Below are 57146 nucleotides of genomic sequence, written 5' to 3' on the forward strand. Positions count from 1 at the left end.
GGACTCCATATCCGCTTGTAGGATCATTGACAAATACATGGGTAACGGCACCGATTAATTTACCATTTTGTATGATTGGGCTGCCACTCATTCCTTGAACGATCCCGCCCGTTTTTTTGAGTAATTCTTTATCAGTCACTTTTAGAACCATTCCTTTAATTGCAGGAAACTTTTGTGGAATGGAGCTGACTATTTCCACATCAAAGGCTTCTACTTCTGAACCATCCACCACCGTAAGAATTTTGGCTGGCCCTTCCTTCACCTGGTGAGAAAGGGTGATGGGTAATGCCTTATCCATAACACCATTTTTGAAATCTTGATTTAGTTTCCCAAAAATCCCAAAAGGACTATTACGATTAATGTTACCTATTTTTTCTCTGTTAGCCGAAAAACGCGCCAATTTTTCTCCTGGGTCCCCATTACTCCCCTTTTCGATGGAAGTGACCATTGATTGTACAATCTGCCCATCTTTCACGACGATTGGTTTTTTTGTATCCATATCCGATATGACATGTCCCAATGCACCATACTTTTTCGTATCCGGGTGATAAAATGTCATCGTCCCGATACCCGCTGCTGAATCACGGATATACAGACCTAATTTGAAGATTCCTTCATTTTTATCTTTTAGAGGCATGAGCGAACTGTGAAGCACTTCATTATCACGATTGATCACGATCTTCAACGGTTCTCCCTTTTCACCTGCCTGCTGGACAAAAGGAGTGACGTCGCCCATCTTTTTTATTGTTTGGCCATTGATTTCCGTAATGATGTCCCCGACTTCCACTTTTGCTTTTTCACCAGGGGATTTTTTTCCTTGAGGTGTATCAACAAGATGATGACCGACCACGAGCACACCCAACGTGTTAAGTTTAACCCCTATTGACTGCCCACCGGGGATGACTTTAAAATCTTTCAGCACTCTTATATCAACCTTCTTGGCAGGTAAGCCTGCCACATCAAGCAACACCTCGTTCGTACCTGGCTTTTCGGCACCTAGTGTAATGGAGGCTTTCTCATCATGGACCGAAATTCCTTGACTTGAATCTGAAGCTTTTGCTGAAACAGGTAATGACTTGGAAATACTATAGTGACTACCCTCAAAGAGTACAAGCTGATTTGGAATTAAAAAATATTCACGAAATGGCTGGTATAACCCTAATGTTAATAGCGAAACAAGGAGAATTCCACCGATGATTCTGTTGATCCATACTAATTTCAATCCATTCACTCTCCTCGCTCTCTAAAACTTTATGGCTACCCCTTTAATTTAGCCCTCATGACAATCATTTATAACAGCTGGACAAAATAAAAGCTATCCGTTTTTGGATAGCTTTACAATGAATGCTTATGATAAATTATGATACCTTCTTACTTAGAAACATCATGAAGTGATTTTCATCTTTTTAGCAAGCTGAATCAATTCATTGGCATGCTGTTTGGTTAAATCCGTTATCTCGACACCGGATATCATCCGGCCAATTTCTCGGATTTTTTCGGTTTCTACCAGAGGCTTCACCGAAGTGTTGGTACGACCGGCCCTCACATTCTTGGCGATGAATAGATGAGTATCCGCCATCGCGGCAACCTGAGGTAAATGGGAAATGCAAAGCACTTGGGAACCCGTGGCCACTTTGTAGATTTTTTCGGCAATGGATTGAGCCACCCGGCCACTTACACCTGTGTCTACCTCATCAAAAATGATGGAGGTAATCCCTTGGTGCTTGGAGAAAATACTTTTCATCGCCAACATAATCCGGGACAACTCTCCTCCAGATGCAATCTTTGACAATGGTTTTAAAGGTTCACCAGGATTGGTGGATATATAAAATTCCATGTTATCGAGACCAGATTGATTAATCCCACGTTCTGATAGCTCATCAAAAGTATAGGCCGTTTGATGAAAATGTGGTTCGAATATGGTCTTTTCCATATATAGATCCTTTAATTCCTGATGAATGCTCTTCGTTAATTGCTGGGCGAATGTTTGTCTGAGCTCAGATAGATTTTTCGCTTCAATAATCAAATCCGCCTTTATTGATTTAAGTTCCTTTTCCAGTTTTAAGATATGACTTTCCCGATTTTGAAGCTTTTCGATTTCTTCTTCAATACCTGCACCATACTCTAAAATCTCTTCGATGCTGCGCCCATATTTTCGCTTCAATTGGTTAATTTCATTTAGGCGGCTTTCGATGAACTCCACCCGTTCCGTATCGTAATCCAAGGAATCCAATTGATCTCTAATAGTAGAAACCGCTTCCTCAAGCAGGAAATAACTATTTGAGACGGTTTCGGAGCTTTTTTTCAGTGCTTCATCCAAGTTGGCCGCTTCCTCCATATTACTCATGGCTACTGAAAGCCAATCCACGGCATGTTGCTCTCCATTTAAGGCATTATAACTTGTCTGGAGGGCCTCATGAATCTTCTCGAAATTGTTGATCCTTTTTCGTTCTTCCATCAACTCTTCATCTTCATGGAGCTTTAACTCCGCGTTTTGGATTTCATCGGACTGAAACTGGATCAAATCTAATCGATGGACCATTTGCTGTTCGTTCTGGCTCAAATTATTTAACTGCTTGGATGTCATTTCATAATTCTTATATAGCTTTTGGTATTCAGCAAGTGCGGCCGCGATTTTTTCCCCGCCAAACTGGTCCAGCAATGGAAGATGAAGTCGTTCATCCATTAATTCTTGATGTTCATGCTGACCATGAATATCGATTAATGTCCGCCCTATCTCTCGCAATATCGCGATCGTAACCAATTTTCCATTGACCCTGCATACACTTTTACCACTCAGTGAAATGTCCCTTCGCAGGATAGCCATTCCATCGTTCATATCGATGCCAAATTCTTTCGCCTTAACAAATACCGGATGGGTATCATCTTCTATTTGAAATAGGCCTTCTATCTCAGCCTTCGATTCACCATGGCGTATGAATTCTGCCGAACCACGCCCTCCAACCAATAGATGCACGGCATCAATGATAATGGATTTTCCTGCCCCAGTTTCCCCCGTTAATACCGTCAATCCTGTTTCAAAAGAAACGGACAGGCTATCAATGATCGCAAAATTCCTAATCGAAAGTTCTGTTAACAATCTAGATCACCTCTTCAAAATATTAGAGCATGTCCAAGAATTTGCCGGAAATGATCTTTGCGTCTTCTTCAGAACGGCAAATAATTAAACATGTATCATCACCGCCGATGGTTCCGAGTATTTCTTGCCAATTCAAATTATCTATCAGTGCACAAATTGCTTGGGCATTTCCTGGTAACATCTTCATGACTAGCAAATTATTTGCAGCGTCAATGCGAACAAAAGCATCAACCAGCATTCTTTTTAATTTCTGTAATGGATTAAAACGTTGGTCAGCCGGTAAGCTGTATTTATACCTGCCGTCAGATAACGGTATCTTTACAAGGTGAAGTTCCTTAATGTCTCTTGAAACAGTTGCTTGTGTAACGTTATACCCCGCATTTTTAAGTTCTTCCACTAAATCGTCCTGTGTCTCAATATCATTATTCGTAATTATTTCCCTTATTTTTATATGACGCTGTCCTTTATTCATAAGTAGAAGCACCTCTCAACTGTTGCTCATTTTAATTATCATCGTTGCCCTAACTTTAGCAAGCTGACCATATGTAATTGCTTTACTTTTCCTAATCCTCACAAACGTCCCTAACACACAAGAAAACCGTCGAAGAAAGAGGCTAATATTAATGTTAGCGGATTTTTATACAATTGTACAACTTTTTTCTCTAATATACATTTCTTATCCCTTATTTTGTACTAAAACTTTCTTTGCATACTTTTTCTAAACCTTGGTGCATGAACATGAACCATTTCAAGAAAAAAAGCTCCTTTAGCTAACCATTCAGCCAAAGGAGCCATACGAAGACTTATCTATTCTTTTTTAAATTGGGCATGGGCTTCCCCAACGATATCATCCACCGTTTTGGATAGTAGCATATCTCCCACTTCTTTTGGGCCCTCCCAAAATAAATGGAGCAGAAATTCTATGTTGCCGTCCCCACCAGTAATAGGAGAGAAGGAAGCATCTTTAATATCGTATCCTTCCATTTGTGCAAAGGAAATAATCTTGTTCAACACTTCTTTATGAATTTTAGGCTCACGGACAATCCCTTTTTTGCCAACTTGACCCTTCCCCGCTTCAAATTGAGGTTTTACAAGTGCCACGACGTCGCTTTTTGGAACAAGCAAGGTTTTTAACACAGGTAAAATCAAAGTGAGCGAGATGAAAGATACATCAATGCTTGCAAAGTTAGGCATCTGTCCATCTAAATCAGCAGGTGTGACATAGCGGAAATTAGTCCGTTCCATGACCTTAACCCGCTCATCTTGTCTTAGCTTCCATGCAAGTTGATTATAGCCAACATCAAGAGCATAAGACATGATGGCGCCATTCTGTAAAGCACAATCGGTAAAGCCCCCAGTGGATGAGCCGATATCCAGAAGGATCTTTCCATCGACGTGTAAATCAAATTCTTTCAATGCCTTCTCAAGTTTCAGACCACCTCTTGATACATAAGGCATCACTTTCCCTTTTATCGTCAATTCAAGATCAACCGGCACTTTTTCCCCTGGTTTTTCATATCTTTCTTCATTTGCATAGACAAGCCCAGCCATCACCATACGCTTTGCTTTTTCACGCGTTTCGGCCAATCCTTGTTCTACTAATAAAACATCTAATCTTTCTTTCGCTACTTTCATATTGTCAGGCCCTTTTTTCTTTTTTTGGCGTTATCATTTTAATCTTTTTCTTAACCGTATCCGTTGTTAGGCCGATTTCTTCCAGTAACTCGTCCACACTACCGTGTTCAACGAAGTAATCTGGTATGCCCATTCGGTCAATGATTGCCCCGTAGAACCCTTGGTCATGTGCATATTCAAGTACTGAACTACCGAATCCACCTTGAAGAATGGCTTCTTCAATTGTCAATATTGGCATTTTCTCGCCAAGTAAGCTGCTAAGCATCTTTTCATCAAGAGGCTTTATGAAACGAGCATTGATAACCTTTACAGAGTAGTCCTCTTTTTCAAGTTGGGCTGCTGCTTCAAGAGCCATCGGAATAGTTGTCCCAAATGTTAAAATGGCAACGTCCGATCCTTCTTTCAATACTTCCCATGAACCAATCGGGATTTGTTGTAATTCTGTATCCATGACGACTCCCTGTCCATTTCCGCGCGGAAAACGCATGGCTATGGGACCATCATCATAATTAATGGCTGTATTGACCATATGCTGACCTTCATTTTCATCTTTAGGCATCATCAATACCATATTAGGAACATGGCGTAGGAACGCGATATCGAACACACCTTGATGCGTTTCCCCATCAGAACCGACAAGACCGGCACGGTCAATGCCAATAAAGACATTCAAGTTTTGACGGCAGATATCATGTACCACCTGATCATACGCTCTTTGCAAGAAGGTTGAGTAAATCGCCAAAAACGGTTTCATTTTCTGGGTTGCCAACCCGGCTGCGAAAGTAGCGGCATGCTGCTCAGCAATTCCAACATCATAAAAACGCTCAGGAAATTCATTCGCAAAACCGACTAACTTCGATCCAACGGGCATCGCAGGTGTTATCGCGACGATACGTTCGTCATTTCGTGCAAGCTTGCGTACCGTTTCACTTACTAACGCACTCCAAGCCGGCCCTTTACTAGGTGATTTAACGAAGTCACCCGTTTCAATTTTGTATGGGCCTGTTCCATGCCAATTGCCTGTCGTATCAAGCTCAGCAGGTGAGTACCCTTTTCCTTTTTTGGTAATTACGTGCAATAGGACAGGACCCTTAGTTTTCTTGGCAAATCTCAAGTTATCTAACAGTTCTTCATAATTATGGCCATCTACTGGTCCAAGATAGGTAAAACCTAACTCCTCGAAAAACATGCCGGACACCAACAGGTATTTCATACTGTCTTTCAAGCGTTCGGCCGTTGCTGCTAGTTTGCCACCGACTGCGGGAATCTTTTTCAAGAACATTTCCAACTCGTCTTTTGCCCAGTTGTATTTTCCTGCTGTCCTTAATCTTCCCAGTACCGAGTGCAAGGCGCCTACATTAGGGGCAATGGACATTTCATTATCATTCAATATAACGATCATGTCCTTTTTCTCATCACCGATATGATTCAAGGCTTCAAGAGCCATTCCACCTGTAAGGGCGCCATCCCCTATCACTGGTAGGATAAAACTCTTTTCTCCTTTGATATCACGGGCTGCAGCCATTCCCATGGCAGCGGAAAGAGAGGTCGAGCTATGTCCCGTTTCCCAAACATCATGAGGGCTTTCAATCATTTTTGGAAAACCACAAAGCCCTTTGTATTTCTTTAACGTATTAAACTCTCCGGCTCTTCCTGTTAAGATTTTATGAACATAAGATTGATGACCTACATCCCATAAAATTTTATCATTCGGACTATCAAATTCTTTATGAAGCGCGATTGTCAACTCGACCACGCCTAAATTGGGACCGATATGCCCACCAGTTACCGATAATTTCTCCACGAGGAATTTACGAATATCCACACTTAATTCGACAAGCTCTTCATTATTCATTTTCTTCAAAAATGAAGGGTCTTTTATAGATAGAAGATCCAAACAGGACCACTCACTTTCTGTCATTTCCGGTTGTAAGCATAATCAGAGCCTCAAAAGCGACTATTATAGAAGGCTTGACCGAAAAATTCTTTTTAAGTTAAAAAATAGCCGCCAACACCCAGGTGATTTCGGCGGCTTTATATACCAATTTTATCACGTATCGTCATTTATGAATTCATTTTATGTTGCATAAATTTTCACAATGAGTATACCATAAAACTTTGTTTGATAACAAATTTGGTAATGCTCAATGATCTCGATTCGCTATTAGATCCGTTAATTCATTCAATAGGCCCGTTTGTAATTTCGTTTCCGCTAAGGAAGCATGCGCCAATTGGATATGATGATTCAATTTGTCCTTGGCTCCCTGTAGCGTCAGCAGGGAAGGATAGGTGCTTTTGTGGTTCGCCGCGTCACTGCCGACAGGCTTACCAATAAGCTCGACCGAACCTTCAATATCCAGGATATCATCCCGGATTTGAAAAGCAAGTCCCAAGTGATAAGCAAAATCGCGGAGATGCTGACGTTGATTGGCATCGGCTCCAGCTAAGATGGCACCTGAAAGGATACTTGCCGCCAATAGTTTCCCCGTTTTATGTTCATGAATATACTCCATTTCACTAAGGGTCAGCTGCTTTTCTTCGCCTTCCATATCTGCTACTTGTCCTCCAACCATTCCTTCTGCACCGGCGGATTTTGCAATTTCAGTTACTAAATCCAACTTCATCTCCGCACTCACTTCGGGATCAGACATTTCAGCCACCAATTGGAAGCTATATGTAAGTAAGGCATCACCCGCGAGTACGGCCACCGCTTCACCGAAAACTTTATGATTCGTCGGTTTTCCGCGTCGGAGATCATCATCATCCATCGCTGGCAGGTCATCATGAATCAAAGAATACGTATGAATCATTTCAATTGCCGCTGCAGCCGGAATCCCCAACCTCAAATCTTTTCCGAATGCCGACAATACCGAGAAGACCAATAAAGGACGGATGCGTTTTCCGCCTGCCTCCAAGGAATAGGCCATAGCTTCTTTGACACTTTCTGGAGCGTTCAATTTCTTCACATATTCAACGACTTCTTTCTCTATTAACGCTTTATACTCTTTCGAAAAAGTTTCGAACGTTGCCGTACTCATATTATTCTTCCTCCTGAACCGCAAAGTTTTCCAGTTCTCCATCTTCGCGTAAAATTTGCGTTAATTGATCCTCGACAGTTTTCAACTTGGTATGGCATAGTCTGGATAAATCCATTCCTTGTTTATAAATGGAAATGGCTTTTTCCAATGGTACATCTCCTTCTTCCAACTGTTCTACAATTTTCTCGAGGTTCTCCATCGCTTCTTCAAATGTAATATCCTTTTTGTTAGTCATGGCTCAATCCGCTCCTTTATTTCGGTTATCTCACATTCAAGTGTTCCGTCTTTTATCGAAACAGCTATCTTATCTCCAGTGGATACTTGCTGTGTGCTTTTAATTAACGTCTCATCTTCAGTAAAGACTAACCCATAGCCCCGCTCCATGATCTTCAGTGGGCTTAGGGCCGATAGAGTCGCAGTCATTGAAACGAATCGCTGTGATTTTTGACGATAGATGGCTTCCATAGTCTTACGCAGCGCTTTTTCGTACTGCTGCAGGTTTTCCTTTGAAGTCCTGACCAATTGCTCAGGATGCTGTTTATTCAGAACTTCAGTAATCTGATTCAATTCATCCCTTTTCTTCAGGAAATATCGCGTACTGGTTTTCCCTAACCTCTCTGTTGCCCTATCCAACTGTTCAAGTTTTTGTTCGTACATTTTATGAGGGTAACGGAATGCGTAAGACCTTTCAAGCCTACTCAAATGTGTACGATTGGCATTCACTTGCTCCTGGATGGAACGTGTCAAACGATTCTTGCGATTCATCAACCTTTCCAATATTTCATTCAGGTGAGGCACTGCAAGCTCCGCTGCCCCCGTAGGAGTCGGCGCACGCATGTCAGCAACAAAGTCAGCAATCGTGAAATCCGTTTCATGCCCCACTGCTGAGATAATGGGAATATCCGAATCATATATCGACTCAGCTACTATCTCTTCATTGAAGGCCCAAAGTTCCTCGATGGAACCACCGCCCCTCCCAACTATCAGCACATCGGATTCTGCTCTTGCATTGGCCAGTGAAATCGCCTGTGCAATCGATTTAGCAGCATTATTTCCTTGTACAAGAGCTGGATAAACAATGATTTTAGTAATGGGATAACGCCGCTTGATGGTCGTTATAATATCCCTTAAAGCTGCCCCAGTCGGTGATGTAATGACCCCCACCGATTTGGGGTATTGCGGAATCGCTTTCTTATGTTTAGCCAGGAATAATCCTGCTTCTTCCAGTTTTTTCTTTAACTGTTCATATGCAATGTATAGATCCCCCACACCGTCAGGAGCCATGCTTTTCACATAAAGCTGATACTGTCCACTGGCTTCGTATAGGGATATATCTCCCCTTACAAGTACCTTCATCCCATTTTCAGGTGTGAATTTCATCCCTTTGTTGTTAGCCGCAAACATGACAGCCAGCAAACGGGCTTTCTCGTCTTTTAAAGTAAAGTACATATGCCCGCTTGTATGCTGTTTGAAATTGGATATTTCCCCTTTTATGTATGCATTTTGCAAATGCGGATCCACATCGAACTTTCGTTTTATATATTTTGTTAAAGCCGACACACTTAAATATTGTTGGTCGCTCATATAATGTCTCCTTCCGACAGAATCGGATATAAAGGGAACCAGCCTTTACTGCAGACTTATAGTCCCAGTTAATCTTTACATAGAAAAAAGCGGTCTCTTGTTATTATAAAACAAGAGGTCCGCTTCTTTAAAATAATTTGGCATTTTTTTTAACTTTTCATTGTTTGTTTATCCAAGTTAAGTGTTTTCTGAGCAGATTTAACAGTATTCTTCATGAGCATCGTAATCGTCATCGGACCTACGCCTCTAGGTACAGGGGTAATGTAAGAAGCTTTTTCCTTCACTTCTTCAAACGAAACGTCTCCACAAAGCTTACCTTCATCATTTCTGTTCATGCCAACATCAATCACGACGGCACCCTCTTTAATGTGGGCACTGGTGATTGTATCTCTTTTACCGACGGCAACCACGACCACATCAGCTTGTTTAGTAAAGTAAGCAAGGTCACTCGTCTTAGAGTGGCAATATGTAACCGTTGCATCCGCATTCAAAAACAACTGTCCTGATGGTTTCCCTACGATATTGCTTCTTCCGACAATAACGACGTGCTTGCCTTCAAGGTTATAATCGATATGTTCAAGCATGACCATAATTCCATACGGCGTGCACGGCAAGAAAGCATCCTGTCCCGTCATCATCCTGCCAATGTTGATTGGATGGAACCCGTCAACATCCTTCTCAGGTGAAATCGCTTCAATAATCGCTTTTTCCTGAATATGTCCAGGTAACGGCAGCTGCACCAAAATCCCATGAATGCTGTCATCCTGGTTTAATTCATCGATGTTCTGTATTAATTCCTGCTGTGTTAAATCCGCAGGTTTTTGGATTAACACGGAATGCATGCCTAAATCTTCACAAGCTTTTTGCTTATTTCGCACATAGGTTTGTGAAGCCTGATTGTCACCGACTAATATAACGGCCAATCCGGGCACAACATTTTTTTCACGTAATTGTTGGACTTCCTTGCTAATATCCTGCCTTACCGACTCTGCAATTTCTTTACCATTAATGATTTGAGCTGACATGTGTAGTTCCTCCCAAGTTAACTTTCGCTAAAGAAATTGCGGAGACCCATCAGTACCTAAAATAGCTTTAGTTGCCGACTTTTTCTTTGACTTTGGATAAAACGGCATTCACAAAGCTGCTTGATTGGTCATCACCGAATTTCTTAGCAATTTCAATAGCTTCATTCATCGCAACACTTACCGGGACATCATCACAATGGATCATTTCATAAACTGCGATACGCAGTAGATTCCGATCGATATTTGCGAGTCTTTCCAATGTCCAGTTTTCCAAATTATCTCTGATCATTCCATCAATCTGTTCACGCTTTTCCGCTATCCCTGTAACTAATGTTTCGAAATACTCGTCAGTGGGTGCACCGTTCAGCACACTTTCCATAGCTTCTTCCGGTTCTGACTTGGCGATATCTATTTGGTATAGTGCTTGAAGGGATTTTTCACGGGCTACTCTTCTTTTCATAATCTTACTCCTTTGACATCTACTATTATATATGAAAATGCTAGTACAGACGAACAATAATCAACAATTTATCGAAAATATTAAGTTCTTTATCGTAATTTCTATAGATTCATCTATTTTCCGCTAACAAAAACGTCAAAATACTCTCCATGACATGAACCTCTATGCAATTTCTCATGAGGATTCACGTTAAATGGATGTTTCGCCATTTAACTTTTGTACAACGGATCATGTTATATTTTTTCGAAACTGTCAAAAGTCCCTGCTTAGCTTTCATGATCATATTTCATCTTTTACACTCTAACAGAAAACCCACGTAAATTAAAGGGAAACTTCCATACACCGCCTTATTATGTTCGTATAACAGAATATTATGAGAGCGGGATGGATTCATTGAATAAAGACTCAAAACAAAAACCCGACATATAGTCGGGTTTTTGCAGGTTTTAGTTAGAATGATGCCGATTACACTTCTTGCTCGTAATCCGTTTCATTTTTTGCATTTTCGAAAGCTATTCCAACAACATGAATGTTTACTTCTCCCGCGTCGATAGCAGTCATATTTAGTAACGCTTCACGAATATTGTCTTGAACTTCCTGTGCAATTTTCGGAATAGACACACCAAATTTCATCACACAATATAGATCGACTTTGATCGTTTCACCTGTTAAGTCTACTTTAACACCTTTGCCGTGGTTCTTCTTGCCAAGCTTTTCTACTACGCCTGTCGCAAAATTCCCCCGCATATGTGCTACACCTTCCACTTCCGATGCAGCAATACCCGCGATAACTTCTATAACCTCAGGTGCAATCTCAACTTTACCAAGTCCACTATTGTATTCATCCATTTCGAGTAACTTGCCTTCCAATTCACTCATTCTAAAAGCACCTCCTGTCTTCCTTTACATTATGAGTTCATTACATCATAAATTTCAAGGAATTTGGTATTAAATTCTCCAGAAACAAATTGTTCATGCTGAAGTAACTTAATATGGAAAGGAATTGTAGTCTTAATTCCCTCAATGACAAACTCGCCTAAAGCTCGTTTCATTTTCTCGATTGCTTCTTCTCTTGTCGGTGCATGGACAATTAATTTAGCAATCATGGAATCGTAATATGGCGGTATTGTATATCCTGGGTATGCTGCAGAATCCACACGGACGCCATATCCACCTGGTGGTAAATACATCTGGATTTTCCCTGCGGAAGGCATGAAATTCTTTTCAGGATTTTCCGCATTGATCCTGCATTCGATTGACCAACCGTTAAAGGTCACTTCTTCCTGTGAAAGAGAAAGCTTATCGCCAGAAGCGACTTTGATTTGTTCTTTAATCAAGTCTACACCTGTGACCATTTCCGTAACAGGATGTTCCACTTGGATACGTGTATTCATTTCCATGAAATAGTACTTCCTATTCACATAATCATAAATGAATTCCACCGTACCTGCACCGGAATAATTAACGGCAAGAGCAGCTGTAACGGCAGCTTGTCCCATTTCCGCACGTGTCTCCCCATCAAGGGCCGGAGATGGTGTTTCTTCAACAAGCTTTTGTAAACGTCGTTGAACCGAGCAGTCACGCTCTCCTAAATGAATGGCATTCCCGTGGTTATCAGCCATCACCTGAATTTCAACATGACGGAAGTCCTCGATATACTTTTCAATATATACGCCCGGGTTGCCGAAGGCCGTTGCTGCCTCTTGTTGCGTGATATTAATGCCTTTGACGAGCTCTTCTTCCGTTCTCGCAACACGGATCCCTTTACCGCCGCCACCAGCTGTAGCTTTAATGATGACTGGGTAGCCCATTTCCTTGGCAAGTGCCACACCTTCATCCGTGTCCTTAATGATTCCTTTTGAACCTGGTACGATAGGAACACCAGCTTTACGCATGGTCTCCCTTGCCACGTCCTTAGTTCCCATTTTATTGATGGCCTCAGGACTTGGTCCTATGAATATAATATTACATTCACGACATAGCTCCGCAAAGTTAGCATTTTCTGCAAGGAAACCATATCCAGGATGGATGGCATCCGCACCTGTTTTCTTGGCTGTGCTGATAATGTTCGTTGTATTTAAATAACTATCTTTTGATAGTTTAGGACCAATACAGTAAGCTTCGTCAGCAATTTGTACATGTAGTGCCTCTTTGTCGGCTTCTGAATAAACCGCTACAGTTTCAATACCAAGCTCCTTGCAAGCCCTAATAATCCGGACTGCAATTTCACCGCGATTTGCAATCAATACCTTCTTAATCATTTAGAAACAGCTCCTCATTCAGGCTTTACTAAAAATAATGGTTGACCATATTCTACAAGTTGGCCTTCTTTTACAAGTACTTCTACAATTTCCCCGTTTACTTCCGCTTCAATTTCATTGAAAAGTTTCATAGCTTCCACGATGCAGACAATTTTGTCCGCCGTTACTTTGGAGCCTACTTTCACGTATGCATCAGCATCAGGAGAAGGAGATTGATAGAACGTTCCCACCATTGGGGATGTGATTTTATGTAAGTTTTCTTGCTCATTTATAGGAGTTGCTGGTGTTGCTGCTTCTGGCGCTTTAGCTACTGGCTGGGCTGCTGGTGTAGGTGTGACTTCAACAGCCGCTTTAGCTTGTACGACTTCTTGAGCAGGTGCTGGATAAGCTACTGTACCCGCTTCCGTTTTCTTCAGCAAAATTTTGGTTCCTTCATTTTCATAAACAAATTCACCGATGTTAGATTGATCGACTAACTTAATAATTTCACGAATTTCTTGGACCTTCATTTTAGGCACCCCTTGTCTGATTTAATGGAAATTTGAGACAATTCAATATGTATATGTAATTTGCCCATCGTCTTTGGCCTCTGCCGTCTCTAGCACCGGAGCCGTTTCTTTTAAAACACCGAAAGACATTTCACATATCCCTTCTGTAATATAACAGAAGTAAATCCCTCAAAAAATATGTCTAGCAGGAAGTTTTGAATTTTTTAATACCTGCTTCTAATATCATACAATATTAGCTTGTATATATTCAATGATAGATTAGTTGGGACTTGCTATTTACAGTTCTATATTACACTTTTATCTTAAGATTGTGAATTTTTTAAATCTATTTTTAAAATATAATTCGGAATTTCCCCCTATTAAAACGGTAAAAACCATGTAAAACCGCCTTTTTTATTACTTTAAAGGGATTACATTGGATAATGCCGAGGGGAGGTATTTTTATTTTTTTGTCTCCTTTTTTTGGAACCACCAAATCGCGACCATCCATTTTTTTCCGAAAAAAAAGGCCTTTTCTACTAAAGAAAAGAACCAGCATGCATATTTCCTTTTTCGAAAAACTGTTGTGTATCAGTTTCCACTCACTTTAAAATTATTTTTCCGGTTGGAAATTCACGACTACATTTTGTGCATTCTCCACTTCTTTACGTACAAGGCGTATGATGTTATTAGCTTCCGTCTTCGTTTGTTTATCAGCTTTTACACTCACTTTTACATCCGTTCCATCAACCCGGACAAGCGCAGCATTATAATCCATCGCTACAATTAAGTTTTCAATGATATTTTCCTTCACTTTCGTTTCACTTAATTGTTCGATTTTAGCATAAGCTTCATCTCTTTCTTCAGCGGATAGATCGGTATCCCCCATTTTAACCGTTAACTCTTCATTCAATTTCGCACGTTCGTCCTCAATTTGCATTCTTAATGCCTCAAATTCGTCACCGGAAGCAATAGTTACAGAAGAACCATTATCCCCTGTGGAAGTCTCCGTTTCCTTTTTGCTTTCTTCTTTAATGTCTCCTTTGCTTTCCGTTTGACTTTCTGTCTGATTTTTTTGTTCTTCCGTTGCCGGCAAATCTGCTGCATTTTCTTCAGGAGCCGTTAAATAGTAGACCGAGAGCACCACTACTAGACTTAACATCGTCAATAACCAAACCGTTTGTTTTTTCAATAACATGTTCGTTTTCCCCCTTATTTTTTAGGCATGACAGAAACCCGGTGACTTGACACATCAAGCGAGCGTGTTACAGCTTCGACAATCCATTTCTTAATTTGTATATTATCTGCCCCTTTAGCGACAACGAGGACCCCTCGTACGCTTGGCTTTTGGGTTTCGGAAATGATTGGTCCCTCTTTTTCCCCGTTTTTAATCAGGACAAGCTGTTCATCTACCGAGGTGTCTTCGACGGTTCTTTTTCCGCCTTCCTGGTCGGTTTCTTGAGTCACTTGTTTTTGAGTGGTTTTATTTCTTTCATAGACTTTTTTCTCGGATGCATCCACATAGATTACGACTTTTACATCCTCCACACCTACAATGGATTCCAGGGCTTCCTTCATTTCGTTCGCCAGGTATACTTCGTAATCTTTTGTCGACTTGAAGTCGGTCTGGTTTTTCTGACCGAATGTTTCCACATCCTCTTCTTCCTGCTTATTATTACTGAATACCGCTTTATCGCCCGTTATCTTCCCGGCTTGGTTCGTGGTGGTCAATAGATTCCCGGCCATCATGATTCCCACACCCAAAAGGACAACAATTAAGGCATAGATATACATCGAAGGTTTTTTATCTTGCGGATCTTTTTGGTCCGGATCTTTGTTCAATAGTTTGTTTAGCCAGGATAATGGACCCTTATCTTTATTCATATCTCAGTCACTCCTCTCCCCGGCGATTTCAATGATTTCTTCATCGACAGACCAACTTGCTGCCAGAAACTTCTTGACGGCTTCGAGGTTCAACATAGTAGGTGTGGTCTTTTCCCGGGTGCTGATGTCCACCTTAGCCACCGTCTCTATCGCGGAGGATGAGTCTCTTTTTTCCGCCTCCTCCAATGAAATATTGATATGCTGTAGTTCTTCTAAGCTCGGACTTTCTTCATTCGTGACTCCGACTTCAATCGAACTGATCTTCACTTGGTACTCCTCCACCAACTCCTCTTCCACTTCTGTCTGTAGGTCAACAGCCATTTGTTCTAAAATATATGCACCTTGGGTAGCTTGTATTTCTTTTTTCTTCATTTCTGTTAAATTTCCTAAATCTTTTTTATTTGGGTTTTCAAATTCACTTGTCACAGTGGAAAGAATTTTATCAAAATCCGTATGAAATAGTCCCAAAATTGGAGTAAGGATTATCGCGATCAATAATAGTCCGATGACCATTTTTGCATATTTTTGCAGTGCTGAACTGGGAAGCAGCATATCAATCACGGTTGCCAGCAATACAAATACGATAATATTTGTTATCCAACCAGCTAAAAAGCTCACTCACACTTCATCCTTCCTAGCGGACCATCAGCGTTATATTCCCGGCTGCGATAATTACGGTGATGCATAAAAAGAACATGAGAGATACGATGGCCAGCGCTGCAAAAATATAAATCATACTCTTACTGATAATGTCGAGACAATTGATGACGGGTCCTCCTCCAAGTGGTTGCAAAAGACTGGCAGCCAACTTATAGACAAAAGCGATCATTAAGATCTTTATGGCGGGGAAAGCAATGATGAGCAGAAGGATGACGACACCTGCCAAGCCCACCGTATTTTTAAGAAGGACTGATGCACTAATGACTGTATCAGTCGCATCAGTGAACATACGCCCTATCACCGGAATGAAATTACCGGTAATGAATTTTGCCGTCCTGATCGTCACTCCATCGGCAACGGCGGATGAGGCACCCTGGACGGAAATCACACCGAGAAATATCGTCATGAAGGCACCCAGGATCCCGATAGCAAAATTACGAAGCAATTGCGCGAGTTGGGTCACTTTGTAATGTTCAGACAATGTGCTGACAATACTTAAAATGGCAGCGAAGAATAAGAGAGGCAGGACGACATATTGGATCAAGATCCCACTGGTATTCATCAGGAACATTAAGATTGGATGAAAGAATGCAGCGGATACAAGACCACCTGAAGCCGCTATTAAAGCTAACAACAAAGGTAGGAGCGCCATTAGAAAGGAAATCATTAGATCAATCGTATCTTTTGTATATTCAATGGCCACATGGAAACTATTCAGTGCCAATATGATCAATACCATATAAACGATCGCATAGGCCACCTTACTCACTGAGCTCTGTTCAAAAGCATTCTGTAGTGCTTGCAGAAACATGCTGAACACGGTCAAAAGAATGAGCGATCCCAGTAATTTACCGTTTACAAGGAGTTCATGAAAGACGAATTTCATTATGCCTTTAAACCATTGTTCGAATGAAAATTTCTTCTCACCGCTCACAAAATCCATAAAACTACCCTTTTGGCTTTCGGGTAAGAAACCGCCATATTCCGTTACGATGTCATCCCAATATTGCTTGAGCTCGTCAACGCCTAATCTTTCAATTTGGGCTTGTACCAGTTCTGATTGCATGATTGGTTCCTGGTTATCCCTCCATGTCTGTTCTTCCTCAGATTGCTTAATGGGCTCATTCTTGATTTCACCATTTTCGGCAGCATGTCCAACAGATGTATGCAGGAAAAAGAATAAAACGAATAGGAAGAATAAGAAAGGCATCTGCTGCTTCATACATTCACCTCAATTGACTAGTTGGAATAGTCCATTAACTAGGGAGCATCTGTATTACCGTTTCAATAATGACCGTCAAAATGGGAATGGCCATGGCCAAGATCAAAATCTTCCCGCTCAGTTCTATTTTGGAAGCTAATGACCCTTGACCTGCATCTTTTGTGATTTGAGAAGCAAATTCAGCGATATAAGCAATTCCGATAATTTTCAAGATTGTCTCTAAATAAACTGTATTGACATTCGCATTCACAGCTATCTTTTCAAGCATCAAAATGATTTCGTATATTTTATCCGCCAGAAAGAGAAAGATTGTACAACCTACAAAAACGACTAACAAAAAAGCAAAATTTGGCTTCTGCTCCTTGACTATCAAGGCTAAAAAGGTGGCTACTAGGGCAATTCCGACGATTTTTATGATTTCAATCGCGATTACCCCCTTTACTGGAATAGGAATACGGACTTAATTTTTTGAAATAGATCCTCTACCACGGAAGCTACCATAAACAAAATATAGATAAAGCCAAAAAGTGTCACCCACTGAGCATATTCCTTTTTCCCTACCTGATCGAGAATCGTATGAAGAAACGCCACGACAAGCCCCACACCCGCTATCTTGAATATGATGTCCACATCAATGCCCATGTTTATCCCTCCCGCATATGCCCTACATCAGCAAAATGATTAATAATAATCCTGATAAAAAGCCTAGGCTCTTCATCATCTTTTCATACTTTCTCTGTCGTTCCAGTGCATCGTTCTCTTCCCGTTCCAAGTGTGCCATCGTTAGCATGATTTGTTTTTGCTGATGATATTTATCACTTCTCCCAAGGGTTTCACCGAACTGAGATAGGATTTCAAACTCCCCTTGCTTTAAAGCAAGGGACTGCCATATCTTTTTCAAGCTAGCGTCCCAAGCCTCTTTTACAGTGGTTTCGCCTGATTCAAGTCGATTGGCAAACGTATGGAAAAAGTGGGAAAGTGGTTTTGGCATTTGCTTGGAGAGCTTCTGGGCTGCTTCTTTCAAAGGGGTCTGCCCATACATGATTTCAGCTTCAAGCGATTGCATGGCGACTTTTAGTTGACGTAACTGGCGGGGGCGCATACTCAATTTCTTGGCGGCTTCAAAGCCCGCCCATGTTGTGGCTAAAATAATGATGGCCGCTCCAATCATCTTAAACATGAGGACTCACGGCTCCACCTAAGAATAATTGGCCACCCGCCGCATCGAACACCCTATAACTCCGGTCTCCTGTCTTACTTCTTTGTAATTCAATAAAGCGTTCAAAAATATTCTGTCTTAAGATTTCCGATACAAAAGGACGTTTTTTCACTTCCTCCAGTGTATGGCCATGCGTAGTGATGATCAGTTTAATTCCTGCGTTTACGGCTTCGAGTACCGCTTGTGTATCCTCTGCCCGTCCAATTTCATCCACAACCAATACATCCGGGGACATAGAACGAATCATCATCATCATCCCTTCCGCTTTGGGGCAGCCATCAAGGACATCCACCCTTGGGCCGAATTCAAGTTGAGGAACTCCATGAACACAACCAGCTATTTCCGATCGTTCATCCACAATCCCCACTTTTTGAGGAGGGATGCCCTTCCGATCGATTCCACTCGAGATCATTCTGGCAATATCACGCAAAATGGTCGTTTTCCCTGACTGGGGGGCACCGATTAAAAGGGTATGCTGCCATTCCCCATTATATAAATAAGCCGTGAGTGGTTCAGCTGCCCCTATCTTTTCACGTGCTACCCGAATATTAAAGGACGAGATATCCCTTATCGCCTTGACCATCCCATTTTCCAGTATGACCTTGCCCGCTAGTCCTACACGATGTCCCCCGGCTATGGTGATATAACCGCGCTTTAATTCTTCTTCTAGCGTATATAGCGAAAATTGGCCTATAGAATTCAGTAATTGCTCTGCATCACTCGGGGTCACTTCATAAGGGAAAAAGAAAGGATTTCCCCCTACTATCACTTCTAACGGCCTGCCGACTCGAATCCTCAGCTCTTCTATTTTTTCTATCATCATCGGGGTCATCCCTTGGAGATGTGCGCATAGTTTTTTCGGTAGAAAAGAAAGTACCATTTCCATTTAGGCAATCCTCCTGTATACACCACTTTCAATAAAATGTATGCCGGGAATCATATAATGATGACAAGCTAATCAAAGAAGCATCGCCTGAAATCATCTTTGTGACTAAAAAAACATAAAAAAAAGCCCGGGATGATTAATCCCGGACTTCTTATGACTTAGGTTAACTTAGGCACGTGATACGTATGAACCTTCGTTTGTGTTAATCAATAATTTGTCGCCTTGGTTGATGAAGAATGGCACTTGAACGGAAAGGCCCGTTTCAAGTACAGCAGTTTTTGTTCCACCTGAAGATGTATCGCCTTTAATGCCTGGCTCTGTTTCAGCAACTTCAAGTTCAACTGTATTAGGAAGCTCGACGCCCAGTGTTTCCGCTTGGAAAGTCAAGATATGTACTTCCATGTTTTCCTTTAAGAATTTCAATTCGCGTTCGATACTTGATGCTGGAAGTTCGATTTGGTCGTATGTTTCGTTATCCATGAATACATGGCTGTCTCCACTTGCATAAAGATACTGCATTTTGCGGTTCTCGATATGTGCTTTCGCCACTTTTTCACCGGCGCGGAAAGTTTTTTCTTGGATGGAACCTGTACGAAGATTACGTAATTTAGAACGTACAAATGCCGCTCCCTTACCTGGTTTAACGTGTTGGAATTCAATAACCTGCCAAATTCCATTATCTACTTCAATGGTTACACCTGTGCGAAAATCGTTTACTGAAATCATAAATTTGTCCTCCTACATGTACATGTTTACAGAATGATTAACTCTTTTGATGAATGAGTAAGTGCTTCGTTACCACTTAATGTAACGATTGTATCATCTTCAATGCGTACTCCGCCAATTCCCGGTAGGTAAATCCCCGGTTCAACGGTAACTGCCATGCCTGGTTCTAAAATGATATCAGACCTTACGGATAATGCGGGACCTTCATGGACTTCAAGACCAATTCCATGTCCCGTCGAGTGTCCAAAGTATTGTCCAAACCCTTTTTCTTCAATTAAATTGCGAGTTAGTGCATCCGCTTCCCTACCCGTCATCCCAGGTTTAATCCCAGCCATGCCGCGTAATTGAGCTTCTAAAACAATGTCATAAATATTAATAAGTTCTTCACTTGGCTTACCGACTGCTAATGTGCGGGTGATATCCGATACATATCCATTATAGTACGCACCATAATCCAATGTGATGAAGTCACCTTTTTCGATAGTCTTATCCGTTGCAACACCATGTGGAAGAGCAGATCGAACACCTGATGCGACAATGATATCGAAAGAAGATGAAGTTGCGCCTTGTTTCCTCATGAAGAATTCAAGTTCATTGGACACATCCAGCTCAGTGACGCCTGGACGAATAAAATCAAGAATATGTGTAAAGGCAGCATCAGCGATAGCAGCCGCTTCCTTTAATATCTTAATCTCTGAAGAAGTCTTTATCAAGCGTAAATTCTCAATTACTCCCGACAACGGCAAAAGTTGAGCTTTGATAGCCTTTTCATAAGCCTTATATGTGGCAAATGTCATATGGTCTTGTTCAAAGCCCAATTTGGTAATTTTCATCTCTTCAACTTGTTTCCCGACTTCTTCAAGGAGTGTTCCTTTATGTTGAACGATTTCAAAACCCCTAGCCTGGGTCCCGGCCTGTTCTACATATCGGAAGTCCGTGATGAACTTAGCCTCTTTCTGTGAAACCAGCACGACACCGGTACTTCCCGTGAAGTTAGTCATAAACCGGCGGTTATATGTACTTGTAATTAATAACCCATCAACGTTCACTTTTTCCATTGATTCGCGCAACCGTTCCAGTTTATTCATTTAATTATCCCCCTTGCAATTTTCGTAATGGCCTGTAATGCCAATTCATACCCATGTATTCCCAATCCGACAATCTGTCCAGCTGATACCGGGGCAGTAACCGATTCGTGACGGAAACTCTCACGGGCATGTATATTCGAAATATGCACCTCAATAACCGGAACATCAATACCGGCAATCGCATCACGAATCGCATAGCTGTAATGCGTGAATGCTCCTGGATTAATGATGACCCCATCGAATCCATGATCTTCTGACCAATGTAGTTTATCGATGATCGCACCTTCATGATTAGATTGAAAACAGCTCAAGTCCACATCTAACCCTTCTGCTTGCTCATTCAATTGGGCTTCCACATCTTCTAGGGTAGAGGAGCCATAATGAACCGGTTCCCGTTTACCTAATCGATTAAGGTTCGGACCATTAATTAATAAAATTTTTATCATCTTTCCAACACCTGCTCATGGTTAAATAATGCTTTCCATGAATATTCTATCATAATTACAAATTGTCTTACTACTTTTTTACAAACGGCCCGATCAGCTTCCCGATTGATTTTCAGCGATTTCTTTTTGACGCAGATATTCCTGATGGTCATAGGATATAGAATATCCTACAAAAAGACCGTATAATATAAAAATGCAAACACTGGTTATGATGGAATTGGATGTCATCTTCGAAACAGCGGGCAAATCTGAAAACATTGGCTTGAAAACAAAAACCAGTAATGCCCAACAAATCACACCATAAATCAGACCAGCAAAAATGCTTTTAATTTTTTTAAAAAGCCCATAATATATGAAAGCAACACCAATGGAGAGGATTCCGAACACTAGCAAAGTCATCATCGTTCCCTGCCAACGGTCAATCCAGGACATATCCGACCAGGAAGTTAAGATGAATTTCGGGCTAAACTCCATAAACTTAAAATAATGTGCCGCCACTCCGGCTAAACTAGCAAAGATTCCCCCAAAAATACCAATGGCAAATACATTGGCAAGCAACAAACTTTTATTCTCTTGCTGATGATTACCTGTTTCATTTGTAGACACCTTAAACACCTCCGATATATAGTATGTCCTTTCTTAAATAGGAATATTTTCTTTTTTGGGCCTTCGAGGGTAGATTTACTAGAGGTTTTTGTTATTATTCTGTATGATTAACTCATAAATAATGTACTTTTCTCAAAGGATAATATCCATTCAATGTTGAAGTTTATATGTATAAGAATGTTTCTTCCTGAGATGGTTCATTTATGTTCGTGTTTAGGAATAAGTTCCCCGCTCATCATCAATTGATTGATGAAAGGTCGATTTATAAAAACCTGAACATATTTTAGGCTATACATGTTAGCATCCATGAGAGAGCTACGTGAAAAACTATTTAGGTTGGTGTAGAAATGTCTGAGGTTCAAAAACCCGTTTATGGAGGGCAGGCTGTCGTGGAAGGCGTCATGTTTGGCGGCAAGCATCACACAGTCACCGCTGTCCGTCGCAAGGATTCAACGATCGTGTATTACCATTTACCACGCGAATCAAAGCCTATGATGAATCGGCTAAAAAAAATCCCATTTGTACGGGGAATCGTTGCCCTTATACAATCAAGTGCAAATGGCTCTAAACATCTTAATTTTTCCACAGAACAGTATGAAGAGGAAGCTGAAGGAACCAAAGTAGAAAAGAAAAAAGAAGTCAAGGAGTCTTCAAGGTTTAGTGTATGGTTAAGTGTGGCTGTTATCGGTGTTCTATCATTCCTATTCGGGAAATTGCTGTTCACCCTCGTTCCCGTTTTCCTTGCAGAATTGACAAGACCCATATTCTCTAGTCACCTGGCCCAGATCCTAGTGGAAAGCTTATTTAAATTGATACTACTGCTCGTATATATTTACGTAGTATCCATGACTCCATTAATCAAGCGCGTGTTCCAATATCATGGGGCAGAGCATAAAGTGATTAATTGCTTTGAAAGTGGCAAAGAATTGAATGTGGCCAATGTCCAGGCAAGTTCAAGGCTTCATTACCGTTGCGGCAGTAGCTTTATTCTATTTACTGTCATTGTCGGCATGTTTGTGTACCTTCTCGTCCCGACCGATCCTCTTTGGCTCCGTGTCGTGGATCGCGTTTTACTTATCCCTGTCGTCCTAGGTATAGCTTTTGAGGTATTGCAGTTGACGAATAAAGTGAGAGATATTCCTGTTCTTCGTTACCTTGGATATCCTGGTCTTTGGCTTCAATTGTTAACCACAAAATCCCCTTCAGACGATCAGGTCGAGGTTGCACTCGCTTCCTTCAATGAGCTCTTAAAGATGGAAAAAAGTACGGAGGAAGGTTTAGACTCGGATGTTATTGTGTAAAACACTTATAACTGACTTTCGGAATAATATGATAAGTATTACTCCCTCTTTATTTTTTGGGAATATTTTGAATGGATAATGTTTAAAATAAGCTAAAAATGCTTATGATGCTCTTAAGGAGGTGTCTTTGTTGAAACGTTTCATATCTATTTTGATATACGGAATCATCGCCCTCGGAGTCTTCGGACTGATAAGCAGAATGGTTACTGACCCAATCGGACTCCTAAAGAATATTCTGATTATTGCCGCGGTCGCTGGGATTATTTATATGATCTACACCGGATTAACAAAGAGTAAGCCAGTGAAAAAAGAGCAACAGGCATTTCGTAAGGCTGCACGTCAGTCGAAAAAGCGGCTAAAGAGCAAAACTTCGAAAAAGGATAATGTGGCTAGCTTTTCGGCAGCGAAAACGTCCAAGAAAGGTTTAGCACGTAAGAAAACGGAGAGTCACTTGACGGTCATTGAAGGAAAAAAAAATAAAAAGAAAAATCGGGCCTCATTTTAGGAGCCCGATTTTTTTCTTTTTAATAGGTCCATCGTTTTAAAAACTCCCTTGTGTAAATTCGTCCACGTTCTATTAATTCCCCCTTCATCTCATCATTCATATTGAAATCCATCGCGGAAATCCCCTTCATCGGAATAAACACGATGTTGTTAACATGTTTTTTGGATATATAACGTGCATCGTGAGCATCCTTCATCGTTTTGAACAGGGCCGAGAATAACTCCACTGCGTTTCCTACCTCATGTGGCTTCCATATTTCATCCGCACTCAATCGCAAACCGATGACGGGTCGTTCCTTTCGTACATGTTCAGAATTGAATAACCACATGGGGAAGTTGCTCAATACTCCTCCATCAACGAATAGGGCCGTACTTTTCCCTACGTTCAGCTTGACTGGTTCAAAAAAATAGGGAATGCTGCAACTCATCCTTACCGCTTTAGCCACTGAAAAAGTATGAGGGTCAATCCCATAGTTCTTCAAATCATCAGGTAGGACGACCAACTTCCCATTTGTGATATCCGAAGCGATTATGCGAAGAGAGTGAGGGGGAAGATCTTTGAAGGTAACCACATTTCTGATAGCCAGTTTTTGAGCTACCCATTTTTCTAATGCCTCCCCCTTGTATAATCCCAATTTCCAATAAACTAAGAGCCATTTTGCAAAAGGAATCGGTATAAGACCGTGTCTCCTATCCAATAAACCAGATAGGTTTATATCAATAAAGAGTTTCTCCATTTCTTCCCCTGTATACCCAGCTGCTATGAAGGCAGCTATAATAGAACCCGCACTTGTTCCTGCAGTTCTATGAAATGTAAATCCACGTTCCTCCAACTCTTGGAATCCACCCAATAATCCATAGCCTTTTATCCCGCCTCCGGAAAATACGCCGTCAATGATCATAGCTGCCCTCCCCACCCGGTCTATTCATTTTTAAGCAGGAGCAGGGCTTATTATGACTGTTTTGGCGAAACTTTTCTCTTTAAGTAAAGTACTGAACTACAGCTTTCGGAAAAAATTCCTCTATATACTCTCTTATTGTCGTTTCCAACTCTTTTGCTTCTTCATTTTGATAAACGTATTTACCGATTCCATAACGGCCCCATTTATATTTCCGTTTGGTTTCATCCAGTTCCAACTTTGTTTTGGGATAATTTTTTTGAATCACTCTTTTAGCAGGCCCCGTAAAGCGATGTTGTATTAATTCAAACGTTAAATCCGGTATGTCGACTCCTTTTAAGCCCTCGCTCAATCGTTGGAAGAGTTCATAATACCCTCCCTGCCAATCTTCATGCCTATAAATGGGCGCGACGATGAATCCTAATGGGTAGCCCGCACCCGCCACTTTTCGTGCTGCCTCTATCCTCTCGTCAAAGCTTGAGGTACCAGGTTCAAAATTCTTGATCACATACCTTGAATTGATGCTGAACCTGAATCTTGTCTTACCATTATGCTTTGCATCCAAGAGATGATCGACATGATGAAATTTGGTTACAAACCGAAGCACACCATATTCACTTTTGCCAAAGTATTCGATAGCCCGTTTTAATGAATGTGTCAAATGGTCAATGCCGACGATGTCAGATGTACAAGCGGCCTCGAAACGGGTAATTTCTGGTTTTCTTTCGTTCATGTAGTTTTCTGCAGCCTCAAAAATCTCATCCAGATTAACATAGGTCCTTATATATGGTTTGGTACCAAGCGTTGTCTGTAAATAGCAATAATGACAGTGCCCCATACAGCCTGTGGCCAAAGGAATGGCATACTCGGCCGAAGGTTTAGAGGTATCGAATTTCAATGTCTTTCTGATACCTACAACCAGTGTGGATTTAGCTACACGATACTTTTGAAGATCATTATCTCCGGGTAAGTCCCGAATTTGATTATGAGAGGTCGTTTCACGGATTTCGATACCCATGTCCTCAAACTTCTTTTTCAGTTCTCTTCCTAAGGGGTATTCAAGGGCCCGTGGTTCGATATAAACAAGCTGTGGGATAAAGGGTTTCATATCCATCTCCATTCATTGACCGATCCGGTCATAGTTTTAGTTAAACTAGACAACCTATATATAAGGATAGCTTTTGCCACTTCTAAAATCCTCATGATGGTTTTTATTCTGTAAATAATGGAAAGGAGATGCAATATGTCAAAGAAGCAAAATGCATTCCGAAAAGTAACCGAAAATAAAGAAATGACTGTCACAGTTAATGAAAATCCAACTTCACAGCGTATCCCTGGAGACTCTGTCGACAAGTACTCCATTTTAAGAAGTGCAAATCTTGAGCTGGCCGAAAAAGAAATCGGCCAACAAATGGAAAACAACTGACAGATACAACAAAGAGAAAGCCGATTCCTTTAGGATTCGGCTTTCTTGTCGTCCGGTTTCAATGTTTTTTTATTAATGATTTTAAAGACGAGGAATAGCAAGATGAGACCAATCACGGCGGAAATAATATAACTCATGTTTAAATGATTTTTCATTAACACAGACATGAGCGGTGGTCCTGCCGCGACACCGATAAACCTGGCCGCGCTATAAAAAGACGAGATGGTTCCTCGTTGTTCCTTTTCGATATTCTCAGTGATGAGCGCATCCAATGTTGGAAGTAGCGCCCCAATGGCAATCCCCAATATACTCACTAGAATGAGCATGATCACGAGTTTGTCCTTTGTATATCCTACAAATGCCACGCTTGCCGACATCAGTATTAAACTGACCAAAATGATCTTTCTCATCAAAGGAATGCTTCCTTTGATTTTCCTTCCCGCTATATAAGAGGAGATACACAGGAATAATAAAGGGATAGCCAATATAAAGCCTTTTTTCACTCCTTTTAGATGATGCAATTTCTCCAGATTATCCGATAAGAAAAATAGCACCGCAAAAAGAATGAGCATGACGAAAACACCCAATATGAAGACTACGGACAGCCATTTTCCTTCTTTCTTAAAGGTAGCCTTCGTTTTTTTTAAGAATTCCTTGAACTTAAGAGGCTCATCTTCATTTTTTGGAACCTTGATGCAAAAGAATACGAAAATGATTGAGATCAGGCTAAAAAAGGAAATAGAAAAGAACGGAAGGAACCAAAGGACAGCTGCAAACAAAGATCCTAAAATCGGACTTAAAACTTTGCCGAACGTATTTGACGTTTCGATGATGCCAAGCGTCGAGCTGGTCTTTTCATCGTCATCCTTATAAAGGTCCCCCACTAACGGAAGAATAATAGGTGACGCCCCAGATGCTCCAATCCCTTGAAGGATCCGCCCAATGATTATCCAGGTATATGGACTGTCCATTTTCCAGGATGCGAACCCTGCAATCAATCCTCCAATTAAAGCTAATATTAGACTCGGTAGTATGACTTTTTTTCTTCCTATGCGATCAGATAAGTAACCCGCCACGGGGATAAGAAAGATGGACGCGACCGAATAACTGGTGATTATCATACTCGATTGAAATGAAGTAATATTCACTTTCTCTTCAAAAACCGGTAGTACGGGTATAAGCATTGAATTCCCCAGGGTCATAACGAGAGGAATCGAAGCCATGCTTACAATACACCACACGCTAACCTTACTATTACCTTTCTGGTTTTCCATTCAAACACCTCATTAATGTTGATAATGAATAGTCTAACCATAAAACTGAAAATACTTCATAAAGACATTTTCCAAAAAAAGGGTTGGGACATGCTAATAGGGAATAACTCAAAAAGTCGTCGAGGAAAGCTCCTTAGCTTACCTCGACGACTTTTTGTAGCTTTTTAATAAGTTTAAGTATGACATATAAAGTAATCAGCATGATGGGATTCTATATTTTTCGTTAGTAAAAGTTCCTTGTAGACAAACAAGTTGACGATAGTCTAATTAGACTATATAATGATGAAAGTCTAATTAGGCTATATCAGTTATCCAAAGGCGTGAAAATTAAATGACAAAATCTTTTTTAATGTTAGGTCAGTCAAATATGGCAGGACGTGGATTCTTGCATGAAGTAGATCCTATCTATAATGAAAAAATAAAAATGCTACGCAATGGTCAATGGCAAATGATGACCGAACCGATTAATTACGATCGTCCTGTTGCTGGTGTAAGTCTCGCAGCATCTTTTGCAGAGGAATGGTCGAAAGTCAATCCTGATGATGAAATTGGCTTAATTCCTTGTGCGGAAGGCGGCAGTTCTTTAAATGATTGGCATCCAGAAGGTACCCTTTTTAAACATGCTTTATCTGAAGCTCGATTTGCGCTTGAGTCTAGTGAAATCTGCGGTATTCTTTGGCACCAAGGCGAAAGTGATAGCAACCATGGTCTTCATGAAACATATTATGAGAAATTGGTCCTGATTATTGATACTTTAAGAAAAGAATTAGGACTTGAAGATGTCCCTTTAATCATTGGTGGACTTGGTGACTTTTTAGGGAAAATAGGTTTTGGAAAATACGCAACAGAGTCTCAACAAGTTAATGAACAGTTACTCCGATTTGCTCATACTCAGCAAAACTGTTACTTTGTAACGGCAGAAGGCTTAACAGCCAATCCGGACGGTATTCATTTGGACGCTGTTTCGCAACGAAAATTTGGTTATCGCTACTACGAGGCATTTTCGAAAAAGTGCGATGTCCTAACACCTCTTTCGAATGAAGAACAATCATTAAAAACCAATACTGACTATTCAAAAACCGAACAAATTTATATTCATAGTATGAATATGGCTTTAAGCAAAATCACATACGCTGAATTTGAAGCAAAAATGATGAAGGTGATGCAATCATAATCCCCTTGCTTATACTTGGCCTGCTGATCCAAAATCCTGGAGCGCATGGCTACGAACTACTAACTTTAATGGAAAAACGACATTATAAGTATATCGTTAACTTTACGAAGGGTTCATTTTATTACAACTTACAACAACTTGAGGAAAAAGGCTTGATTGAACAAGTTCATCAAACAATTTCAAGCAATGGGCGCGAAATCCACCGTTTTATTATCACAAATTCAGGAATGGAAGAATTCGAAAAATTAATGGTGAAGTTTGGAACTAAATCCGAATATGTCAACTTACAATGCTATGTGGCGTTACTCTTTGCAGATGATTTCGATAAATATAAATTATTAAAATTAATTCAAGCACAAATTGACCAGACTGAAGCTCGAATTGCTCTCCTCGATGATTATCTAGCCATCACAAAAGAATTTCCTGGTAAAATCGATTATTTTCGCCGCATGAACGAAAATTCTCGTTCTCATCATCAAGTGAACTTAAAATGGTTTAAAGAATTGAAAGAAGAAATAGAAGAACCCAATGCATAAATATCCCCTATCAATATTACTTAGTAAAATTGATAGGGGATATTTATTTAAGGAATCCATAAAAAGGTTTTCAATAATAGAACATTCCTCTACTTGAAATCACACTGAAATCCTCTAGACATTAAAAAACAGCCCTTTGGACTATCTTAATCCAAAGGGCTGTTTTTTTTGAACGATACATCTTTTCATTACTGGTTTAAAGCCCGCACTTCAATTGGGCACCACAATTCGTACAAGTATTGCATCCGCCCATTTCCTGGACTTCACCCTTACGGCAAACTGGACACGTGTTACCCACTTCCGAACCTATCGTTACATTAGTCGAACGCAGTTCATTGATGGTATCAACCAGAACGACTTTTTTCTTTTCTTCCACATCTGTTAAGCCATCCATTTCAAGCTGCTGTTCCATTTGGTTTTCTTCAGCTTTTAATGTAAGAACCTGGCTGTCACGGCTTCCATCTACATAAACCGTTCCACCTTTTGCGCCGCCTTTATATAAGCGCTCGTACACTTTTTGGACCTGCTCGACGGTATACCCTTTTGGGGCGTTAACCGTTTTACTGATTGAGCTATCAATCCAACGTTGAATGATGCATTGAACATCCGCATGGGCTTCAGGAGCCAATTCCATCGCCGAAATAAACCATTCAGGAAGGTTATCAGGATCGGCTTCAGGATGACGATCCAAGTATTCCTGAACGATGTCCGCTTTGACTTCAATGAATTTCCCTAAACGTCCGCTACGGAAATATGTGAACGAGAAGTATGGTTCAAGACCTGTCGAAACGCCGACCATCGTACCTGTGCTGCCCGTAGGAGCCACGGTCAATAAATGGGAGTTCCGGATACCGTGCTCGGCAATGCTTGTACGAATATCCTCAGGCATCTTCTTCATGAATCCAGTATTCGTGAAGCGCGTTCTAAGCTCATTCGTTTCTTCATCCGACGTTCCCTTCAGGAACGGGAAGCTGCCTTTTTCTTTTGCAAGTTCAACCGAAGCCCTGTAAGCAGACGTAGCAATCGTTTCAAACACTTTGTCCACCAGGATTTTTCCTTCTTCTGATCCATACTCGGTTTCACAATAAATTAGCAAATCATGCAGTCCCATGACACCTAATCCAACCCGTCTCTCGCCGAGTGCTTGTTTTTTGTTTTCCTCTAGGAAATAAGGGGTTGCATCAATGACGTTATCTTGCATCCGCACGCCCACTTCAACTGTTTTCTTAAGTTTTTCGAAGTTAACGGTCTTATTATCTTTATCCGCCATCTCAGCTAAATTGACCGCTGCCAGGTTACACACTGAAAATGGAGCCAATGGCTGTTCACCACATGGATTCGTAGCAACGACTTGCTGTCCATAAGCTTTTGCATTCGTCATCTCATTGGCATTATCAATAAAGAATATTCCCGGTTCTGCTGAGTACGTCGCACAAATGTTAATCAGGTTCCAAAGCTCCTTAGCACGGATCTTACGGTAAACCCGGACTTTATGGCCCATTTTTTCCCACTCGCGTACGTCTCCTACATTGTGCCACTCATCATTATAAATCGCCATTTCTTCCGCGTCGTAGCTTTCGACATCAGGGAAGCGCAACTCATACTCCGTATCTTTTTCAACGGCTTCCATGAACTCTTTGGTTAAGCAGATTGAGATATTGGCACCAGTCAAAAAGTCCGGATTGTGGACGCTATACGTTCCGCCTACGCGAACTTTTTCTTCAGCATCCCTAATGATTTTTTCACTGAATCCACCTAGACCCGGAATCTCTTTATAATTAATGATTCCTTGGTACATCGCCGTTTCTTGTTCGGTATGCGGTGTGAACTTCAATTTATCCGATGCATATTTCTTTATGGTTTCATCTTTTGTGTTCTCCATTAGGTAACGAAGAATCCTCGGGTTTTGCATTTTTGAAATAATGAACTCCGCAATATCTGGATGCCAATCAGTAAGCATGATCATTTGGGCACCGCGTCTACTTCCACCCTGTTCAACCAAATGAGTCAATTTCGCTATATCATCAAGCCATGAAACAGAACCTGAAGACTTGCCATTGACCCCTTTCGCAAGGGTGTTTCTTGGACGGAGAGTAGAGCCATTCGTACCGACTCCACCACCACGGCTCATGATCTCCATGACTTGCTTTCTATGCTCGGAAATCCCTTCGCGTGAATCTGGTACAAACGGCATGACATAACAATTAAAGTACGTTACATCCGTGTTAGAACCAGCGCCATATAATACCCGGCCGGCCGGCACGAAATTAAGGTCCTTTAATTCTTCATAAAATTTATTGAACCATTCCGTTCTTTTTTCTTCAGTCGTTTCCACTGAAGCCAAACCAGTTGCATTACGCTTGGCAATTTGCTCGTAATATATTTCAAGCGGCTTTTCGATGATATCAAGCGGCCGATTAATGATTCCTGTTTCCACTTCTTCCGGATTATCCAGCACTCCGCGGAACTCTTCATCCACTAAAACCTTTGCCTTTTTCGATTCCCAATCTATTTCAACGATATGGCCAAGACCACGTGCAGGAAATTTCGGATCTTCTTTAATTGTCAATACTACAAAATCGCCAGCAGAGAGTGTGATTTTTTCAGTATCCTTAAAAGAATAACGGTCAAGCATAACTAGACGGGACACGCCCTTATGCATCATTTTCATATCAGCCGTTACAGGATGAACTTGGGGAAATAAAGATATATCTTCATTCAACCTTTCTAGATCAACCTTTAAAGCTTCTTTAATTACAACCGACATAATTCCCTCTCCTTTACATGTTTCAGATCCGTTCTTGTTGCAAAAATCAATATGTAACCTACATGTCCGTTTCGCTTAACAAGTTACACTAAATTTATCATAGCGAAACACAAAATTCAACATGTAGTGTTTAAGTATTTATTTTAACCACTATATATTGTGTTGTGGTTGATTGTCTTTTAATTTTGTCAAACGGTGAATCAATTAATTGAGTTAGTAAAAGGGAGGAAAATGTCGATTTATAATAAAAATTAGACAGATTTCAATGAATTTGAACATTGCATTTTGCCCGCCTCTTTCAAAGCACTGACGTTACAAGGAATACATGCTTGTTCACACAAATCTGAAAAAACTTATTTATTCCCGACTCTCGCTTCCCCTCTTTTTCTACCTCAAAAAATTCCAGTCATCACTTTCATATTTATTTTTGGCGATGTCCTTCACTTCCTGTAATTGCTTTTCACTCAGCACATATGGTTTCAAATCAATCGACAGACCCTCAGAAAAACCGTTTTCAAAGGCTACCTTCGCCTCGGAAATAGTTATTTTTCTACCAGCAATGTCATTGATGGCCACTGCTTTGTTTCTCAGATTGTTTTTCATCTTCTCTTTTACTTTATCATCGGAGAACTTGAATACACTAAATAGCTTCTCCTCATCAAGTTCAAGCAGGATGGCTCCATGCTGAAGGATAACACCTTTTTGTCTCGTTTGTGCGCTGCCCGCAACTTTCCTTCCCTCAACAACCAGTTCATACCAGCTTGGCGCATCAAAGCAAACTGAGGACTTTGGAGATTTCAGCATCTCTTTATCCTGTTCAGTTTCAGGCACAGAGAAATAGGCATCCAGTCCGAGGTTTCTGAACCCCTTCAATATCCCTTCAGAAATCACCCGATATGCTTCGGTCACTGTATTCGGCATTCCCGGATAAGACTCTGGGACAATGACGCTATAGGTGAGTTCATGTTCATGCAAAACAGCCCGACCGCCTGTAGGCCTACGGACAAAACCTAAGCCTTGCCTTTCAACTTCCGCCAAATCGATTTCGGTCTCAGCCCTTTGAAAATACCCGATGGATAATGTAGCCGGGTTCCACCCGTAAAACCGGATCATGGGAGGGATTTCCCCATTACTCTGCCAATTCAAGAGTGCTTCGTCCATTGCCATATTATAAGCAGGTGAACAATCGCCTGAATCAATGAATCCCCATTTTTCTTTCGTCACGATTACCCCTCTTTTCACGTAGGCTTATTAAACCCTCTAAAAAAACTCACAAGTAGTAGTTTACCAGAGTTTAGCAACGTAAAAAAGAAAGTAAGCTATTCCACCAAATATTTATAAAATTTTTTTTGATTATTGGAGAAACCAATTATATAATAGACATTGTCTGTATTCGTTTAGGTAGAAGGGAGTTTTTATGGTTGGATATCTTATATACACTGATTATCATCATAGTAGCCATCGTTGCATATTCACTATTTAATTGGTTCCGTCAACGTAAAATCGTTAAAACCTTAACACAGGAAGAATTTATCGCTAATTACAGAAAAGTTCAATTAATTGACGTACGGGAACCTAATGATTTTGATAATGGACATATCTTAGGGGCAAGAAATATCCCTATGACACAAATGAAGACCCGCTTAGTGGAAATTAGGCAGGACAAGCCTGTATACTTGTATGCTCAAAGTGAAATCATTAGCGGAAGAGCGGCAGCCATGCTATATAAAAAAGGCTACAGGGAACTTTTTCACTTAAAAGGCGGTTTCAAAATGTGGACAGGGAAGATCAAGGCGAAGAAATAAGGCCCAATTGCCTAAACCTTACATCTTATCCGGTTTTGAAACATATCATACTGTTCAATAGGGAACTCATGCTTAACAGGCCAAGCATGTTATTTCCCGAGATACATATGAATTTTACCAAATAAAAAACCCCCGCCATCTGGCAGGGGTTTTTTCAGCATCATGCTTGATAACGAAGAATTGGTTTTCTAGCGGCCAATGTTTCATCCAGGCGTTTAATAACCGTGGTATGGGGAGCCTCCTGAACGATTTCAGGGGTTTCTTCGGCTTCCTTGGCTATTTGTATCATTGCATCTATGAAAGCGTCCAGTGTTTCTTTTGACTCCGTTTCCGTCGGTTCGATCATCATTCCTTCTTCTACATTTAACGGAAAATATATGGTTGGTGGATGATACCCAAAATCAAGTAGTCTTTTCGCAATATCTAATGTACGGACTCCCAACTGCTTTTGCCTCCGACCACTCAATACAAATTCATGCTTACAATGGCGATTATATGGCAAATCGAAAAATGGTTCCAAACGTCGCATCATATAATTTGCATTGATGACGGCATTCTCCGTAACGGCCTTAAGTCCATCCGGTCCCATTGACCTTATGTACGTATAAGCCCTTACATTGATGCCGAAGTTCCCATAATAGGGCTTGACCCTTCCAATGGATTGTGGACGGTCATAATCAAGGACAAACTGATCGCCCTCTTTTGTCACGATCGGTTTAGGCAAATAGGGAATTAAATCCGACTTCACCCCAACCGGACCTGAACCAGGTCCTCCTCCGCCATGGGGTCCAGTGAATGTTTTATGGAGATTTAAATGAACAACGTCAAAACCCATATCTCCTGGACGCACTTTGGAAAGAACAGCATTCAGGTTAGCCCCGTCATAATAAAGCTTTCCACCGGCGTCATGGACAAGCTGTGCCATCTCCAGGATATCCTCTTCGAATAAGCCTAATGTATTTGGATTCGTAAGCATTAATGCTGCTGTATCTGGTCCTACCACTCGCTTCAAGTCTTCAAGGTCCACGAGCCCGAATTCATTGGATTTTACCGTAATCGTCTCTAGTCCGGCAACTGTTGCCGAAGCCGGGTTCGTTCCATGGGCCGAATCGGGGACGATGACTTTCGTACGGTTTACATCTCCATTCGCTTCATGGAAAGCCCTGATCATCATGAGCCCAGTCCATTCACCATGCGCCCCGGCAGCAGGCTGCAAGGTCACTTGATCCATTCCTGTAATTTCCGTCAAATGTTCCTGAAGATCAAATAACAACTCTAGAGCACCTTGGACGGTTTCTGGGTCCTGGTATGGATGGATATGGGCAAAACCATTGTACCTGGCGACATTTTCATTAATTTTCGGATTATATTTCATCGTACAGGAGCCGAGTGGATAAAACCCAGAGTCCACTCCATGGTTCCGTTTGGATAAAGCCGTATAATGACGCATGATATCAAGCTCGGAAACTTCCGGAAGCTCGGCTTCCTCCGTACGTATATATTCCACAGGCAGGATTTCTTCTAGTGGAATATCCGCTACATCCATTTCAGGAAGGCTATACCCGATTCGACCGGCTGTACTGATTTCAAAAATGAGTGATTGATCTTGATTATTCATAGTTGATCCCCCAGTTCCTGCGCAAATGCATCGATTTCTTCTTTTGTTCTTAGTTCCGTTACAGCCACTAGCATATGATTTTTCAACTCGGGATAAACGGAGCCCAGGTCAAAACCACCAATCATTTCTTTTTCAAAGAGCCTCTTATTGATATCTTTGTAGGGAAGAGGCAACTTAATGACAAATTCATTAAACGAAGGTCCTTCAAAGACCACTTCAATTCCTTGTGCTTGGAGCGTCTTTTTTGCGTAATGGGCTTTTTGAATATTCTGGACGGCCATTTCTCTGACGCCTTTTTTCCCTAGAGCAGTCATGGCTACAGAGGCTGCCAATGCGTTCAATGCCTGATTGGAACAAATATTGGATGTAGCTTTGTCACGGCGTATATGTTGCTCACGTGCTTGGAGCGTCAGTACGAAGCCCCGTTTTCCATCCTCATCCACTGTCTGACCGACTAAACGGCCCGGCACTTTCCGTAGCAGTTTTTTCGTGACCGCGAAATATCCGCAATGAGGTCCGCCGAATGCGGCTGGAATGCCGAATGGCTGAGCATCACCCGTCACGATATCGGCACCGAGTTTTCCCGGCGGAGTCAATGCACCAAGTGCAAGCGGATTACTCGATACGATAAACATCGATTTCACGTTATGTATGATTGCTTCCATTTCCTTCAACGGCTCGATGCGTCCAAAGAAGTTGGGGTACTGTACGATGACGCCTGCAATATCATCCGAAGCCAGGTCTTTTAAAGCAGCAATATCTGTGACTCCGTCTTTATGAGGAATCTCGATGACCTCCACCCGTTGACCCTTTGCGTAGGTTTTCACCACTTCCCTTGATTCAGGATGGACAGTAGATGATAATAAAATCTTTTTCCGGCGCGTTTGTCCGGCAGCAAGCATGGCCGCTTCAGCTAAGGCTGTTCCACCGTCATACATCGAGGAATTCGCAACCTCCATACCCGTCAATTCACATATCATCGTTTGATATTCAAAGATGGCCTGAAGCTCTCCTTGAGAAATTTCCGGTTGATAGGGAGTGTAGGCTGTATAAAACTCCGAACGGGATAGGACGTGATCGACGATGACAGGTGAATAATGATCATACACACCAGCCCCAAGGAAAGATGCATAGTTTTTCAAATCCGCATTTTTGGAAGCCAGTTTTGATAGTTCCTTCATTAAAGCTGGCTCTGATTTTGCTGGTTTTATGTCATATTCACCTTGAAATCGGACATTTTCTGGTATATCGCTGAAGAGATCATCGACGGATATGACCCCTATAACTTCCAACATTTCTTTTTTATCCTGCTCTGTCATCGGTAAGTAACGATGTTTCATCTTATGGACCATTCCCTTCTATTTTCGTGTATTTTTATAAAAAGGTGTTTGGATAACAATGGCTTTCAGTCTTTTAGAGCGAATTTCCACTTCGACTTCCGTGGATAGACTTGAGTGATTCTTATCGATAAGGACCAATCCTACATTTTTATTCAATGTTGGTGACTGAGTCCCTGTCGTCACTTCGCCAATGAGTTTCTCCCCGTTATATACTTTATAGCCATGCCGAGGTATGCCCCGGTCAATCATTTCGATTCCAACAAGCTTACGTGGTGCCCCTTTTTCCTTTTGTTCGGCAAGCACGGCTTTTCCAAAAAAGTCTGACGCCTTATCCGGTTTAACCGCAAAACCAATCCCCGCTTCGATTGGGGTGATGTCCGGCGAAAGCTCTTGACCATAAAGCGGTAGTTTCGCTTCGAATCGAAGGGTATCACGGGCTCCCAGCCCAATCGGTTGTATCCCATCATCTTTACCAGCTTCCAAAATTTTTCTCCAGAGGGCTGGACCATCCTCACTTCGGCAATATATCTCGAAACCATCTTCCCCCGTATACCCTGTACGTGAAACCATCGTGGATATATTATGAATGTGGACATCTTCTTTAAATTTAAAAAAGCCAATTGTGCTTAAATCGGTTTGCTCGGTAATCTTCTGCAATACTTTCTCCGCTCGAGGACCCTGCAGAGCAAGTTGCGCATAATCGTTTGAAACATTATTGATGCTGACACCTTCCATACCATTCGCCTGAAGCCAATTGAAGTCTTTCTCGATGTTGGCTGCATTGACCACAAGCAGATAATCCTCTTCCGCTTTTTGGTAAACGATAAGATCGTCCACGGTCCCCCCATTTTCATAACACATGGCTGTGTATAGCGCTCCGCCCTGTTTCAGCTTGGCTACGTCATTCGTCAACATCTTTTGTAAAAAGGAAAGGCTCCCGAAACCTTTTACCTCAATCTCTCCCATATGCGACACATCAAATAAGCCACCTCTTGTACGCACAGCTTCGTGTTCATCTTTTATGCCGGTAAACTGCACGGGCAGTTCCCACCCACCAAAATCGATCGTTTTTCCACCGTGCTCACTGTAAACCTCGAATAATGGCGTTCTTTTTAAATCGCTCAAAAAATGACCTCCTTCAATTTTTTTGCTTGTTCTCTTTCACCTGATATTCCTTAAAAAAAAGACACAAAAAAGGACAGAGAAAGCCAAAATGGCTTTTTCTCTGTCCTGAAACCTGAAAGTTTACCTATTATTATAGGTTTTCCCCTTTGGTGGCCGTCATTAAATAATTGGCGCTCTCCAGAGTCGCGTCCGATAAGAGTTCATTTGCCTGAGAGATTCACTGCTAAGTTTGCTCCTTCGGCGCTACATATGTAGATGGTAGTCTCTCCCCTTATCCTCACCCGCATATTGATGGAAAAGACTGAAAATTCCCCACCTGATGGTCATCCATTTGCGTGAAATGGGTACCAATCTGCTCATTGTTGATCTTTGGATAAAGCACTATCCAAATGCTAATACTATAATAACTAAAATTATTATCCAAGAAGAATATTTTCCTTCTAACTTCATTACTATTGCAATTTTCTAAATATATTTACATCCTACCCTAAGATACTTTACTCTGCAATAACTTTCGTGGAGAAAGATTTTATTAACCTATAAAAAAGTTCATGGTCTAAAGAAACTAAGAAAATTATGTTTTAAGAAGGAGCAAGAATCAATGAAAATCAATATATCCTTCAGTTCTGATTGGAATGATGAATTTCTGCAAAAGATGGAAAACGACGGTCCATGGGGAAATTGGGATCTTTATAAACTGGCCATCCAAATGGAAGAGAACCTAATTATTCCTGATTTCGAAGGCTTACAAGCGCCTAAGCACCTTCAACAACTGACTCCCCTTCCCCATCAATTAGAGGCTGCACGTCAGGTGGTTGAACAGATGAATGGCAAAGCCATATTGGCTGATGAGGTCGGTCTTGGTAAGACTATCGAAGCTGGATTGATTTTAAAAGAATATATGATTCGGGGACTGGTTAAAAAGGTTTTGATCCTTGTACCCGCATCACTTGTCACCCAATGGGCTTTCGAACTGAATACGAAGTTTCATATTCCTGCAGTCGTTCAAAGGAAGAGTTATGTATGGGAATCATGCGACATCGTCATATCCTCCATCGATACGGCTAAGCGAGCCCCCCATCGGGATATCATTTTCAATCAAGAATATGACTTTATCATTATTGATGAAGCTCATAAACTTAAAAATAATAAAACGAAAAATTATGAATTTGTCCAAAATCTTAAAAAGAAATTCTGTTTATTGCTGACTGCTACACCCATTCAGAATAAAATCGAGGAAATCTTTAATCTCGTTTCATTATTAAAGCCTGGACACCTAGGAAATGCCGCACTCTTTTCCGAAAAATACAAAGGGAAAGGCCGGAACATTCTAGAAGATGAGCACTTAAAGGAGCTTGTCAATACGGTCATGATAAGAAACCGACGTGCCGATACTGGAATTGAATGGACGAAGCGGCGTGTAGAGACGATCATCATTGAATTTTCACCAACTGAACAAGCCTTGTATGATGCCGTAACGAAGTTTAAACCAATATCAGACGGAACAAAAGGAAGTGCTTTTTCTTCACTCACCCTTCAAAGGGAAGCATGCAGCAGCCGAGAAGCAGTCTACTATACATTGAAGAATATGAAGGAAAAATACAAAGAACCATCGGCTGACTTTGAAGCAAGATTAGATGATCTGTTTGAGAAAGTAAACCTCACCGAACAAAATTCAAAGGCAGAGAAGGCTTTGGAACTGATTAAGAAAATTGATGACAAGGTCATTATTTTCACCGAATATCGTGCTACACAGCTTTATCTACAATGGTACCTGCAACAGCATGGCATTTCATCCGTTCCATTCCGCGGAGGGTTTAAGCGTGGTAAAAAAGATTGGATGAAGGAACTATTCCAGAAGAAAATCCAGGTATTGATTGCCACCGAAGCCGGAGGAGAAGGAATCAACCTACAGTTTTGCCATCACTTGATCAATTTTGATTTGCCTTGGAATCCAATGAGGTTGGAACAAAGGATTGGACGGATTCATCGACTTGGTCAAGAAGAAGACGTCATGATTTATAACTTTGCCACTAAAAATACAGTCGAAGAGCATATTTTGAAATTGCTATATGAAAAAATCCACTTATTTGAAAAGGTAATTGGAGAACTGGATGATATTTTAACGAAGTTGGATATTAACAATATCGAGGAATATTTAATTGATGTTGTCGGAGAGTCCAAATCAGAAGGAGAAATGAAAATTAAAATGGATAATTTGTCTTCCATGATTCAGTTCGCACAAGCTATGAAGGATGGTGAAATCCATGCAGCAACAGGAAATTCATGATTTTTTAATAACCTACTTTCAATCCAACGCATGTGAGGTGTTGGAAAATACCTCTTCATATCTCACTGTTCAGTTAACGATCGAAATGGATAAGGAACTCATGAACAGACCTTTTTATTGGCACTATCTCGAAAAAACCGGTGGGATACCGAATCCTGGCATGCTTACGTTAATCACCCATCCCGAACTGGCACCGCCTGATTTGAAAGGGGAAATCATTCATTTTGGTTCGCCACGGCTCCACCAAATTATCCAGTCGACCAAGAGGCTGGCAGGTTTCATCAGGCTTTTTGAGGATAGGCCTCCCTTAAAGACAGGCCAAAGTCCACTTTTTCCTTGGCTCACCCAAAATGTAAAAATCTCTTATCAGTGTGACAGAAAAAAAGATATCTTCATGTCCATAGGACTTAATTTAATTTCCGGTGAATTCATAGAAGGATTTCATGAGCGTCTCCTGTCGGTCAAGGTCACTCCCAAAATACCGGATTATTCTTTTACACTTTCCCCCTTGATCATGCCTAAAAGCGGGCTATCCAGACTCGATACATATATTCGTAAAAGCTTCGAGAATGATGATCATACCTGGGCGGAAGAAGCGATGGAACGGTGGCAGACAGACTTGAATCTATTGGAACATTTTTATAAGGATATGGAAGATAAAAGCGAAAGCTATTTTACTGAGAAACAGGCATTGCAAGCCCAATATGAGCCAAATATCCAAATTACCATCATCAATGGCGGGCTATTCTATTTATCCGACCAATCATTAGCATAATGGTCTCTAAAGCCGGTCATTAAGAAAAGCAGATGTCTATGAATTCAAGACATCTGCTTTCTTTTTTTGACTTTTTTAATGAACATGGACACGGCGAAAGGGACAATCCCAAACCAGTGAGAAACTCTAGGCTCCTTATCCTCTTTCCGATGACGGCGCTTTTCTTTTCTTTCTCTCTTGGTTAAATTGAAATACTGTACGATTTGCTGTGTAATATATTTGATATAAGCGTTCGTAGACATACATTATCACCCATGACCAAGTATGCCCCATATTCGTATTCCATATTCGTTCACCATAAATCGACATGTTAGTCCTTCAGTTTTTCTATCCATTCTATCACTCTACCTAGTTTTTTATCATATAGAATGATGATTCGGCCTGCTCGCTTATTTTTGGTGATAGAAGAAAATTCGATATAGGCATATCGCACATCCTGCTTCGTTAACCTATAGTGAACATCACCATTAGGATAGGCGATTTCCCCCTGAATGCTTTTGGGTACCTCATCCTCCCATTCGGCTGTCACTTCATTAACGGCCAGATGCACTAAGTGATCGGAAAGTAAGGTCTCTTCTACTTCTTTATAAAATTTTTTATCAATAACGAATTGATCAACCATCAGTATCGTGAACATGATAAAAACACTAGCTATAATCATAACCATTGGGAATATGACTCCTTTTTGATTATTCATCAGCCACCAACTCACTTTTAATGAAGGGATGGAACCTTCGTATAAAGGTCTGACCTGCTTTATCCGTTATATTGAGTACGATGACGTTGCCATCCTTTTCAACCTTCACATTCGAAATGTTCTGGAGTATGACCTCATGGCCCTCCCCGTTAACCCGTCTTCTAAGCTTGTCATTATATTGCTCGATTAAAGACAAATCCTCTCCTGAAAGTAAATATAATTTATTCCCCACAACATCCTGGCTTTTGGAGCTTCTGACTTCCTGTTGCATTTGCAACGTAAAGAGCTCCCACTCTTTAGGATGTATTCTATTTTTTGTTCCTATCTGGGATTGAATGATTGAGAAAAACTGGAGGATAAAAAGGGAAAGGGTCAGCAGGATCATTAAGGAAAAGAGCATTTCAATCATGGTAAACCCTTCACTTTTTCGCAACATCACAAATCGATTCATACTTCCCCTTTGCATTTTCATATCGGACACATCCTTCAACCATATCCGGAAACTCCTTTTGGACATTCCAGGTCAATTCATACGATTTTTCCTGGTACGTAATTTCTTCGTGGATAGCCTGTATTTCCCCATCCATATATGCCAACAATCTTTCATACAGCAAATGATGGGCATCCGCCCTCAAAACTACGTTCTTACGATTGGACATCGAATCTTCAAGAATAGGAAGCATGGAAATCACTAGGAATACACAAATGGAAAAAGAGGCTATCATTTCTAAGTAGACGTATCCTTTACTGTTTCTCAATCCTGAACCTCCCTTTACCGATATTGACCACCAGCTTGTATTTCCCCTTTGAAGTATCAATGGTCATCGTACCGGCTTTTGAAGCATTTCCATATTGATTGAAATAAAAAGAAGCCCCTAATGTCCCATTCATGAACTGTACGTCCGGCGGTATCTTTCTCTCTAGTATCACTTCTTCCTTATAAGAGTAAATCGTGTAAATATCGTTATCCACATAGAAATAAATCAAGCTTTCGTGACTTATTGCATACTGTTGTGCATAAAAAATATCTTCATTCAATTGATTAAGGAACATCTTATTTTGCATTCCCTTTGAAAAACTTGGATATAGGTTAAGGCCTAGAGTGCTTAATAGAATAAATACCACAAGGACAATCAGGGTCTCGGACATGGTGAATCCTCCGGAGGAAGGGCTATCCTCCCCAAATTTTCTACTCAACGACTGTAACCTTTCCTTTATTGTCAATGCTGATGCTGTCCCCATTCGGACAGGATTTCTGTTTAAGGTATCCTTGAGTTTCCAAATCATTAATACCAGAAGGCAACTTGGAATTGTCTATCTCATAAGCTTGGACTTGGGCCTGAACCATTTTGACAAAAGCCTCACACCCCTTAGAATGGATGGTCGATTGATGCTTCGTGATGTTCGGTATGGTGATAATCAGCAGAATCGAGATGACGAGCAATACAATAAGCATTTCAATTAACGTAAAGCCTTTTTCGTTTAAATATTTCTTCATATTAATCTGCTAATCACGAAAATAAAAAGAATGCACTCAATTATTTTCTGAGCAGATTCACCTCCCATTTTTTCTTGTACCTTATATTCCATCTAGTAGAGAAAACATCGGCAATAAGACAGCCATATAAATAGAAATAATCAATAGCCCGATTATAGAAAAAAGAAGAGGTTGTATGACTTTCATGATGGTGTTCATCCTCTCTTCAATCTTTTCCAATAAAAAACGGCTGTAATGGAGTAACTCAGAATCAAGCCTGCCATACTTTTGTCCATTCGCTGCGATAATCGACAAGTTCTTATCAAAGTACGGTTGCTCTTGAAAGATGGTTTCTAGCGACCTGCCCTCCATTAAATCATCTTTAATGATGGAGCAAAGCTTTTGATAAAATGGTTGCTGCTGGTTTACGGAGAATAATTTAATGCTCTCATTAATAGAAAGTCCACCAGCGAGGAGACCGCTGAACTGACTTGCAAAAAAATACGTTTCATACAACTTGATGAAGGGTCCTGCCAACGGAATCTTCATCAATAATCGCCGTTGTCTTAATGGACATAGTTTGTCGAACCAGAATTGTTTGAATAAATAGAAGATAAGGAGCATTCCAAGTAGGATGAAGGGGATCAGCGGGAGGATGACTGAGGATGCAGCCAACACATTCAGGATCATATTCTGCTTAACATTCATCGTCTGAAAAATCGTCTGAAACTTGGGGAGAAGGACACTTTGCAGTACATAAAATACAATGCTCACAAAAAAGAACAGGAAAATCGGATAGATCATGAGTTTTTTCACTTTTTCTGTATCTTCCGTCCGTTTCTTCCAGTAGTCCCCTCCTTCCTTCAATGCTCGATCAAGATCGCCATATTGTTCGCCATAAAATATAAAACTTACAAGCTCTGGATGAAACGTAAGATTCGTCAACACTTGATGCAAAGGGTGCCCACTCCTTAAATCCTGAATGGCCTGATTGAAATCCCCGGCCTTTTTCTTGGATTCCTGAAATTCCAGGAAGTGGATCGCCTCGGCTAAAGGATAACCATGAGCTAATAATTCGCCCAGCTTCGTTATAAAGACAGCTTGTTCTTTCAACGTCCATTTACTTTTTGGTTTCTTCGTAAACCAACCGTTCAAATTCATCGAGATTCACATAGCCCATCGCTACCGCTTTCCCAATTTCGTCTTTCAGCTGACGATAGGTGGCTTTCCCCTTTCCTTTTTCCTCTTTCGTCACCTTCAAGACTTCCGCTAGACTTTTTCCAGTCAGCAACTCATATACGCTGGCCCTTTTATTTCGGTAGGTCATGGAACAATCGGGGGCACACTCGCCCTCACAATGCGGGCATTTCAACTCCACCAGTCTTTGCGCCGTCACGCCAATTAAACTCTGTTCAATCTCCAGCCAGCTTACACCGAACTCTAGCAGCCTAGAAATGGCTCCTTGAGCATCCCTTGTATGCATAGTAGTGAGGATTAGATGCCCGGTCAATGCGGCCCGTACTGCAATCTTTGCCGTTTCGGAATCCCTAATTTCCCCGACCATGATAATATCGGGATCATGTCTAAGTGCCGCTTTTAAACCGACTGAATACGTAATGCCGGCCTTTTCATTAATTTGGACCTGTAACACTTTATCAGATTCATTTTCTATAGGATCCTCAAGCGTGATGACATTTCGGTTGATCATTTCTTGTGCATGATGAAGCAAGGAGTATAATGTTGTCGTTTTCCCACTTCCAGTAGGACCCGTGAAAATGATCATCCCATGGGAATGTTTCAAAAGCGCTATCAGTTTTTGAGCGGTATTGGGAAATAAGGATAACTGTTCTAAAGGTAGGATATTCTGTTGAGGAATTAAACGGATAACCAAACTCTCGGAGTGAGCTGTGGGTAGGGTGGAAAGTCGAAGTCCAACCACTTTATTGGCGAGATTGACGGTAATGGCTCCGCTTTGGGGCCTTCTTTTCTCGCCAATATCCATTGCGGCAAGAAATTTAAGATGGGAAATGAGCCTCTCGGTTTCAAAAAAGGATAGGGTTTCTTGTGGTACGAGCTTGTTGTCGATTCTAAATTGAATAAGTGGGCCTTCCTTGCGTGGTAAAACGTGGATGTCCGATGCCGAGAGTCTAATGGCACTGGTAAGGATTTTTTCTGCTGTTTTTTCAGTCGATATCAATCATTCATCACCTCCAGATTTTCTTGTAGTAGAATTTCGACGTTATAAGACAAATTCCTTCTAAATAAAAAAAATTCTCGAAAAAAAATTCGAGAATAGACTTATATGCTCATTTTCAATTCTGAGTTATGGGAAACCAAATTTCGTAAAGCATCTTCATTATGACCAATCACTAACTTTTCACCGTCTATGAGAATCGGACGTCTCAATAATTTAGGCTCATTCGTCAATAGATGGAGTACATCGGAAAGCATCATCTCATCAATGTTCACGTTTAATTTTTTGTACGCTTCGCTTCTTGTTGCCAATACCTCATCCATTCCTTCGGTTGTTAATTCAAGGATTCTCTTCAATTCTTCTTCATTCGGTGTATCTTTGAATAAATGACGCTCATCAAAGCTAACATGGTTGGCTTTCAACCACTTCTTTGTTTTACGGCAAGAAGTACAACTTGGATAAGAATAGAAAGTTAATCGATTCATCCTTCATCACTCTCCGTTCACAAATTATTGTTTTTGATTTCCATAATGGAATTGTACAATATTTGTATAATGTTTGTATATACATTTGCACTATAAATCCAATTGAAATGTGAACTTTTTCTTAAATAAGGGAAATTTGTTCTTTCTTTCATTCCAATTTTTTTTGCCTGTATTATAATATAATTAGTTAAACTTGGAATTTTAGGAGGGCACAATGGAACAAACGTTAAGAATTACCAACGTATTAGCCGATCCAACCCGATATTATATCTATCAATATATCGTGAATAATCATCAAGGAGTCTCCGTCCAGCAAATTGCAGACTCCTTTGAAATCCATCCAAATGTTGCCCGTCTTCATTTATCAAAACTTGAAGATGTTGATATGCTTACTTCAGAGGCACGGAAAACTGGAAAAGGTGGCCGTCCGAGCAGGATTTACCACTTATCGGATAAAGTCATTCAACTTCATTTTCCTTTCAGGGATTATCAGTTACTTTCAAAAATTGCCATCCAGACTATGATGACACTCGGCGAAGCAGGCATACAGGCGCTCTATGAAACTGGAAAAACATTTGGAGAAGAGTTGATCCACCAACAAATCAAACTTAAATCAACCTCCATCGATGACTTGACCTTTGATGAAAAAGTCAACATGCTTAAAAATGCAGCATCAATTGCAGGGTTCTCTCCTGAAATACAGGCAGATGAGGCGGAAAATAAAATTCACTTCAGAATTTATAACTGTCCCTTTAAAGAAGTTGCCAAAGTTGACCCTAGCACTATCTGCACCATGCACAACTCCTTCTTAAAAGGAATGTTTGAGTCGTTGTTTACCAATGTCCACATCGTGGAATTGGATAATATGATGGAAAATTGCGTAACATGTTCTTATAAGGCATCCATCCTCGCCTAGAAACAAAAGGCATCCTTTACATTACCTTACAATTTCATTTATAATTATTTAGTATGAACACGACTAGACACAGGGAGGTATTCAGATGGAACGCATGTTTAGAGTTTGTGGATTTTGGACAGGGGTTATGGCAATTTTCTTTTATCTTGGCGATATGTACCAAACATCTTTACTTTTCTTCGCACAAACCGGATTTTTTGTACTATTGAGTTACCTGAAGTTGTCTGAACGCATGTATATTTACGTTTTCGGTGCCTATCTTACCGTTTTCTTTGCAGGATTTTCCTACTGGAGCGTATTTATGATGACCCCAGGCGCTGCACATTAAGAGCAAAATACATAACCCATGGACTCTTGGTCCATGGGTTTTATCATGTCTCATTCACGAAACAATTTCACCTTTTCGTCTATATTCTTTGTTTGTACTAAAACCCTAAAGTATTCACTTTGGCCTCCAGGCATGATTAAGCTTCGTATCGCACGGTTACGCTTAGCATGTTCGGAGAATGGGTTTGTTCCTTCGTGATCCCTCAGCCCTTCAAGAATTCCCCCTTTCAGTAAAAAGTCCCGTTGCACCAGGAGATCTCTCAAGGATAGACCCCGGTTAGTCCCAAGTTTGATTAGGGTATCAAAATGGATATGCGTAGTCAGATCCGCTTCCCCTGGTCGTTGGAGTATGTCATTGACCATGTTATGTTGATAAAAACCTCTTAAGCTACCTTGCTGATGAGCTGGTTCGCCCCATTCCAGTTCCGTATAGCCATAATCAAAGGTAAGGAGGATACCCGCATGGAGGCGATTAACGATTCTCTCAAATTCCTCTACCATCTTTAAAGGTACCTCATAACGCTGATTTTCTTTCAATGCAATATTATGCTCCTCCAGGTAGGAATGGATTTCCTGATTTTCAAGAGATTCCTTTATTTCCACTAATTTATCTTCTTTCACCGTGATGAATATTTCTACAAGCTCTCCATTTTTCTTTTCGATAACATGGACCGGCAATGCATCAAAAAGTTCATTAGAAAACAAGATTCCCTTCACTATTGGGAAGTCTTCGAGATCAGTGGCAATAACGACCTGTTCGCATGGACGTATCCGCATTTGTTGCAGTTTCCTATGATAAGGACTGCTATCCACTAGGATATATGTAAAATCCTCCCACAGCATTGGTTCTTCTTCTCTTATATACTTGAGAATGTCATGGGCCAGCTTTCCATTTCCAGCCCCCATTTCAACGACACAAGGCGGCAACCCCCTTTCCTTCATTAAGAAGACAAACCACCTAGCAAGGGTCCTACCAAATGCATCGCCAACATTACCAGATGTATAAAAGTCACCGTTCATACCAATCTTCTCTTTTTCACGCATATAATAGCCTAAAGTAGGTGAATAAAGAACAGCTTCCATATAGTCCTGATAGGATATTTTTTTATGTGGACTATTTCCTATCAGTTCATACAGGAACTTTTCCAAATTCCCACCTCCTTTTTTCGAGTACCTTCAGTATAATTACACGAGTCAAAATATTCAATCAATTATAATTCAAAGAAAAACAGGTACCTGATCCGGCACCTGTAGCATCTCTTATTTCAGAAAGGGATTCGTATTCTTTTCATCTAAAATGGTCGTAATGGGACCGTGCCCTGGAAAGACAATTGTATCATCAGAAAGGGGCAATAATTTCGTATCAATACTTTTTAAAAGCACTGATTCACTGCCACCTATCAAGTCCGTTCTTCCTACACTTCCCTGAAACAAGACGTCCCCGGAAAAGAGAAACCGCTCTTCCTTTGCATAATAGGAGACGCTGCCCGGCGAGTGCCCCGGTGTTTCAAGCACTTCAAAAGTGAATCCGCCAATAGTAAGCTCCTGTTCGTTGGCAAGGATATGGTCAGCCGGCTTCATGCGCATCGGATTATCGGGGAACCAGTTCTGTGAACCATTCAGGGCAGGGTCAAGCAGCCATTTGGCCTCCCTTTCATGGATATACGCAGGAATTTCATAATGATCGCGGATGGCATCCAGTGCTCCGATATGATCAAAATGCGCGTGGGTTAATAAAATGGCCAGCGGTTTAAACTTTTTAGTTTGTATGTACTGAATTATTTTCTGCGGCTCCTCGCCCGGGTCAATAATTAAGCAATTCTGTCCGTCGGAAACGATATAACAATTCGTTTGCAACGGTCCTAGAGGTATTTGAGTCCATTTCATCTTCAACAACTCCCATATTTTCATTACCCTTATCTTACACCAATTTGGCTCTTTTGTTGATACAGTTTACCCATGACATAGAAGTGTCATCTTTTAGGCCTCGACAAATAATTGAAAAAATATTAAAATATTAACAAATGCAATCTTTTCTACATATTTTTGGTAGTTACTTAAATCTCTGGGTATATTATTAGGGATTGGGTTTTCAATTAGGGAAAAGGGGGTTTTGATATGGTATTAATGGTCATTTTCGGACTTGTGGCGATACTTGGTTTAGCAGCGGTAGTTACCACAATTAAAAAAAGAAACTTCTTGGGATTCATTTTCGCAGCAGGCAGTGCCGCCGTATTTGGCTGGTTTACTGTCATGACTATCATCAACAGCGGTTTTCCAGTTGCACATTAAAAGAAAAAGCTCGCCATGTGGCGAGCTTTTGATTTAGTCATTATATTTCTTAGAATAATTTTTTTATTTGATGGGTTTTTATATCAATGATTTTTTCAAATTGATTCCCATATAAGCATAGACTGCCATCAAGCGAACAGCTCAATGGTTCATTTTCCATGTCCTTCATCAATTCTTCTTGTGTACCCGTTTCCCAATTCAATTTAGTTAAAGTAAACTTACTTTCATATTGGTCAGCGTCTTTTGATTCTACAGGAACGAACGTTAAAAGTTCCTTATTCTTTTCAATCATGTCGTAGGCTGGTATAACCCAATCTGAAAAGCTTTTCAATAGTGGTACGGAAAAAGAATGGATCGGTTTGTTTGTCTCATCATAAAATGCGTATGTACCTCGATCTTGTTTTTCTGTCTCCACTTGAATAGTCATAAGCGCGTGTTTCACTTTTTTAAAATGAATGACATCCAGCATTAAGTTTTCCACTGTCCCATCATTCAACGCTTTTCTTTCTAAAGGAGCCGTCAAAGCGGGTTCTTCCCTATCCCAATCAAGAAACATCAACCCATTTCCACTATCCCATTGAGCGAAAGGCTGTGGAAAATCAAGGGAATGAACCGTTTGCTCTTCTGGGTTTATCACATAACTGCTGTATGTCCAATCTTCATAAAAACTGGTTAGAAACAACATATCCTCTTGGAACGAATTCCACTCAAAAGATAATTCGTAGGCAGGTAACACGAGAGAATATTGTGGGTTACCCGTTCGGTCCAAGATCGTAATCGCCGTTTTACCTGCTGATGTGAAGGAAGAAATCAACACATGTGCCCCTGTTGGACTGATTGACACTTCACTAAAATCCGAAGAAGGCTGATAAAAAACAGCTGAAGTATTCGTTTTCAAATTCCATTCCATCAGCTGTGGTGAATCCATACCATCTTTCTTTTCGGAAAACAAAATGGTGTTGGAATCGAGCCAACCATAAATAGCTTCGATTTTTCCCTTTTCTGAAGCCGGGATTTCTAATGTGCTCAATGAAGATTCCTGATTGTGTTGGGATTTTTCTTTTTCCGTATCAGCTACGGGTTTACTAAGGTCATTGGAAGGCTCACAAGCCGAGAGAAGAAGGGTAGTGGAGATACACAACAAAACGATACTTACCATCTTACAGATAGGCAGCAATTGAGTGAGGGCTGCATTAAACACTTTAATCTCCACACACCTTCCTTTGAAACTAAACGCCTGGCATATGTGTGAGCAAGACATTAGAAAGAGTAAGAGATTACAAATGAACCTCTTATGTTCTTCATTATAAAGTAAAAAAGAAGAAATGTGGCGATTAATCACCTTATATTTATTTGGAAGTATATTCCGACAAAAATCATGGTCACATATATAATGCCGCCATTAAAATATGCACAGATTCTTCATATATAGAAGGAAACTGGGATAAAGGAAGCGGGTTGATCCCCTTGCCCAACTCTATTGTATAGGCCTCTTTCCTGAATTCTTGAATGAACCAATCTTTATAGCCTGCATGACTGTCAACATATTGAACGGCACGGTACCCGCTTCTCGCTTCAAACTCTTTAGCGATTTCCTCACTTTGCTTAGGCTCCCATCCTTCATACCCCCAGTAAAACTCTTTACCTTGCGTATGGAGTGCCAAGACTCTGCAAAAGTTCCGCTTCTCTGCCAATTCTTTCATGGCAATTGCTTCCGGCTCCGACAAACACACCTCACCGGGAAAATCCCTCGGTGCAGGTTCCTGTGGTACTTTTCTTTGTTTTTCTATCTCCCACTTGGCAGGGTATTGATTGTTCAAATCAACCCCGCGTATATTCGCCTTCCAGGCATAAAAAGCAGGGTTGCCATTATTCATTTCGAGCACATCTACGCACCCCTCCGCCGCTTCCTCCCCCTTAAGTACAAGGTCTACGCCATCAGGGTTGACCATAGGAACGACCGAAATGGTCACTTCCTGAAAAAAAGGCAAACACGCTATGCCGCATATGCGATCATCGTTGCTTAGGGCGAGAAGCAAATCATTAAGCCATTTCATTAAAATGGCCGAGGTGATCCATTCATTTGCATGAAATGAACCATTAAAATGGATGACTTTTTCACCTTGGCCGATTCTTACTTCCAACAGCTCTTTGCCTAACACACTCTTTCCAATCGACTCCACCTTGATAAATGGGTAATGTACGGTTAAAGCCTCCAAATCATCCAGAAGTGACTGATAATCATAGAACTTGACCGGATTAAGCAGAGGGCCCATGATTCGAACGGGTACTGAAAAAGGTCCTTGGTTTGACTGATTAACCAGGATCAATGCATCCAGCGGCAAATGATAGTGTTTGGAGATTGTCACCAGATCAACAAAATCGTTCCTTGACTCCTTCTGAAGAATAAACCCCGGTATGTTCACATAAAGTCCTTCCTGCAGAATGCCTTGGATATCTCTGTTAGCCTCCTCCACCAACACCTGTGGGATTTGAAACAGTTTACTGTAATAGTCCAAACTGTCACCATTCCTACTTATGATTATCATCCACTATCGTCCCCTTTCATTCCTTAATATTTATGAAATGAAAAAGGGAAACATGTAAGAACCTCCCCTTTTAAAGGACCCTTTCTTTTCCATGGACATTGACCGAGCCAAACAATACCTACATTCAGTTCCCGTCACTTCTTTTGCAATATTCCATCTATTCATCATCCACCCATGCCTATATAATCGGTTGAATCATTACAAGTAAGATCATGATGGATTTAACCGATTTTTAATAAGCCAGGCAGCCCCTATGACCCCGGCATCATTTCCAAGGGTTGCTAGATGGATTTTTGTCGATTTGCGAACTCGTTTAAAAGAATAAAGTTCAAATGCCTTACGGACTGGTTCCAGGAGTATATCTCCAGCATTAGAAACCCCTCCGCCGATAACGATTTTTTCAGGATTCATGACATTGCCAACATGAGATAATGCCAGTCCTAAATAATTGCCCACACGGTCCACCACAGATTTAGACAAAGAATCTCCTGCTAGTGCGCATTGAAAAAGCAATTTGGAGGATAGCGGATTTCCCTCTTGTATTCTTTCTTGTAGCAGAGAGGGTTCGTCCGCCATTCCCAATGCTTCTGATGCAAGTCGGACAATTCCAGTTGCCGAAGCAACCGTTTCCAAGCAGCCAACCTTGCCACAGTTACAGGGAGCCCCTCCTTCTGTAACGACGGTCATATGACCAATTTCCCCAGCTGCTCCGCTTATACCATGTACGATTTTGCCATTATGGATGACCCCTCCGCCTACCCCTGTTCCAAGCGTTACACACACAAGGTCTTTAGCTCCTTCTCCAGCGCCTTTCCACATCTCGCCCAATGCCGCCATATTAGCATCATTGTCGATCACGGCCGGAAGAGATGTCTCCACTTCCAATAAATCCTTCAATGGGTAGTCTTTCCAACCGAGATTGACCGCTTCATAAATGGATCCGTTGGTAAAGTTGACGGGGCCCGGGGCACCCATTCCGATACCTAGCATTTTACTTTTCGGTTCATTGAGTTCCTCAAGCTTTGCATCAATCGCCTTTGCAATATTCATGGTGATGTTCTTTCCATTTTCGGAAATGTCAGTCGCAATTTCCCACTTATGAATAATCTCTCCGTAAACATTGATTAAGGCAAGCTTGGTTGTGGTTCCGCCCAAGTCAACCCCTAACAGCACCTTTTCCATCGTATCACCTTTTTTTATCATTTTTTTCTCTTTCAATAGCCAATTGCTGCCTAATCAAGAGTATCGCCATCTGGTAATCCTTCGTGTCCATCATTTGCATTTGATGGATTTCCCTGATTTCAGATTCCATCATTTCCAACTCAGCCACACGATCACCGAAATAAATGAATGTCCCAAACTTTTTCAAGTATTGTTGTAAATCATAGTATGTTTTCATATTAAACCTCTTTACTATTTTCTCCATACAGCATAATCAATTTGCCATGTGAATCCTCTAATGTTATTTTTCAGTACTTCTTGTCCAGCACCATTCATATGATGAAACAGTGGGTATTTCCATCTAGCATTCCGTTTATTCATTTTTCTTTTTAAATGAACTTGTTTATAGCATACAGCCAAAAACGGAGGCGACAAATGAAACTACAATTGAAGTATACCGTTTTTTTAATGGTAGCTGCCATCTTTATTATCCTATATTTTTCGGACACACACCAGGTAGAGGAAACGATCATTTATTTCCCAATTGACTCTTCCCTCCAATTTGAACATGCTTCTACTCATTTGGTAGCGAAAGAAACAGGAAAGGACGCCTATTCCCTTACATGGAAAGTTCACTCCTCATTGGATCAGACAGCCTATTTGCGTCAGGACGTTTCACTCCTTTACAAGAATGGGAAACTAGAAGGCACGTTAAAAGACTGGAAACAAAATCGACAAGAGCTCTCACAGTCAGACAAATTCAAGGAAAAAGAAAGTGGGCGTTATGATGCGATAACCTTTCATTATGCCGAATTACACCCTTCTGATACCATTTTCACAAGCGCACAACAATTAAGTAAAGACAAACTATATGCCATATCTACACCTGATTTTCAATCTTTCCATAATCCCCTTTCCGAGGAACAGAAGGAGTGGAAACATGGCCTGGACAGTGTAACCAAGAATATTACCCAAAATAGTTTACAAAAAGCCGAAGAACACTTTGATATTGACCCAAATCAATATAAAGTGATCTCTCTAACCGATTTACCGGCCAGAAAAAACCAGTGGCTTTCAAGCTTTCCTTCATTCCAGCGGGAAGAAATTGTCGGTAAACTTTGGGAAGGCCTTTATAAAAATTATGTAATAAGCATAAAAAAAGAGGACGGTACCACCTTGAGTCCACAAGGCAGCACCATCCCCCTATTGTTAGTAGCCAAAGATAAAAGGGAAGTCCTCGTCTTATTTTCCGGTAAAGACGGCACCCCATATTTGCTAAGGCAAAAATTATAGACTTCCTATTCCAATTCTTCTAGCAATTCCTTATATGATTTTTCCTTTGGAGCAAGCTCAACGGCCTTTTGAGCCTGCTCTTTAGCTTCATCCATCAGGTTGAGCTTGGCATACGCCAAAGCGAGATTGTAATGTGCTTCATGTAACTTAGGGTTTTGTTCAATCGCTTTTTCAAAGTAGTGGCGAGCGTCTTCGAATTCCTCATTATCAAAGGATAGGTTCCCAAGGATGAAATGAGATATCGGTGCATCAGAATTATCCTCCACATAGTCCGCCAACATTTCCTCCGCTTTCGCTTCCTCACCATCTTCAATGTAATCCTGTGCCAACATGGCCATTGTTTCATCATCATTTTTCTGATGAGTATAGCCAAATTGCAGCAAAAAGTAAGTCAGTACGGCAGTTCCAACTAAAAAAGCCATCTGACGTAACACCTTTTGCGTCTTCGGTAGGTGGACCACCCCGGCCGCTAGGAAACCACCGATCAAACCACCGATATGTCCTGCATTATCGATTCCCGATACGGTAAAACCATATACCAGGTTAATGACGATGAGAAGAATGACGGTAGAACCCATCGTACGCATAAATAACTTTGGATACACCATTCCAAAATACAACAGGGCCCCAAAACAACCAAAAATAGCTCCGCTGGCTCCTGCTGAAAGGTTTGGAGTCATAATGAAGCTACCTAGAGTTCCTGCAAAACCTGCAAAGATATAGATGAATAGAAACCTAGCATTCCCATATATCCTTTCAACTTCCGCCCCTATCAAGTACAACGAAAATGTATTCATGAGTAAGTGGATAAAACCAATGTGGACAACCATCGGAGTAAAGAACCTCCACCACTCCCCTTGAAGGATGTAAGGCGAGTATTTAGCTCCAAACTCGATTAAAGTCCTGGAATCGGTGCTCCCTCCACTAAACCCCATCAAGATGAATACAGCAACCTGTATCGCTATCAATATATAGGTAAAGAATGGTTTAGCCTGCTGGAATACTTTTTGTTCAGCCTTAGCCTTTTTGACGGAAGCTGAGATGGCTACCTTCTTTAACTCGAGCACTTGCCCTTCATCAATTTCTTCATCCTCCGGTACAGAAATCGAAAGTGGTGTTTTCAGGGTAGCCTCCAAATTTTGTTTGGAAGTCTGAAAAGACTCGCTTGCAAATATAAAGGTGTTCACTTTCGTTTTTTGAAGCATAGCTGGTTGTGCGCTAAATTCAAAATCATCAACAGGAGCAAATTTACTCACATAGATACTTAAAATGCTCATTGGTTTTTTATATAACTTTTTCCTGACTTGTTCGCCGTTTTTCAAGGTCCGGTCTATATCCCTTTTAAGCCAATTTGCCCAATCAAGATCATGACGAATCAATCTTATCACGGGGAAATCCGTGTTTTTTTCGCTTTCTAGCCATATTTCCTCATGATTTTCCGTGACAGTGATCATGCGGTAATCATATTGAACTGACAATAGCCGGACAATCTCCCAAAATAAATACTCCTCTTTATACCCCAAAACATTCCCCACTTTCCAAATCATTTCCTGATGAAATCCTTATATTATCTAATTCAAACTATAGACGAAATGATCAAAAAAGTAAAAAAAAGAAGTGTACCTCCAATAAAAAAAGGAACCCTCTCATTAGGTTCCTTCTACTCACTCATCATTTGGTTTGTGAAAACATACTTTGCATCATTTTATCCCTCAATATCGGCATGTTTAAGGACTTGGTCACTAGATATTTTCTTATCATGCCATTCGATAGGGCTATATTCATCAAACGATACCGATTTTTGAAACCTGCATAAATCACTAAACCAATCAAAAATATTTGTACAATTACTCGTAACATAAAAATCCCTCCTACCATTAGTGTGATACAGGAAAGGATTTTTATGAGTGAAAAATAATAATGGAACCTCTTCTTGCTCTAATGAGCATATGTACGTAAAACTTTCGTGGGAGTAATCAGTTTACCAACGGCGATATCATGCACCTCTATTGGCAAGTCATCCAGTATTTGAACATCGTAGGCAAGCGCTAACGTCTTTCCACTGTAATGAGAAAGGAAACGATCATAATAACCTCCGCCAAATCCTAGACGATATCCTTCATTTGAAAATGCCAAACCCGGGACAACCAAAAGATCCAATTCACGGACGGATGCTTTTTTCGTATCCTCCATTGGTTCAAGAAGACCATAATAAACGGACTCTAACTGATTGAAAGAAGTGATTTTCTTAAAATCCATTGCCTTCTCTTCTGGGTAGCACTTCGGTACGGCAATCGACTTGCCTTCTCTCCATGCTTGTTCAATGATCCTGACCGTTGAAATTTCAGGGTAGATGGAAATGGTAATGCCGATGGTTTTGGCCTGTTTCCACTCGTCAAGTGAAAATAGATTTTCGGCAATCTTATTTGATAGCTCCTCATGCTCTTCATTGCTCATTTCCATTAAATGAGTTCGAATGCGTTGCCTGATTATCTTTTTATTCTCTCTCATCATTTTATACTCCTTTAAGTCTACTACTATCAGTATCTCATAAAATGAACTCATTTACGAAAGCCGAAATAGAAAGTTGTCG

Annotated in this window: 63 protein-coding genes and 2 riboswitches (1 of these 65 only partly in view); of the genes, 12 read left to right on the forward strand and 51 right to left on the reverse strand. The window is 40.9% G+C overall.

Annotated elements, in window-relative coordinates; all coding sequences use genetic code 11:
- The 25 genes from spoIVB to ACIQXH_RS01815 form a co-directional block, all read right to left on the reverse strand.
- On the reverse strand, window positions 1–1231 hold the 5' portion of the coding sequence (spoIVB, locus tag ACIQXH_RS01695; RefSeq protein ID WP_402869393.1) for a SpoIVB peptidase. Its footprint begins 71 nt before the window's first position; 1231 of the gene's 1302 nt are visible here — the first part of the coding sequence; it begins with the start codon at window positions 1229–1231; its stop codon lies beyond the left edge, outside the window.
- 153 nt (window positions 1232–1384) lie between these two features.
- Window positions 1385–3100, reverse strand: a complete 1716-nt coding sequence (recN, locus tag ACIQXH_RS01700) for a DNA repair protein RecN (protein WP_402869395.1) — start codon at window positions 3098–3100, stop codon at window positions 1385–1387.
- 22 nt (window positions 3101–3122) lie between these two features.
- A complete protein-coding gene (gene ahrC, locus ACIQXH_RS01705; protein WP_402869397.1) occupies window positions 3123–3572 on the reverse strand; it encodes a transcriptional regulator AhrC/ArgR in 450 nt (149 codons plus the stop codon).
- A gap of 335 nt (window positions 3573–3907) precedes the next feature.
- On the reverse strand, window positions 3908–4735 hold the full coding sequence (locus ACIQXH_RS01710; protein WP_402869399.1) for a TlyA family RNA methyltransferase: 828 nt from the start codon (window positions 4733–4735) through the stop codon (window positions 3908–3910).
- 4 nt (window positions 4736–4739) lie between these two features.
- Window positions 4740–6632 carry a 1-deoxy-D-xylulose-5-phosphate synthase gene (dxs, locus tag ACIQXH_RS01715; RefSeq protein WP_402869401.1) on the reverse strand — a complete coding sequence of 631 codons (1893 nt, stop codon included), beginning with the start codon at window positions 6630–6632 and terminating at the stop codon, window positions 4740–4742.
- A 247-nt stretch (window positions 6633–6879) separates the two neighbouring features.
- Entirely contained in the window at window positions 6880–7773 is an 894-nt protein-coding gene (locus tag ACIQXH_RS01720) for a polyprenyl synthetase family protein (RefSeq protein ID WP_402869403.1), read from the reverse strand.
- 1 nt (window position 7774) lies between these two features.
- The gene (locus ACIQXH_RS01725) at window positions 7775–8008 is read right to left on the reverse strand and encodes an exodeoxyribonuclease VII small subunit (protein ID WP_402869405.1); all 234 of its coding nucleotides are present in this window, start codon (window positions 8006–8008) and stop codon (window positions 7775–7777) included.
- Window positions 8005–9357 carry an exodeoxyribonuclease VII large subunit gene (xseA, locus tag ACIQXH_RS01730; RefSeq protein ID WP_403121894.1) on the reverse strand — a complete coding sequence of 451 codons (1353 nt, stop codon included), beginning with the start codon at window positions 9355–9357 and terminating at the stop codon, window positions 8005–8007. Before xseA ends, ACIQXH_RS01725 begins: the two co-directional genes overlap by 4 nt.
- A 149-nt stretch (window positions 9358–9506) precedes the next feature.
- Window positions 9507–10382: a bifunctional methylenetetrahydrofolate dehydrogenase/methenyltetrahydrofolate cyclohydrolase FolD gene (gene folD / locus ACIQXH_RS01735; protein ID WP_402869409.1), complete on the reverse strand. Its 876-nt coding sequence runs from the start codon at window positions 10380–10382 to the stop codon at window positions 9507–9509.
- Window positions 10383–10449: 67 nt separating this feature from the next.
- The gene (gene nusB, locus ACIQXH_RS01740) at window positions 10450–10842 is read right to left on the reverse strand and encodes a transcription antitermination factor NusB (protein ID WP_402869411.1); all 393 of its coding nucleotides are present in this window, start codon (window positions 10840–10842) and stop codon (window positions 10450–10452) included.
- 465 nt (window positions 10843–11307) lie between these two features.
- Window positions 11308–11721 (reverse strand): Asp23/Gls24 family envelope stress response protein, encoded by a 414-nt coding sequence (locus tag ACIQXH_RS01745; RefSeq protein WP_402869413.1) that lies wholly within the window; start codon window positions 11719–11721, stop codon window positions 11308–11310.
- Window positions 11722–11750: 29 nt separating this feature from the next.
- Complete coding sequence (accC, locus tag ACIQXH_RS01750) at window positions 11751–13103, reverse strand: acetyl-CoA carboxylase biotin carboxylase subunit (RefSeq protein ID WP_402869415.1); 1353 nt, start codon at window positions 13101–13103, stop codon at window positions 11751–11753.
- 14 nt (window positions 13104–13117) lie between these two features.
- The gene (gene accB, locus ACIQXH_RS01755; protein WP_402869417.1) at window positions 13118–13612 is read right to left on the reverse strand and encodes an acetyl-CoA carboxylase biotin carboxyl carrier protein; all 495 of its coding nucleotides are present in this window, start codon (window positions 13610–13612) and stop codon (window positions 13118–13120) included.
- A gap of 592 nt (window positions 13613–14204) precedes the next feature.
- The gene (locus ACIQXH_RS01760) at window positions 14205–14789 is read right to left on the reverse strand and encodes a SpoIIIAH-like family protein (RefSeq protein WP_403121896.1); all 585 of its coding nucleotides are present in this window, start codon (window positions 14787–14789) and stop codon (window positions 14205–14207) included.
- 14 nt (window positions 14790–14803) lie between these two features.
- Window positions 14804–15475 carry a stage III sporulation protein AG gene (gene spoIIIAG, locus ACIQXH_RS01765; RefSeq protein ID WP_402869421.1) on the reverse strand — a complete coding sequence of 224 codons (672 nt, stop codon included), beginning with the start codon at window positions 15473–15475 and terminating at the stop codon, window positions 14804–14806.
- Between the two features lie 3 nt (window positions 15476–15478).
- Complete coding sequence (gene spoIIIAF / locus ACIQXH_RS01770) at window positions 15479–16093, reverse strand: stage III sporulation protein AF (protein WP_402869423.1); 615 nt, start codon at window positions 16091–16093, stop codon at window positions 15479–15481.
- A 16-nt stretch (window positions 16094–16109) separates the two neighbouring features.
- Window positions 16110–17357 (reverse strand): stage III sporulation protein AE, encoded by a 1248-nt coding sequence (gene spoIIIAE / locus ACIQXH_RS01775; RefSeq protein ID WP_402986200.1) that lies wholly within the window; start codon window positions 17355–17357, stop codon window positions 16110–16112.
- 34 nt (window positions 17358–17391) lie between these two features.
- Window positions 17392–17772, reverse strand: coding sequence for a stage III sporulation protein AD (gene spoIIIAD / locus ACIQXH_RS01780; RefSeq protein ID WP_402869884.1), 381 nt, complete (start codon window positions 17770–17772; stop codon window positions 17392–17394).
- Between the two features lie 23 nt (window positions 17773–17795).
- Complete coding sequence (gene spoIIIAC / locus ACIQXH_RS01785) at window positions 17796–17999, reverse strand: stage III sporulation protein AC (RefSeq protein ID WP_034308319.1); 204 nt, start codon at window positions 17997–17999, stop codon at window positions 17796–17798.
- Between the two features lie 22 nt (window positions 18000–18021).
- Window positions 18022–18537: a stage III sporulation protein SpoIIIAB gene (gene spoIIIAB, locus ACIQXH_RS01790; RefSeq protein ID WP_402869429.1), complete on the reverse strand. Its 516-nt coding sequence runs from the start codon at window positions 18535–18537 to the stop codon at window positions 18022–18024.
- Window positions 18530–19462 carry a stage III sporulation protein AA gene (spoIIIAA, locus tag ACIQXH_RS01795; RefSeq protein ID WP_402869432.1) on the reverse strand — a complete coding sequence of 311 codons (933 nt, stop codon included), beginning with the start codon at window positions 19460–19462 and terminating at the stop codon, window positions 18530–18532. Before spoIIIAA ends, spoIIIAB begins: the two co-directional genes overlap by 8 nt.
- Window positions 19463–19630: 168 nt before the next feature.
- Window positions 19631–20188 carry an elongation factor P gene (gene efp / locus ACIQXH_RS01800; RefSeq protein WP_402869434.1) on the reverse strand — a complete coding sequence of 186 codons (558 nt, stop codon included), beginning with the start codon at window positions 20186–20188 and terminating at the stop codon, window positions 19631–19633.
- Window positions 20189–20214: 26 nt separating this feature from the next.
- Complete coding sequence (locus ACIQXH_RS01805; protein ID WP_402869436.1) at window positions 20215–21276, reverse strand: M24 family metallopeptidase; 1062 nt, start codon at window positions 21274–21276, stop codon at window positions 20215–20217.
- Window positions 21273–21722, reverse strand: coding sequence for a type II 3-dehydroquinate dehydratase (gene aroQ / locus ACIQXH_RS01810; RefSeq protein WP_402869438.1), 450 nt, complete (start codon window positions 21720–21722; stop codon window positions 21273–21275). Before aroQ ends, ACIQXH_RS01805 begins: the two co-directional genes overlap by 4 nt.
- A 93-nt stretch (window positions 21723–21815) precedes the next feature.
- Entirely contained in the window at window positions 21816–22328 is a 513-nt protein-coding gene (locus ACIQXH_RS01815; protein WP_403121898.1) for a YqhR family membrane protein, read from the reverse strand.
- Between the two features lie 347 nt (window positions 22329–22675).
- Here ACIQXH_RS01815 and ACIQXH_RS01820 point away from each other — a divergent pair, with 347 nt between their 5' ends.
- A complete protein-coding gene (locus tag ACIQXH_RS01820; RefSeq protein WP_402869442.1) occupies window positions 22676–23629 on the forward strand; it encodes a DUF1385 domain-containing protein in 954 nt (317 codons plus the stop codon).
- 130 nt (window positions 23630–23759) lie between these two features.
- Window positions 23760–24134, forward strand: coding sequence for an SA1362 family protein (locus ACIQXH_RS01825; protein WP_402869444.1), 375 nt, complete (start codon window positions 23760–23762; stop codon window positions 24132–24134).
- Window positions 24135–24153: 19 nt separating this feature from the next.
- On the opposite strand, the gene ACIQXH_RS01830 is transcribed toward ACIQXH_RS01825, so the two are convergent.
- Together ACIQXH_RS01830 and splB are read right to left on the reverse strand one after the other, a co-directional pair.
- Window positions 24154–25035: a patatin-like phospholipase family protein gene (locus ACIQXH_RS01830; RefSeq protein ID WP_403121900.1), complete on the reverse strand. Its 882-nt coding sequence runs from the start codon at window positions 25033–25035 to the stop codon at window positions 24154–24156.
- Between the two features lie 79 nt (window positions 25036–25114).
- Window positions 25115–26140, reverse strand: a complete 1026-nt coding sequence (splB, locus tag ACIQXH_RS01835) for a spore photoproduct lyase (RefSeq protein ID WP_402986212.1) — start codon at window positions 26138–26140, stop codon at window positions 25115–25117.
- A 135-nt stretch (window positions 26141–26275) separates the two neighbouring features.
- On the opposite strand from splB, the gene ACIQXH_RS01840 reads away from it, so the two are divergent.
- Complete coding sequence (locus tag ACIQXH_RS01840) at window positions 26276–26458, forward strand: hypothetical protein (protein WP_402869450.1); 183 nt, start codon at window positions 26276–26278, stop codon at window positions 26456–26458.
- Between the two features lie 29 nt (window positions 26459–26487).
- Here ACIQXH_RS01840 and ACIQXH_RS01845 read toward each other — a convergent pair whose 3' ends face one another.
- Window positions 26488–27732: an MFS transporter gene (locus ACIQXH_RS01845; protein ID WP_403079318.1), complete on the reverse strand. Its 1245-nt coding sequence runs from the start codon at window positions 27730–27732 to the stop codon at window positions 26488–26490.
- Between the two features lie 331 nt (window positions 27733–28063).
- Between ACIQXH_RS01845 and ACIQXH_RS01850 the strand changes: the two genes are divergently transcribed.
- Together ACIQXH_RS01850 and ACIQXH_RS01855 are read left to right on the forward strand one after the other, a co-directional pair.
- On the forward strand, window positions 28064–28906 hold the full coding sequence (locus ACIQXH_RS01850) for a sialate O-acetylesterase (protein ID WP_403121902.1): 843 nt from the start codon (window positions 28064–28066) through the stop codon (window positions 28904–28906).
- Complete coding sequence (locus ACIQXH_RS01855; RefSeq protein WP_403122604.1) at window positions 28903–29442, forward strand: PadR family transcriptional regulator; 540 nt, start codon at window positions 28903–28905, stop codon at window positions 29440–29442. Before ACIQXH_RS01850 ends, ACIQXH_RS01855 begins: the two co-directional genes overlap by 4 nt.
- A gap of 196 nt (window positions 29443–29638) precedes the next feature.
- Here the strand turns inward: ACIQXH_RS01855 and ACIQXH_RS01860 are convergent, their stop codons facing one another.
- Window positions 29639–32209 (reverse strand): vitamin B12-dependent ribonucleotide reductase, encoded by a 2571-nt coding sequence (locus ACIQXH_RS01860; protein WP_403121904.1) that lies wholly within the window; start codon window positions 32207–32209, stop codon window positions 29639–29641.
- 387 nt (window positions 32210–32596) lie between these two features.
- The gene (locus ACIQXH_RS01865) at window positions 32597–33433 is read right to left on the reverse strand and encodes a lipoate--protein ligase family protein (RefSeq protein WP_402869456.1); all 837 of its coding nucleotides are present in this window, start codon (window positions 33431–33433) and stop codon (window positions 32597–32599) included.
- A gap of 197 nt (window positions 33434–33630) precedes the next feature.
- On the opposite strand from ACIQXH_RS01865, the gene ACIQXH_RS01870 reads away from it, so the two are divergent.
- Entirely contained in the window at window positions 33631–34014 is a 384-nt protein-coding gene (locus ACIQXH_RS01870; RefSeq protein WP_402869458.1) for a rhodanese-like domain-containing protein, read from the forward strand.
- Between the two features lie 160 nt (window positions 34015–34174).
- On the opposite strand, the gene gcvPB is transcribed toward ACIQXH_RS01870, so the two are convergent.
- From gcvPB to gcvT, 3 genes are read right to left on the reverse strand one after another with little or no spacing between them, the layout of a single operon-like run.
- On the reverse strand, window positions 34175–35632 hold the full coding sequence (gene gcvPB / locus ACIQXH_RS01875) for an aminomethyl-transferring glycine dehydrogenase subunit GcvPB (protein ID WP_402869460.1): 1458 nt from the start codon (window positions 35630–35632) through the stop codon (window positions 34175–34177).
- Window positions 35629–36972, reverse strand: a complete 1344-nt coding sequence (gcvPA, locus tag ACIQXH_RS01880; RefSeq protein ID WP_403121906.1) for an aminomethyl-transferring glycine dehydrogenase subunit GcvPA — start codon at window positions 36970–36972, stop codon at window positions 35629–35631. Before gcvPA ends, gcvPB begins: the two co-directional genes overlap by 4 nt.
- An 18-nt stretch (window positions 36973–36990) precedes the next feature.
- The gene (gene gcvT / locus ACIQXH_RS01885; RefSeq protein WP_403121908.1) at window positions 36991–38097 is read right to left on the reverse strand and encodes a glycine cleavage system aminomethyltransferase GcvT; all 1107 of its coding nucleotides are present in this window, start codon (window positions 38095–38097) and stop codon (window positions 36991–36993) included.
- Window positions 38098–38195: 98 nt separating this feature from the next.
- Window positions 38196–38280, reverse strand: a riboswitch (glycine riboswitch).
- 3 nt (window positions 38281–38283) lie between these two features.
- Window positions 38284–38378: riboswitch (glycine riboswitch) on the reverse strand.
- A gap of 320 nt (window positions 38379–38698) precedes the next feature.
- On the opposite strand from gcvT, the gene ACIQXH_RS01890 reads away from it, so the two are divergent.
- Window positions 38699–40387 (forward strand): DEAD/DEAH box helicase, encoded by a 1689-nt coding sequence (locus ACIQXH_RS01890; protein ID WP_402956549.1) that lies wholly within the window; start codon window positions 38699–38701, stop codon window positions 40385–40387.
- The gene (locus ACIQXH_RS01895; protein ID WP_403121910.1) at window positions 40365–41162 is read left to right on the forward strand and encodes a YqhG family protein; all 798 of its coding nucleotides are present in this window, start codon (window positions 40365–40367) and stop codon (window positions 41160–41162) included. Before ACIQXH_RS01890 ends, ACIQXH_RS01895 begins: the two co-directional genes overlap by 23 nt.
- Before the next feature lie 44 nt (window positions 41163–41206).
- Here ACIQXH_RS01895 and ACIQXH_RS01900 read toward each other — a convergent pair whose 3' ends face one another.
- From ACIQXH_RS01900 to ACIQXH_RS01940, 9 genes are all read right to left on the reverse strand, one after another.
- A complete protein-coding gene (locus tag ACIQXH_RS01900) occupies window positions 41207–41404 on the reverse strand; it encodes a YqzE family protein (RefSeq protein WP_402869469.1) in 198 nt (65 codons plus the stop codon).
- A gap of 68 nt (window positions 41405–41472) precedes the next feature.
- Complete coding sequence (gene comGG, locus ACIQXH_RS01905) at window positions 41473–41829, reverse strand: competence type IV pilus minor pilin ComGG (RefSeq protein WP_403121911.1); 357 nt, start codon at window positions 41827–41829, stop codon at window positions 41473–41475.
- 22 nt (window positions 41830–41851) lie between these two features.
- On the reverse strand, window positions 41852–42331 hold the full coding sequence (comGF, locus tag ACIQXH_RS01910; RefSeq protein WP_403079306.1) for a competence type IV pilus minor pilin ComGF: 480 nt from the start codon (window positions 42329–42331) through the stop codon (window positions 41852–41854).
- Window positions 42279–42617, reverse strand: coding sequence for a hypothetical protein (locus ACIQXH_RS01915; RefSeq protein ID WP_402869475.1), 339 nt, complete (start codon window positions 42615–42617; stop codon window positions 42279–42281). Before ACIQXH_RS01915 ends, comGF begins: the two co-directional genes overlap by 53 nt.
- On the reverse strand, window positions 42604–43008 hold the full coding sequence (gene comGD / locus ACIQXH_RS01920; protein WP_402869477.1) for a competence type IV pilus minor pilin ComGD: 405 nt from the start codon (window positions 43006–43008) through the stop codon (window positions 42604–42606). The genes ACIQXH_RS01915 and comGD overlap by 14 nt, the downstream gene beginning before the upstream one ends.
- A gap of 40 nt (window positions 43009–43048) precedes the next feature.
- The gene (comGC, locus tag ACIQXH_RS01925; RefSeq protein ID WP_402869479.1) at window positions 43049–43357 is read right to left on the reverse strand and encodes a competence type IV pilus major pilin ComGC; all 309 of its coding nucleotides are present in this window, start codon (window positions 43355–43357) and stop codon (window positions 43049–43051) included.
- An 81-nt stretch (window positions 43358–43438) separates the two neighbouring features.
- The gene (gene comGB / locus ACIQXH_RS01930; RefSeq protein WP_402956543.1) at window positions 43439–44497 is read right to left on the reverse strand and encodes a competence type IV pilus assembly protein ComGB; all 1059 of its coding nucleotides are present in this window, start codon (window positions 44495–44497) and stop codon (window positions 43439–43441) included.
- Window positions 44457–45533 carry a competence type IV pilus ATPase ComGA gene (gene comGA, locus ACIQXH_RS01935; protein WP_403121930.1) on the reverse strand — a complete coding sequence of 359 codons (1077 nt, stop codon included), beginning with the start codon at window positions 45531–45533 and terminating at the stop codon, window positions 44457–44459. The genes comGB and comGA overlap by 41 nt, the downstream gene beginning before the upstream one ends.
- Window positions 45534–45634: 101 nt before the next feature.
- Window positions 45635–46015, reverse strand: a complete 381-nt coding sequence (locus ACIQXH_RS01940; protein ID WP_402869485.1) for a Spx/MgsR family RNA polymerase-binding regulatory protein — start codon at window positions 46013–46015, stop codon at window positions 45635–45637.
- Window positions 46016–46229: 214 nt separating this feature from the next.
- On the opposite strand from ACIQXH_RS01940, the gene ACIQXH_RS01945 reads away from it, so the two are divergent.
- Both ACIQXH_RS01945 and ACIQXH_RS01950 read left to right on the forward strand, forming a co-directional pair.
- Complete coding sequence (locus tag ACIQXH_RS01945; protein WP_402869487.1) at window positions 46230–46931, forward strand: helix-turn-helix transcriptional regulator; 702 nt, start codon at window positions 46230–46232, stop codon at window positions 46929–46931.
- 85 nt (window positions 46932–47016) lie between these two features.
- On the forward strand, window positions 47017–47259 hold the full coding sequence (locus tag ACIQXH_RS01950) for a DUF2626 domain-containing protein (protein ID WP_402869489.1): 243 nt from the start codon (window positions 47017–47019) through the stop codon (window positions 47257–47259).
- A gap of 50 nt (window positions 47260–47309) precedes the next feature.
- Here the strand turns inward: ACIQXH_RS01950 and ACIQXH_RS01955 are convergent, their stop codons facing one another.
- Both ACIQXH_RS01955 and ACIQXH_RS01960 read right to left on the reverse strand, forming a co-directional pair.
- Window positions 47310–48407, reverse strand: a complete 1098-nt coding sequence (locus tag ACIQXH_RS01955; RefSeq protein WP_403121933.1) for a class I SAM-dependent methyltransferase — start codon at window positions 48405–48407, stop codon at window positions 47310–47312.
- A 111-nt stretch (window positions 48408–48518) separates the two neighbouring features.
- Complete coding sequence (locus ACIQXH_RS01960; protein ID WP_403121935.1) at window positions 48519–49145, reverse strand: MBL fold metallo-hydrolase; 627 nt, start codon at window positions 49143–49145, stop codon at window positions 48519–48521.
- A gap of 231 nt (window positions 49146–49376) precedes the next feature.
- Here ACIQXH_RS01960 and ACIQXH_RS01965 point away from each other — a divergent pair, with 231 nt between their 5' ends.
- Window positions 49377–49550, forward strand: coding sequence for a DUF2759 domain-containing protein (locus tag ACIQXH_RS01965; protein WP_402869495.1), 174 nt, complete (start codon window positions 49377–49379; stop codon window positions 49548–49550).
- 49 nt (window positions 49551–49599) lie between these two features.
- On the opposite strand, the gene ACIQXH_RS01970 is transcribed toward ACIQXH_RS01965, so the two are convergent.
- The 4 genes from ACIQXH_RS01970 to ACIQXH_RS01985 all read right to left on the reverse strand — a co-directional run bounded on the left by ACIQXH_RS01970 (window position 49600) and on the right by ACIQXH_RS01985 (window position 53498).
- The gene (locus ACIQXH_RS01970; RefSeq protein ID WP_403121937.1) at window positions 49600–50763 is read right to left on the reverse strand and encodes a YqgU-like beta propeller domain-containing protein; all 1164 of its coding nucleotides are present in this window, start codon (window positions 50761–50763) and stop codon (window positions 49600–49602) included.
- Window positions 50764–50932: 169 nt separating this feature from the next.
- Window positions 50933–52099 (reverse strand): M14 family metallopeptidase, encoded by a 1167-nt coding sequence (locus ACIQXH_RS01975; RefSeq protein ID WP_403121939.1) that lies wholly within the window; start codon window positions 52097–52099, stop codon window positions 50933–50935.
- Window positions 52100–52309: 210 nt separating this feature from the next.
- Window positions 52310–53281: an ROK family glucokinase gene (locus ACIQXH_RS01980; RefSeq protein ID WP_402987334.1), complete on the reverse strand. Its 972-nt coding sequence runs from the start codon at window positions 53279–53281 to the stop codon at window positions 52310–52312.
- A 4-nt stretch (window positions 53282–53285) separates the two neighbouring features.
- Complete coding sequence (locus tag ACIQXH_RS01985; protein WP_402869501.1) at window positions 53286–53498, reverse strand: YqgQ family protein; 213 nt, start codon at window positions 53496–53498, stop codon at window positions 53286–53288.
- A gap of 197 nt (window positions 53499–53695) precedes the next feature.
- Here ACIQXH_RS01985 and ACIQXH_RS01990 point away from each other — a divergent pair, with 197 nt between their 5' ends.
- Window positions 53696–54553: a hypothetical protein gene (locus ACIQXH_RS01990; protein ID WP_403121941.1), complete on the forward strand. Its 858-nt coding sequence runs from the start codon at window positions 53696–53698 to the stop codon at window positions 54551–54553.
- Between the two features lie 5 nt (window positions 54554–54558).
- Here the strand turns inward: ACIQXH_RS01990 and ACIQXH_RS01995 are convergent, their stop codons facing one another.
- The 3 genes from ACIQXH_RS01995 to ACIQXH_RS02005 form a co-directional block, all read right to left on the reverse strand.
- Window positions 54559–56100 (reverse strand): rhomboid family intramembrane serine protease, encoded by a 1542-nt coding sequence (locus ACIQXH_RS01995; RefSeq protein ID WP_402869505.1) that lies wholly within the window; start codon window positions 56098–56100, stop codon window positions 54559–54561.
- Between the two features lie 124 nt (window positions 56101–56224).
- Complete coding sequence (locus ACIQXH_RS02000; RefSeq protein WP_402869507.1) at window positions 56225–56413, reverse strand: hypothetical protein; 189 nt, start codon at window positions 56411–56413, stop codon at window positions 56225–56227.
- Window positions 56414–56491: 78 nt separating this feature from the next.
- Window positions 56492–57064, reverse strand: a complete 573-nt coding sequence (locus tag ACIQXH_RS02005) for a 5-formyltetrahydrofolate cyclo-ligase (protein WP_402869509.1) — start codon at window positions 57062–57064, stop codon at window positions 56492–56494.
- Window positions 57065–57146 lie beyond the last annotated feature (82 nt).

The organism is Peribacillus sp. NPDC097225 (assembly GCF_044761955.1).
Taxonomy (GTDB): Bacteria; Bacillota; Bacilli; order Bacillales; family DSM-1321; genus Peribacillus.

Excerpts from the sequence above, each read along its gene's own strand:
- ACIQXH_RS01890 (WP_402956549.1), top strand. The coding sequence starts at position 38,699 with ATGAAAATCAATATATCCTTCAGTTCTGATTGGAATGATGAATTTCTG.
- spoIIIAG (WP_402869421.1), bottom strand. The coding sequence starts at position 15,475 with ATGAATAAAGATAAGGGTCCATTATCCTGGCTAAACAAACTATTGAAC.
- comGF (WP_403079306.1), bottom strand. The coding sequence starts at position 42,331 with ATGAAAATGCAAAGGGGAAGTATGAATCGATTTGTGATGTTGCGAAAA.
- ahrC (WP_402869397.1), bottom strand. The coding sequence starts at position 3,572 with ATGAATAAAGGACAGCGTCATATAAAAATAAGGGAAATAATTACGAAT.
- ACIQXH_RS01710 (WP_402869399.1), bottom strand. The coding sequence starts at position 4,735 with ATGAAAGTAGCGAAAGAAAGATTAGATGTTTTATTAGTAGAACAAGGA.
- ACIQXH_RS01805 (WP_402869436.1), bottom strand. The coding sequence starts at position 21,276 with ATGAATAAACTGGAACGGTTGCGCGAATCAATGGAAAAAGTGAACGTT.
- ACIQXH_RS01720 (WP_402869403.1), bottom strand. The coding sequence starts at position 7,773 with ATGAGTACGGCAACGTTCGAAACTTTTTCGAAAGAGTATAAAGCGTTA.
- spoIIIAE (WP_402986200.1), bottom strand. The coding sequence starts at position 17,357 with ATGAAGCAGCAGATGCCTTTCTTATTCTTCCTATTCGTTTTATTCTTT.
- comGD (WP_402869477.1), bottom strand. The coding sequence starts at position 43,008 with ATGTCCGAGACCCTGATTGTCCTTGTGGTATTTATTCTATTAAGCACT.
- ACIQXH_RS01985 (WP_402869501.1), bottom strand. The coding sequence starts at position 53,498 with ATGAAAACATACTATGATTTACAACAATACTTGAAAAAGTTTGGGACA.
- efp (WP_402869434.1), bottom strand. The coding sequence starts at position 20,188 with ATGATTTCAGTAAACGATTTTCGCACAGGTGTAACCATTGAAGTAGAT.
- spoIIIAA (WP_402869432.1), bottom strand. The coding sequence starts at position 19,462 with ATGGAAATGGTACTTTCTTTTCTACCGAAAAAACTATGCGCACATCTC.
- ACIQXH_RS01945 (WP_402869487.1), top strand. The coding sequence starts at position 46,230 with ATGGAACAAACGTTAAGAATTACCAACGTATTAGCCGATCCAACCCGA.
- ACIQXH_RS01950 (WP_402869489.1), top strand. The coding sequence starts at position 47,017 with ATGGAACGCATGTTTAGAGTTTGTGGATTTTGGACAGGGGTTATGGCA.
- spoIIIAB (WP_402869429.1), bottom strand. The coding sequence starts at position 18,537 with ATGTTTAAGATGATTGGAGCGGCCATCATTATTTTAGCCACAACATGG.
- aroQ (WP_402869438.1), bottom strand. The coding sequence starts at position 21,722 with ATGATAAAAATTTTATTAATTAATGGTCCGAACCTTAATCGATTAGGT.
- ACIQXH_RS01760 (WP_403121896.1), bottom strand. The coding sequence starts at position 14,789 with ATGTTATTGAAAAAACAAACGGTTTGGTTATTGACGATGTTAAGTCTA.
- ACIQXH_RS01725 (WP_402869405.1), bottom strand. The coding sequence starts at position 8,008 with ATGACTAACAAAAAGGATATTACATTTGAAGAAGCGATGGAGAACCTC.
- accC (WP_402869415.1), bottom strand. The coding sequence starts at position 13,103 with ATGATTAAGAAGGTATTGATTGCAAATCGCGGTGAAATTGCAGTCCGG.
- spoIIIAC (WP_034308319.1), bottom strand. The coding sequence starts at position 17,999 with ATGGGCATTGATGTGGACATCATATTCAAGATAGCGGGTGTGGGGCTT.
- ACIQXH_RS02000 (WP_402869507.1), bottom strand. The coding sequence starts at position 56,413 with ATGTTACGAGTAATTGTACAAATATTTTTGATTGGTTTAGTGATTTAT.
- ACIQXH_RS01975 (WP_403121939.1), bottom strand. The coding sequence starts at position 52,099 with ATGATAATCATAAGTAGGAATGGTGACAGTTTGGACTATTACAGTAAA.
- ACIQXH_RS01850 (WP_403121902.1), top strand. The coding sequence starts at position 28,064 with ATGACAAAATCTTTTTTAATGTTAGGTCAGTCAAATATGGCAGGACGT.
- gcvPB (WP_402869460.1), bottom strand. The coding sequence starts at position 35,632 with ATGAATAATCAAGATCAATCACTCATTTTTGAAATCAGTACAGCCGGT.
- ACIQXH_RS01830 (WP_403121900.1), bottom strand. The coding sequence starts at position 25,035 with ATGATCATTGACGGCGTATTTTCCGGAGGCGGGATAAAAGGCTATGGA.
- splB (WP_402986212.1), bottom strand. The coding sequence starts at position 26,140 with ATGAAACCCTTTATCCCACAGCTTGTTTATATCGAACCACGGGCCCTT.
- ACIQXH_RS01995 (WP_402869505.1), bottom strand. The coding sequence starts at position 56,100 with ATGATTTGGAAAGTGGGGAATGTTTTGGGGTATAAAGAGGAGTATTTA.
- ACIQXH_RS01820 (WP_402869442.1), top strand. The coding sequence starts at position 22,676 with ATGTCTGAGGTTCAAAAACCCGTTTATGGAGGGCAGGCTGTCGTGGAA.
- comGB (WP_402956543.1), bottom strand. The coding sequence starts at position 44,497 with ATGAATTTGAACGGTTGGTTTACGAAGAAACCAAAAAGTAAATGGACG.
- ACIQXH_RS01840 (WP_402869450.1), top strand. The coding sequence starts at position 26,276 with ATGTCAAAGAAGCAAAATGCATTCCGAAAAGTAACCGAAAATAAAGAA.
- gcvPA (WP_403121906.1), bottom strand. The coding sequence starts at position 36,972 with ATGAAACATCGTTACTTACCGATGACAGAGCAGGATAAAAAAGAAATG.
- ACIQXH_RS01900 (WP_402869469.1), bottom strand. The coding sequence starts at position 41,404 with ATGTCTACGAACGCTTATATCAAATATATTACACAGCAAATCGTACAG.
- ACIQXH_RS02005 (WP_402869509.1), bottom strand. The coding sequence starts at position 57,064 with ATGAGAGAGAATAAAAAGATAATCAGGCAACGCATTCGAACTCATTTA.
- folD (WP_402869409.1), bottom strand. The coding sequence starts at position 10,382 with ATGTCAGCTCAAATCATTAATGGTAAAGAAATTGCAGAGTCGGTAAGG.
- comGG (WP_403121911.1), bottom strand. The coding sequence starts at position 41,829 with ATGGTTATGATTATAGCTAGTGTTTTTATCATGTTCACGATACTGATG.
- ACIQXH_RS01965 (WP_402869495.1), top strand. The coding sequence starts at position 49,377 with ATGGTATTAATGGTCATTTTCGGACTTGTGGCGATACTTGGTTTAGCA.
- ACIQXH_RS01845 (WP_403079318.1), bottom strand. The coding sequence starts at position 27,732 with ATGGAAAACCAGAAAGGTAATAGTAAGGTTAGCGTGTGGTGTATTGTA.
- ACIQXH_RS01895 (WP_403121910.1), top strand. The coding sequence starts at position 40,365 with ATGCAGCAACAGGAAATTCATGATTTTTTAATAACCTACTTTCAATCC.
- comGC (WP_402869479.1), bottom strand. The coding sequence starts at position 43,357 with ATGAAGAAATATTTAAACGAAAAAGGCTTTACGTTAATTGAAATGCTT.
- nusB (WP_402869411.1), bottom strand. The coding sequence starts at position 10,842 with ATGAAAAGAAGAGTAGCCCGTGAAAAATCCCTTCAAGCACTATACCAA.
- xseA (WP_403121894.1), bottom strand. The coding sequence starts at position 9,357 with ATGAGCGACCAACAATATTTAAGTGTGTCGGCTTTAACAAAATATATA.
- ACIQXH_RS01980 (WP_402987334.1), bottom strand. The coding sequence starts at position 53,281 with ATGGAAAAGGTGCTGTTAGGGGTTGACTTGGGCGGAACCACAACCAAG.
- ACIQXH_RS01960 (WP_403121935.1), bottom strand. The coding sequence starts at position 49,145 with ATGAAATGGACTCAAATACCTCTAGGACCGTTGCAAACGAATTGTTAT.
- accB (WP_402869417.1), bottom strand. The coding sequence starts at position 13,612 with ATGAAGGTCCAAGAAATTCGTGAAATTATTAAGTTAGTCGATCAATCT.
- ACIQXH_RS01990 (WP_403121941.1), top strand. The coding sequence starts at position 53,696 with ATGAAACTACAATTGAAGTATACCGTTTTTTTAATGGTAGCTGCCATC.
- ACIQXH_RS01860 (WP_403121904.1), bottom strand. The coding sequence starts at position 32,209 with ATGTCGGTTGTAATTAAAGAAGCTTTAAAGGTTGATCTAGAAAGGTTG.
- ACIQXH_RS01940 (WP_402869485.1), bottom strand. The coding sequence starts at position 46,015 with ATGAATCGATTAACTTTCTATTCTTATCCAAGTTGTACTTCTTGCCGT.
- ACIQXH_RS01745 (WP_402869413.1), bottom strand. The coding sequence starts at position 11,721 with ATGAGTGAATTGGAAGGCAAGTTACTCGAAATGGATGAATACAATAGT.